This window comes from Aquihabitans sp. McL0605 (assembly GCF_049993875.1).
In the GTDB taxonomy this organism is placed as follows: Bacteria; Actinomycetota; Acidimicrobiia; order Acidimicrobiales; family Iamiaceae; genus Aquihabitans.
In genome coordinates this window covers 56,660-113,786 of sequence record NZ_CP188252.1, presented here as the reverse complement: position 1 = coordinate 113,786, position 57,127 = coordinate 56,660, and the positions used below count along the sequence as shown (strand labels likewise).

Here is a 57,127-nt window from a genome sequence, read left to right as displayed (position 1 = left end):
TCGCTGGTCGGGCGTCGCCATCGCAGGGGCCGCCGGGCCCGCCATGGAGATGGTGAAGCTCTTCCAGCTCCAGCTCGAGCACTACGAGAAGGTCGAAGGCCAGGCGCTCAGCCTCGAGGGCAAGGCCAACCAGCTCTCGCAGATGGTCCGCAACCACCTGCCCGCCGCCATGCAAGGGCTGGCCGTCGTGCCGCTCTTCGCGGGCTACGACACCCGTCGGGAGATCGGCCGGCTGTTCCAGTACGACGTCACCGGCGGGCGCTACGAAGAGAACGACTACGCCACGTCCGGCTCCGGCGGGCTCCACGCGGCCACGGTGATCAAGCTCGGCTTCGCCGACGCGCTCGACCGCGCCGCCACAGTCGACCTCGCCCTGCGGGCGCTCATCACCGCCGCCGACGAGGACTCCGCCACCGGCGGGCCCGACCCGGCGCGCGGCATCTGGCCGGTCGTCGCCACCATCGATGCGGTCGGCTTCACCCGGCTGGCCGACACCGAGCTGGCCGAGCGGTTCGCCGCCCTCACGGAAGGAACCGGCCGATGAGCATGCCGTTCTACGTCGCACCCGAACAGGTGATGAAGGACCGCGCCGACTACGCGCGCAAGGGCATCGCCCGCGGCCGCAGCCTGGTGGCAGCGGTCTGCACCGAAGGCATCGTGATCTGCGCCGAGAACCCGTCGAGCACGCTGCGCAAGGTGTCGGAGATCTACGACCGCATCGGCTTCGCCGGCGTCGGCAAGTACAACGAGTTCGACCAGCTCCGGATCTCCGGTGTCCGCGCCGCCGACCTGAAGGGGTACTCCTTCAGCCGCGAGGACGTCGATGCCCGCAGCCTCGCCAACCAGTACGCCCAGATCCTGGGCCAGGTCTTCACCCACGAGATGAAGCCCCTCGAGGTCGAGATCCTGGTGGCCGAGGTCGGCGCCGATGCCGACCACGACCAGCTCTTCCACCTGCTGTACGACGGCACCGTGATCGACGAGACCGGCACCGCGGTCCTGGGCGGCGATGCCGAGGCCGTGGCCGAGCGGCTGTTGGCGGCCCTGCCGGCCGGCCCCGACCTGGGCGCGGCGCTCACCGCCGCCGTGGGTGCGCTGGCGGGGGCCGAGCGCACGTTGGCGCCCGCGGAGCTCGAGGTCGCCCTGCTCGACCGGTCGAGCGCCCGGCGCTGCTTCCGGCGCCTCCCCGACGACGAAGTGGCCTCCCTCCTGGGCGTGGCCGACGCAGCTCCCGCCTGATCGCCGGGGCCATCGCCCCAGCTCAGGCGCACCCCGAGCAGTAGCGTCTCGGACGCACCCCATCCAGGAGAACGATCATGCGCAAGTACCTCATCGCGCTCGTGGCGGTCTCATCGCTCGCCGTCCTCAGTGCGTGCGGATCCTCCGACAGCGGCGGCGCCTCGGCCACCACCACCACCACTGCGGTGCAGAAGGCCACCACCACCACGACCACGGTGCCGAAGGTCCCGGTCGCCACGTGGGTCAAGGGCTTCTGCACCTCGTACGGCACCTGGCGCTCGTCGATCAAGACCGCAGCCGACGCCATCCCCGCCGCCACCGGCGCCGGCGATGCGGCGGCGGCCAAGACGGCGGCGTCGACGTTCTTCAAGAGCGCCAGCACGTCGACGGAGGCGCTCATCTCGAGCATCGCCGCCTCCGGCGTGCCCGACATCCCCAACGGCGACAAGCTCGTCGTCGGTCTCATGACGCAGTTCACCGCCATCGACAACGCGGCCAAGTCGGCCAAGACCGAGGCCGATGGCCTCGCCACCAACGACATCAGCACGGTGTCGACGTCCATCGATGAGCTCACCACCCGGTTCCAGGACGCCGTCAACAAGCTCGAGGCCTCGTTCAAGACCTACGACACGAAGTACCCGTTGCCGGCGCTCAACGCCGCGCTCACGAAGTACTGCACCGCCTGACCAGGTCCTGAACGCTCTGCGCGCCTTGGCGTCGCCGCTGCCCGTTGCGCCGGTACGGTTGCCCTCGTGGAGCGCCGCATCTTCGGGATCGAGAACGAGTACGGGGTCACCTGCACCTCGCGCGGCCAGCGACGCCTCAGCCCCGACGAGGTGGCCCGGTACCTGTTCCGCCGCGTCGTGTCGTGGGGCCGCAGCAGCAACGTCTTCCTGGCCAACGGCGCCCGCCTCTACCTCGACGTCGGCAGCCACCCCGAGTACGCCACGCCCGAGTGCGACTCCGTGCGCCAGCTCGTCATCCACGACAAGGCAGGGGAGCGGATCCTCGAGCAGCTGCTCGTGAGCGCCGAGGAGCGCCTCCAGGAGGAGGGCATCCGCGGCACGATCTACCTCTTCAAGAACAACACCGACTCCGCCGGCAACTCCTACGGCTGCCACGAGAACTACCTCACCTCCCGCCGCGACGACTTCGGGCACTACGCCGAGGTGCTGATCCCGTTCCTGGTGAGCCGCCAGATCTACGCCGGCGCCGGCAAGGTGCTGCAGACGGCGCGCGGCGCCATGTTCTCGCTGAGCCAGCGGGCCGAGCACATCTGGGAGGGCGTCTCCAGCGCCACCACCCGCAGCCGCCCGATCATCAACACCCGCGACGAGCCGCACGCCGACGCCGAGCGGTACCGGCGCCTCCACGTGATCGTCGGCGATTCCAACATGAGCGAGCACGCCACCTTCTTGAAGGTCGGCGCCACCTCCCTGCTGCTGCGCATGCTCGAGGAGCCCAACGTGGTCCTGCGCGACATGACGCTCGAGAACCCGATCCGGGCGATCCGCGAGATCAGCCACGACATCACGTGCACGCGCCGGGTCCGTCTCGCCAACGGCCGGGAGGTGTCGGCGCTCGACATCCAGAGCGAGTACCTCCAGCGGGCCATCCGCTACGCGGAGACCCGCGGCTTGAGCCCCGAGGAGAAGATGGCCCTCGATGCCTGGGAGCAGGCGCTCACCGCCATCGAACGAGACCCGCTCTCGCAAGACGGCCAAGCCGACTGGGTGATGAAGTACCACCTGATCGAGCAGTACCGGGCCCGCCACGACCTCACCCTGTCGGACCCGAAGGTCGCCCTCATCGACCTCCAGTACCACGACATCAACCGCGATCGCGGGCTCTTCTACCGCCTGCAGGACCACGGCATCGCCGAGCGGGTCTGCGACGACGACGAGATCGATCTGGCCACCGACGAGCCACCCCAGACCACCCGGGCCCGCCTGCGGGGCGAGTTCATCCGCAAGGCCAAGGAGCGCAAGCGCGACTACACGGTCGACTGGGTGCACCTGAAGCTCAACGACCAGGCCCAGCGCACCGTGCTGTGCAAGGACCCGTTCAAGGCCTACGACGAGCGGGTCGAGAAGCTGATCGCGTCGCTGTAGGCCCTTCGCCCTGTGCCCGCGTTCCGTGAATCCGAGGTGACGGCCGTCCTGTCCGAGCGACCGGGGCTGGTCCGCGTCGCGCTGGCCAGCGGTGACCGCGCCTACGCCGTCACGCAGCTCACCGGGCCGGTGGCCGAGGGCGACCGGGTGGTCGTCAACACCACGGCGGTCGACCTCGGGCTGGGCAGCGGAGGCTGGCACATCGTCCACTGGAACCTCAGCCGAGGCCCCTGGTCGGAGGCAGGCCCCGGCCACCTGATGAAGCTGCGGTACACGAGCCTCCAGGTCGACACCGGCTCGGCCGAGGAGGACGGCGAGGTCCCCGACGCGCTCGACGGGACGCCCGTCGTCGTCGCCGGCGTCCACAGCCAGCTGCCCGTGATCGCCGCCGTCATCGGCGAGCTCCGCCCCGGCACCCGAGCGGCCTACGTGATGACCGACGGCGCCGCCCTGCCCCTGGCCCTGAGCGACACCGTGGTGGCGCTGAGCGACCGGGGCCTCCTCTGCGGAACCGTCACCGCGGGGCACGCGTTCGGCGGCACCCTCGAAGCGCTCAACGTCCCCGCCGCCCTCGCCCTCGCCAAGCACCGGCTGGAGGCCGAGGTGATCATCGTCGGGATGGGTCCCGGCATCGCCGGCACGAACAGCCGGCTCGGCTTCACCGGCCTCGAGGTGGCCCCGGCGCTCGACGCCGCGGCGTGGCTCGGCGGTGTGCCCATCGCCTGCCTGCGGTGCTCCGACGGCGACGCCCGCCCCCGCCACCAGGGCATCAGCCACCACAGCACCACGGCCCTCGATGCCGTCCGCTCCGAGGTCGAGATCGCCGTGCCGGCCGGCGTGGAGCCCGAGGGCGATCGCCATCGCTGGTACCGCACCGATCCAGGCGACGTGGCCGCGCTGCTCGACCGCATCGACCTCCACGTCACCACCATGGGCCGGGTGCCGGCCCAAGATCGCCTGTACTTCCAGGCCGCCGGCGCCTCGGGCGCCCTCGCGGTCGCCCACCTCGACGGCACGGTGCCCGAACCCGTCACCGCGCCCGGGCGCTAGGGGCTAGGCATGGCGGCCGTGGAGAAGGTGGAACGGCTCCTCAGCCTCATGAACGCCCTGCTCGGGGCGCCTCGCGCCATCAGCGCCGACGACCTGCGCACGCGGGTGCCCGGCTACCCCGACGAGGACGCCTCGTTCAAGCGGGCGTTCGAGCGCGACAAGGACGACCTGCGCGAGATGGGGGTGCCGCTCCTGGTCGAGACCATCCAGGGGACCGACCCGCCCCTGCTCGGCTACCGGATCCGCAAGCAGGACTACGAGCTGCGAGACCCGGGGCTCGAGCCCGACGAGCTCGAGGCGCTCAACCTCGCGGCGGCGGCCACCGGCTTCGCCGGCGGTGTCGGTCAGCGGGCCCTGTTCAAGCTCGGCGGCGGCGCCAGCGCCGCCCCCCAGGCGGAGCTGCCGGCCGACCCCAACCTGGTGGCGGCGTTCACCGGGGTGGCCGAGCGCCGGGTCGTCGCGTTCGGCTACCACGACCTGGCGCGGGTGGTGCACCCGTACCGCCTCGAGTTCCTCCGCGGCCGGTGGTACCTCAACGGGTTCGACCGGGTCCGCGGCGAGGACCGCTGGTTCCGCATGGGCCGCATCCAGGGCCCCATCGAGGTCACCGGTGAGGCCGGCGCGTTCGAGCGGCCGCTCGAGGCCGTGCCGGGGCTCCAGCTCGATCCGTGGGTGATCGGTGGCGGGGAGGACCCCGTCACGGCCCGGGTCTGGTTCGATCCCGCCGTCGCCCACTCGGTGCGCGCCGATCTGCCCGATGCCGGCATCGAGCAGGACGACGCCGAGGGCCTCGTCGTCGCCCTCGCGGTCACCAACCGCGACGGGTTCCGGTCCTGGGTGCTCGGCTACCTCGACCGGGCCGAGGTGCTCGATCCCCCTGAGCTCCGCTCATCGGTCGTCCACTGGCTCGAGCAGGCCGTCGCCGCGGAGGCGGGGGAGTGAGCGCGCCCCGCATCACCGCCGCCGGGCGGCTCCAGCGCCTGCTCGCCATCCTCCAGTGGGCGGCGGACCACCCCGACGGCGCCGTGGTGTCCGACCTCTGCGAGCGGTTCCGCCTCACGCCGGCCGAGCTGGTCAAGGAGCTCGACCTCGCCAACATGATCAACGCCGACTCGCCGCACTACGACGAGATGCCCTTCGAGGTGTTCCTCGAGGAGGACCGGGTCTTCGTGCGGCTGTTCTCGTTCCGGCGACCGATGCGGCTCACCCCCGCCGAGGGCCTGGCCCTGGTGGCCGCAGCCGACGTCCTGGTGGATCGCGAGGACGCCTCCGACGGGCCCGGTCCCCTCGAACGGGCCCTGCAGAAGCTCGCCGACCTGCTGGGGATCGATCCGGGCCAGGCCATCGACGTGGCGCTCGATCCCGATGGCGGCGAGCACGGCCAGCTCCTGCGCCAGGCCATCGACGACGACCGGCAGGTGTCGTTCGTCTACTGGACCTACGGCCGCGACGAGGTGGCGCGGCGCGTGGTCGACCCCTGGGCGGTCTTCGCCGACGGTCCGCAGTGGTACCTGGCCGCCTGGGCCCACGATGCCGGCGCCCGGCGCAACTTCCGGCTCGACCGCATGTCCTCGCTGGTGATCGAGCCCGCAGCACGGGCCGAGGCCGCGCCCAAGGGCGTCGACCTCGACGCTCGCACCGACGACGGGGCACCCCACGTGGTGCTCGAGCTGTCCCCCCGTGCCCGGTGGGTGGCCGAGGCCCATCCGGTGATCTCCGCCGAGCCCGTCGAGGGCGATCGCCTGCGCGTCACGCTGGCCGTGGCCGGCGCATCCTGGCTGGAGCGGCTCCTGCTGCGCCTCGGTCCCGAGGCCACCGTCGTCGAGATCGACCCCGAGCTGGGCGACCGCGACATCGCCGCCCAGGCCGCCCAGCGGGTGCTCGCCCGCTACGGACGCGCGAGCGGCGGCGAGAGGGCGGCGCGCTAGGTTCGCTCGCTGTGAGCACCGACCCCCCCGATGGCCCGATCGCCGCGCCCGACGCGGCGACCGACGACGGGGTGGCCCGCCGTCTCGCCCGGGAGGCCGGCACCGCTGAGGCCTCAGGTGCCGATGAGGTTCCCGCCGAGGGAGACCTCGACGAGCTGCCCGATCCGCCCGCCAAGGCGCGCCCGCCCAAGTCCAGCACCCGCAACATCCTCGAATGGGTTGCCGTCATCGGCGGCGCCGTCATCATCGCCGTGGTGGTCCGCACCTTCGTGCTCCAGACCTTCTGGATCCCGTCGCCCTCGATGTCGCCCACCCTGGTGAAGGACGACCGGGTGCTGGTCAACAAGCTCGCCTACAAGTTCCACGACGTGAACCGCGGCGATGTCGTGGTCTTCGAGCGGCCACCCACCGAGCCACCGAGCGAGATCAAGGACCTCATCAAGCGGGTGGTGGCCCTTCCCGGCGAGCACGTCTCGATCATGGACGGCAAGGTCAGCATCGACGGCAAGGTCCTGAACGAGCCCTACGTCCACGGCCTGCAGACGGTGCTCGATTCCTGCCCGATCACCTACGTGCCCGGGATCGACACCACGGCCGGCTTCAAGGTGCCCGAAGGCGAGGTCCTGGTCCTGGGCGACAACCGCGTCAACTCCCACGACGGCCGCTGCTTCGGGCCGATCGACGAGGACCTCATCGTGGGTCGCGCCTTCTTCTTGATGTGGCCGCCGGGCCACGCCGGCGGGCTCTGACCCGACCCGGAGTCAGTCGAGCGAGCGGAACACGATGCCGGTGCGCGGCTTCGGGTAGAAGAACGTGCTCTTGGGCGGCATCCGCTCGCCCGAGTGGGCGTTGTCCTCGATGGCCGCCACGGTGACGGGCCGGATGAGCACCGCCCAGTCGGCCTCGCCGCCCACCGCCGCCGCCTGGGCCCGGTCGGTGCCGTGCTGGTAGGTCAGCTCGTGGGGACCGATGAGCGAGAGGGCGTGGGCGAGGCGGGCGCTGTCGAGGTCGTCGAGCTCGGGGGTCTGCGTCGGATCGAGGCTCACGAGCGTTGCTGAGCCATCACGCGAGACCACGGCGATCGCGCCGAGGCGGTCCATCGCCTCCAAGACCCGGCCGTCGGTGACCTCATCTGCGGGGGCGGTGCCGACGATGGCCGCGCCGGGGAGCGCGGCCAGGGCGGCGGGCAGGTCGACATCGGCCAGTCCGTGCACCAGGCGGTGGATGGGACGGACGGTGAGCTGCTCGTCGGACAGCTCGACCACGTAGCAGAGGGTGGCGTCGGCCGCCCCGCCGGTGCCGTCGGCGGTCCGCCGCTCGTCGCGGTAGGCGAGGCTCGTCTCGTAGCGGTGGTGCCCATCGGCGATGACGAGGGGCGACGCGGCGACGGCGGCGCAGATGGCGTCGATCGCCGCCGGGTCGGTGATGCGCCAGGTCTCGTGGAGGGTGCCGTCTTCGTCGGTCCACGACTGGAACGGGGGGTCGGCGATGTCGATGAGCGACGAGAGGCCGTGCGAGAGCGACAGGCCCCAGATGGCAGAGAGGTTGGTCCTGGTGCCCCGCAGCAGGTCGAGCCGGTCGCTCTTCGCCTTGGGGGTGGTGTGCTCGTGGGGGAGGATCTCGCCCTCGTCGGGCCGGCTGAGCGTGAGGGCGCCGAGCACGCCCAGGGTGGCGACCGGCCGGCCGAGGTCGTCGGTGGTGGTCATCCGGTAGGCCGTGAGCTCCGGAGCCGGGTCGCGCACCAGCGCCCCCTCGTCGGACCACATCTGCAGCCGGTGGCCGGCCTGGTCGTAGCGATCGGGGCCGTCCTCCTCGACCGGAAGGTCGACCAGCACGGCGTTGTGGGGGTTCTTGGCGACGAGGGCGATGCGATCGGCCGCGGACAGCACGTCGTAGGGCGGCGCGGTCACATCGGCGGGCGCGAACCGGGCCGGCTCGTAGCGGAGGGAGCGGAAGGCGGAGAACGGAGGCACGGACACGTTGCTAGCAGGTGGGTGTGGGGCCCTCGACGGGGAAGTGCAAACTATTGCAAGCAGAACGCTCGCGGGACTATGCTTTCGTCCATGGCTCAGAGCAACGTCCTCAAGAAGTACCTCGACGCCGGGGTGTCCTTCACCAACCTGACCCAGGCCAAGGCCGAGGCGCTCGTGAAGGAGCTCGTCAAGGCGGGCGAGGTGCAGACCGAGCAGGCCCAGGCCGCCGTGATCGACCTCCTCGAGCGCAGCAAGAAGAACACCGAGGCCCTGATCGAGCAGATCCGCAAGGAGATCTCCGATTCCGCCGAGAGCCTCGGCCTGGCCACCATCGCCGACATCACCCGCCTCGAGAAGCTGATCGCGGCCATCAGGCCCGGCTCCTCTGCTCCGGCCGCCCCGGCTGCGGAGAAGGCGCCGGCCAAGAAGGCCCCCGCCAAGAAGGCCGCGAAGAAGGCTCCGGCCAAGAAGGCGTCGGCCAAGAAGGCCCCCGCCAAGAAGGCGGCAGCGAAGGAGGCTCCCGCGAAGAAGGCTCCCGCGAAGAAGGCTCCGGCCAAGAAGGCCCCGGCCAAGAAGGCGGCGGCCGAGACGCCTGCCGCCGGCACGCCGGCCAGCTGAGGCTCCCACGGCCACGCGCCGCAGACTCGACGCCGAACTCGTCCGTCGAGGCCTGACCCCCAGCAGAGAACGGGCCCAAGCGGCCATCGAGAACGGTGAGGTCTCGGTGGCCGGTGCTCCGGCCACCAAGTCGTCGCGCCTGGTGGCTCCCGATGAGCCCATCGTCCTCGCCGGCCCGCCTCCCCGGTTCGTGGGACGAGGCGGCGAGAAGCTGGCGGCCGCACTCGAGGGCTTCGGGATCGATCTCGAGGACCGCCTGGTGCTCGATGCCGGCGCCTCCACGGGCGGGTTCACCGACTGCGCCCTGCAGGCCGGTGCGGCCCGGGTGGTGGCCGTCGACGTCGGGCGGGGTCAGCTCCACCAGCGGCTGCTCGTCGACCCGCGCGTCGACGTCCACGAGCGCACCAACGTCCGCCACCTCGCCCCCGGCGACCTCGGCCCGCCGGCCGACATCGTGGTCGCCGACCTGTCGTTCATCTCGCTGCGCACGGTGACACCGGCGCTGCTCGGCTTGCTCGCCCCCGAGGGGGAGCTGGTCTGGCTGGTGAAGCCCCAGTTCGAGGCCGGGAAGCAGGAGGCGTCGAGGAACAAGGGCGTGATCTCCGATCCTGAGGTGTGGCATCGCGTGCTGGTCGAGGTCGCTGGCACGCTCAACGCCCACGGAGCCGCGATCATGGGGCTGATGACCTCACCACTGCGCGGCGCCGACGGCAACGTCGAGTTCCTCCTCCACGGCCGGGCCGGCACGCCGCAGCCCGAGCGCCCGGGGCTCGATCACCTCATCGACGCCGTGGTGGCCCAGGCCGGAGCGCCGCGGTGAGCGCCGTCGGGCTGTTCGTCCACGGCGGCCGCGACGACGCCATCGCCCTGGCCGCCACGGTGGCCGCTTGGCTCGACCAGCGGGGGCACACGGTCGTGCTCGATGCCAGCGAGGCCGCGCTGATCCCCAGCGCCGTGCACGAGCGCCCTGCAGCCCACCCGTCGCTCGACCTCGTCGTCGCCATCGGCGGCGACGGCACGGTCCTGCGCGCCGCCCGCCGGGCGGCGGAGGCCGACGCCGATGTCGTGGGGATCAACCTGGGGGAGCTCGGCTACCTCGCCGAGGTGGAGCACGATGGCTGGGAGACCGCCCTGGCGGGCTACTTCGCCGGGACGCACCTGGTCGAGCGGCGCATGCTCGTGGCCAGCGCCCTGGCCGACGGCCAGGCCCTGCCCCACGGGCTCAACGAGGTGGTGATCGAGAAGCAGGCCCTCGGCCGCACCGTCCGGCTCGGGGTCAGCATCGACGGTGCCTACTTCACCAGCTACGTCGCCGACGGGCTGATCCTGGCCACGCCCACCGGCTCCACCGCCTACTCGCTGTCGGCTCGCGGCCCGATCGTCGCACCGGCGCACCAGGCCCTGGTCCTCACCCCGGTCTCGCCCCACACGCTGTTCGACCGATCGCTGATCCTCGAACCGTCGAGCGTGGTCCAGGTCGAGGTGCTCGGCGATCGCGATGCCGCCATCTCGATCGACGGCCAGGAGCAGGGCGTGCTGCCCGTGGGTGGGACCGTCACCATCACCGCTGCGCCCGATCCGGCCCGGTTCGTCACGTTCGGCGGACGGAACTTCCACCAGATCCTGAAGGCCAAGTTCGGGCTCAACGACCGATGACCTCGCCTCGCACCACCGGCGCGGCCACGCGCTCCCAGCTCGTCGAGCTGGCGGTCACCGACTTCGGGATCATCCGCCAGGTGCGGCTGCTCATCGGACCGGGGATGACCGCGCTGACCGGCGAGACCGGCGCCGGCAAGACCCTGCTGGTGGGGGCCATCGACCTGCTCCTGGGCGGCCGGGCCGATCCGTCGATGGTGCGCCACGGGTGCGACGAGGCCGTGATCGAGGGCCGGTTCCTCGTCGAGGGCGAGGAGCTCGTGCTGAGCCGGGTGATCCCGGCCGACGGCCGCTCGCGCGCCTACGTCGACGGCCGGATGGCCACCGCGGCCGTGGTGGGCGAGCACGCGGCGGAGCTGATCGACCTGCACGGGCAGCACGCCCACCAGTCGCTGCTGGCGGCGTCGGTTCAGCGGGCGGCGCTCGACCAGTTCGGCGGGATCGACCTCGAGCCGCTCCAGGCGGCGCGGGCGGAGCGCAAGCGGATCGCCGCGGCCCTGCACGACCTGGGCGGCGACGCCGGCGCCCGCGCCCGCGAGGCCGACCTGCTGCGGTTCCAGGTCCACGAGATCGATTCGGCTGCGCTGGCCGACCCCGACGAAGACCAGGCCCTCGACGCCCTCGAGGACACCCTGGCCGACTCGGTCGCCCACCGGCAGGCCGCCTCGGCCGCGGTGCAGGCGATCTCCGACGACGGCGGCGCCGTCGATGCCGTGGGCCTGGCGGTCGCCGCCGTCGACGGCCGCATGCCGTTCGAGGCGCTGGCCGCCCGGCTGCACGCCGCCCAGGCCGAGCTGCTCGATGTGGCCGCGGACCTGCGATCGGTCGGGGAGGGTATCGATGACGACCCAGGCCGCCTCGCCGAGATCCGCGACCGGCGCCAGCTGCTGGTCGAGCTGCGCCGCAAGTACGGGACGGCTCCCCACGCCGCCGAGCCGAGCGGCGGGCAGGGCCGCCTCGCCGACGTCATCGGCTACCACGAGACCGCATCGGCCCGGCTCGCCGAGATCGACAGCCACGATGCCCGCGCCGCCCAGCTCGACGACGAGGCCCGAGCAGCAGCTCGGGCCGAGGCGAAGGCGGCCGGCGCCGTGGCCGCTGCCCGCCGGGCGTCAGCGGCGCCGCTCGGCAAGGCCGTGGAGGCCAACCTCGGTCAGCTGGCCATGGCCTCCGCCCGGTTCCTGGTGGCGGTCGGCGACGACGATCCGGGCGACGACGTGACGTTCCTGCTCGCCGCCAACCCCGGCGCCGATCCGGGGCCCCTGGCCAAGGTCGCATCCGGAGGGGAGCTGGCCCGATCGATGCTGGCGCTGCGCCTGGTGCTCAGCGTGGCCCCGCCCGTCCTGGTGTTCGACGAGGTCGACGCCGGCATCGGTGGACAGGCCGCGCTGGCGGTGGGGCGGGCGCTCGCTGCGCTCGGCGCGGACCACCAGGTGCTCGTGGTCACCCACCTGCCCCAGGTCGCGGCGTTCGCCGATGCCCAGGTCAACATCCGCAAAGAGGTCGCCAAGGGCACCACGGTGGCCTCGGCGACGCCGCTCGACGACGCCGACCGGGTGATCGAGCTGTCCCGGATGCTCTCGGGCACCCCCGAGAGCGAGCGCGTCCGAGAGGCCGCGCACGAGCTGCTCGACCTCGCCGCGACGGAGCGCGGGCGGTGAGGCCCGCCCGTAGGGGTCACCTACCTGTCACGTATGCTTCACCCGGCGTTGCGGAGCCCAGGCCGACATCCCTCGGTGCTCTCGTGCACCTGGTGGTGCCTGCCCGATGGAGTTGGTGATGGCACAGCACGAGCACGAGCACGAGGTGGCGCAGCACGACGCCGACGCGCCCGTCCCCATCCAGTCCGTGGGCGAGCCCGACGCCAGCGAGGCCCCTGCGGTCGAATGGCCGTCGGTCACGGGCGTGGCCCGCGTCGACCGCCGCACCAAGGACCTGGCCAAGCGGCTGCTCCCCGGCGAGATCGCGGTCATCAACCACGTCGACCTCGACACGGTGGCCACCGAGAGCCTGCTGACGGCCGGCGTCGCCGCCATCGTCAACGCCTCCGACTGCATCTCGGGGCGCTACCCCAACCCCGGCCCGCTCCTCCTGCCGGCCGCCGGGGTGTGCGTGCTCGACGGCGTGGGCCCCGAGGTGATGGACCTGATCGAGGACGGCGACACCATCACGATCGACGGCAGCGGTGCGTTCATCAGCGGTCGTGAGGTCGTCACCGGCACCCGCCAGAACACCGCCACCTTCGCGACCGTGCTCGACCACGCCCGCAGCAACATGGGCGACGAGCTGCAGCGCTTCGCCGAGAACACCCTCAACTACATCCAGCGCGAGGGCCACCTCCTCATCGACGACCCCGACATCCCGGAGGTGCCGGTCGACTTCCAGGGCCGCCACGTCCTCGTCGTGGTCCGCGGCGTCGACTACAAGAAGGACCTCCAGCTGCTGCGCCGCAGCGGCTACCTCAAGGAGCAGCGGCCGCTGCTGATCGGCGTCGACGGCGGCGCCGACGCCATCCTCGAGCTCGGTCTCACGCCCGACGTGATCATCGGGGACATGGACTCCGTCAGCGAGCACGCCCTGCGCTGCGGAGCGGCCCTGGTCGTCCACGGCTACACCGACGGACGGGCGCCCGGCGCCGAGCTGCTCGACCAGCTCGGCGTGGAGTACTCGGTGTTCGCCTCGGCCGGCACCTCCGAGGACATCGCCATGCTGCTCGCGTTCGAGCGCGGCGCCGCCCTGATCGTCGCCGTCGGCACCCACTCCTCGATGGTCGACTTCCTCGACAAGGGCCGCCCGGGCATGGCGTCCACGTTCCTCGTGCGCATCAAGGTCGGCCCCATCCTCGTCGACGCCAAGGGCGTGAACCGGCTGTACGACACGCGGGTGCGCGGGCGCGACCTGCTCTGGATGGTGGCGGCGGCCATCGTCACCCTCATCATCATCAGCGCTGTCAGCGAACCGGTCCGCACCGTCCTGCGCGGCCTGTCCCTGCCCTTGCGATGACCTTCCTGCCCGTCAGAGAGACCTTGGATCACCGATGATCAACATCCGCTACCACATCGTTTCCATCACGGCCGTGTTCCTGGCCCTGGGCATCGGCGTGGCGCTCGGCAGCACCTTCCTCGACCGGGCCACGGTCAACGTCCTCGACCGCAACATCACCAGCGCCGAGAACCGGATCAAGGCCAGCAACGCCGAGAACGATCGCCTGAACAAGCAGCTCGACCAGGCGAAGGACCGCGACAACAGCCTGATCATCGTCGGCAGCGAATCGCTCGTGGCCAACCAGCTCACCGACGTGCCCGTCCTGGCCATCGCGGCACCGGGGGTCGACAAGGCCGACATCGAGGTGGTGCGCACCATCCTCGAGCGCAGCGGCTCCGACTTCCGCGGCACCGTCGCCCTGTCCGACAAGCTGGCCTTCACCGATCCCGACGGCGGCCTGGCCCGGGACCTCGGTGTCACCAACCCCACCGCCACCTCCCTGCGAGCAGCCGGCACCTCTGCCATCACCGATGCCCTGGCGGCGGCGGGCACGCCGCTGAAGGCCGACGGCGAGTCGCCCGGCGGCAAGGGCGCCACCACGACCACCACGGTGCCCGGCGCCGTCGCCACCACCACGGTGGCGCCCCCCGCCTCCACGACCACCACGACGGCGGCCAACGGGTCGAAGTCGGGCTCCGCGGACCTCCCCGACGGGAAGCAGCCCACCGCCATCACCGCCCTGCTCAACCGCGGCTACCTGAAGCTGACCCCCGGCCAGGGCTACGACAGCACCGATCCGATCCTCGAGACCACCGGCTACCGCTACGTCTACATCGGCGGACCCAACCTGACCGCGAGCCAGAACGACGTGCTGCTGAGCATCCTGCCCTCCACCGGCGACGCGCTGCCCACCACCGTGGTCAGCGCCAGCCAGCCCGATCCGGTGGCCGACGAGATCGTCGTGCCCACGGTGGTCGCGCGCATCCGGGCCAACGACGCCCTCGTGAAGCGGTACAACACCGTCGACAACACGGAGACCTTCGCGGGCCTCTCCGCGATGCTGTTCACCCTCCGTGACATGGGCACGGTCGATCCCGGGCAGTACGGGCAGGCGAAGGGAGCCACCGCCATCCTTCCGCCTCCCTCATGACCGCAGAGGCCGACGCCCGGGTGGCCGTCGCCCCTCCTCCGGGACTCGCCCGGAGCACGGTCACCATGTCCGTGCTCACCGCGGTGTCGCGCGCCACGGGCCTGGTGCGGATCATCATGGTGGGCGCCGTCGTGGGCACCACCTACCTCGGCAACACCTACGAGACCACGAACACGATCCCCAACATCGTGTTCGAGCTCATGGCCGCCGGCACGTTCCAGGCCGTCTTGATCCCGGCGCTCGTGCGCTACGAGTCGCAGGGCGAGAAGGAGGAGGCCGAGCACGTGGCGTCGTCGGTCTTCGGCATCGCCCTGGTGGCCCTCTTCGGCGTGGCCGCGGTCGGCATGCTCATGTCTCCGTGGATCTCGCAGCTGCTCTTCAGCGGGTCGGCCGAAGCGGTCCGGGCCGAGCAGGTGCGCCTGGGCACGATCTTCCTGCTGATCTTCCTTCCGCAGGTGGGCATGTACGCGGTGGGGATGGTGTCCACCGCGGTGCTCAACTCGCAGAACCGCTTCGCGGCGCCCGCCATCGCTCCGGCCGTCAACAACGTCATCGTGTGCACGGCCTACTTCCTGTACTGGCTGTCGCGAGATGGTGGCCCGCCGGTGCTGCACCTCACGCCGCTCCAGATCGCCCTGCTCGCCGGCGGCACCACCCTGGGCGTGATCGGCTTCTGCGCGGTGCCGCTGCTGGCGGTCCGGCGCACCTCGTTCCGGCTTCGGATCAAGTTCGACCGCCATCACCCGGCCGTGCGCCAGGTGCTGAGGATGGGTGTGTGGGCCGCCGGGTTCCTGGCCACCACGCAGCTGCTGATCCTGGTGGAGCTCCTGCTGTCCAACAAGGTCAAGGGCGGGGTGGTCGCCCTGCAGATCGGGTGGACGTTCTTCCTGCTGCCGTACGCGCTGTTCGCCCAGCCGATCCTCACCGCGCTGTTCCCCACGATGTCGCGCCAGTCGACCGCTCGCGACGACGGCGGCTTCGCCCGGTCGGTCGAGAGCGGCACCGAGATGATCTGCCTGTTCGTCGTGCCGTGCGCCATCGCCTTCGTCGCCGTGGCCCCGGCGATGTGCCGCGCCATCCTGTTCGGCGCCATCAACGCCGCCGGCGCCGCCGATGTGGCCCGCGTGGTGGTGGGCTTCGCCCCCGGCGTGGTCGGGTACAGCCTCCTGCTCTTCTACGCCCGGGTGTTCTACGCCCGGGAGGATGCCCGCACGCCCACGATCGTCAACCTGGCTGCCGGCGTCCTCGGCGCGGTCATCATGCTCGGCACCTCGTCGATCCCGTCCCGTCAGTGGCAGGTGCCGCTGCTGGCCGCCATCCACGCCTTCGCCTACAGCCTGGCGGCGGTGGCGCTCGTGCTGATCATCAAGCGGCGGCTGCCCCAGGAGCACCGGCCGGCCCTGCTGCGCCGGCTGCGCCCGCAGATCCTGGCCGTGGCGCCGGTCTTGGTGGTCGGCACGTTGATCGGGCGCCAGATCCCGCTGCACTCGCGGCTCGAGGCCCTGGTGCTCGGCGTGGTCGTCGGCCTCGGGGTCATGGGCCTCTACGCGCTCCTCACCGCGGCGCTCGGAGGCCCCAAGCCCCGCGCCCTGCTGGGTGCGCTCAAGCGGGGTGGGCACTGATGGCGTCGACCACGCTCCAGGTGCTCGGCCCGTCGGCCGGTGGCATCCGTCGCCACGTCGCCACGCTGGCCGAGGGCCTCGAGGCCCGTGGGCACGCGGTCACCGTGGCCGGTCCCGCCGGCGTGATGGACGGCCTGCGGGAAGGGGCCGTCGCCGTGCCCGTGGGGCTCGGACCGTCGGCGGTCGCCGCGGTGCGGCAGCTCCGGCCCCTGGTGCACCAGGCCGACGTGGTGCACGCCCACGGGCTCACGGCCGGCTGGGTGGCGTGGGCCGCGGGCGCCGGGTCGAAGCTGGTGGTCACGGTCCACAACCTCGTCCTCGACGAGGCCGCCGGCCCGTCAGCCCCGGTGCTGCGCCGGCTCGAGGGCCGGCTGCCGGGCCGGGCGCAGGAGACCATCGTCATCTCGGAGCAGATGCGGGCCCGCTTCGACCCGCAGGGCACCGACCCGCACCTCCACCTGATCCCGCCCGTCGCGCCCACCCCGGTGGTCACCCGTGACCGGGCGGCCGTGCGCACGGAGCTCGGGGTGCCCGATGGCGTCCCGCTGATCGTGCTCGTGGGGCGGCTGCACCCCCAGAAGGACATCCCCACGCTCCTGCGCGCGGTGCCGTCGATCGCCGACGACGTGCGCGTGGCCATCGTGGGGGAGGGGCCGCAGCGCGACGACCTCCTCGAGCAGATCGAGACCGGAGGTCTGGCCGGCCTGGTCCAGCTCGTGGGCGCGAAGCCCGACGCCGCGAACTACTTCGCCGCTGCCGACGTGGCGGTCATGTGCTCCATCTGGGAGGGCTTCGGCCTCGTGGTGGCCGAGGCGCTGCACCTGGCCCGGCCCGTGGTCGCCACCGATGTGGGCCCCGTGTCCACCATGGTCGTCGACGGTGAGACCGGCTTCTTGGTGCCACCATCCGACCCGCCCGCCCTGGCTGCCGCCATCTCAGCGGCGCTGGCCGATCCCGACCATGCCGCTGAACTCGGCCGGGCCGGTGCGAAGCTGGTGGCCCCGCATTTCGATACCGGCGCCCTGATCGCCAAAGTGGAAGACGTGTACGACCTCGTGACCAAGCAGTCCGTCCGATGAAGCTCACGAGGATCGCCACCCGTGCCGGGGCCGTCGCCCTCGTCGCGCTGGCCACGCTCGTCCCCTTGGCCGGCAGCGCCGCCACCGCCGCACCGGCCGCTCCGGCGACCTCCACGGGCCGGGTGGTGATCGTCAGCATCCCGCGGCTCACCTGGCCCCAGGTGAGCCGCAGCGACCTGCCGAACCTCAAGCGCTTCCTGGCGCAGAGCGCGGTGGGCGACCTGAGCCTCCGCACGATCGGGCCGCGCACGTCCCTGGGCGAGGGCTACATCACCATGGGCGCCGGCAACCGGGCCGGGGTGCGCGACGCCGATGCCGGGCGCATGCTCTCGGCGAGCGACCTCTACGAGAACGGCACCGCCGCCGACGCCTACCACCGACGCACCGGTTGGAAGCCCAGGGGGCAGCTCCTGCAGCTGTCGATCGCCGCGATCAACGCCACCAACGACCGCTACCTCTACGGCGCCGACCCTGGTGCGATGGGCACCGCGCTCGACAGGGCCAAGTTCCGCACCAGCGTGATCGGCAACGACGACGTCGAGCTCAGCGCCGCCGGGCTGGTCACCTTCGACCCGTCGTCGCCCACGGGCGAGCCCAGTGACGGTCCGGCCGACGAGACCGGCCTCGGCAACAACCCCGACCCAGCCATCACCGGCACCATCGAGCCGCTCAACGGCGAGAACCGTCCGGCCGGCCTGGCCGTGATGGACGGCCAGGGCCAGGTGCCGCAGGGTTCCGTGTCCCGGAACCTGCTCACCCGCGACAAGGACGCCGCGTTCGGCATCGCCCTGTCCGAGCGCGAGGTGCTGGCCGCGTTCGACAGCACCTGGGGCGACCGGGCCGTGAGCCTGGTGGAGCTCAGCGACCTCGAGCGGGCCGACCTCTACCGCAGCCGGGCCGCAGCCGCCCAGGCCTCGATCCTGTTCGACCGGGCCCTCACCCGCACCGACCACCTCCTGGGCGAGCTGCTCAAGCGCACCAAGCCCGGCGATCTGGTGGTGGTGGTCTCACCCGCGTCGCCCCGGGCCCACGAGACGCTCACGCCGATCGCCATCCGCGGCCCCGGCTTCTCCTCGGGCACGCTGAGCAGCGGCACCACGCGCCGCGCCGGCTACGTGACGCTCCCCGACATCGCCCCCACGATCCTCGAGCACCTCGGCGTCACCAAGCCCGAGTCGATGACGGGCTCCGCCATCGCCGCCACCAACGACGGCTCCACCTCGACGGCTCGCATCGACTCGTTCATCCAGAAGAACGAGGCCACCAAGTTCCGCGACGCGGCCGTGATGACCATCACGATTCTGTTCGTCGTCATGCAGGTCGTCCTGTGCGGCCTCGCCCTCGCCGCCCTGATCCGCGGCACCACCTGGCTGCGCCGCTCGGCCGCGCTCCTGGGGCTGGTCACGATGTGCCTGCCCGTGATCACGTTCGCCCTGGGCCTGGGCCGGCTCTACCGGATCGGGTTCTGGCCGTACCTCCTCCTCATGTACGTGGGCGCCGGCCTGCTCGCCTACGTGTCGGTCTGGTTCGGTCGCCGCACCGACGATCACCGCCGCGCCGTGCTCACCACCCTGATCCCGGTGGCCCTCACCTACGTCGTGCTCGTGGTCGACATCCTCACCGGCGGCCACCTCCAGCTGAACACCATCTTCGGCTACTCGCCCCTGGTGGCGGGCCGGTTCTCCGGCTACGGCAACCCCGCCTACTCGCTCCTGTCGATGGGCACGATCATCTTGGCGTGCGGCCTGTGGGCCTACTTCGACGGCGACCGGCCGGGGCCCGCCCGGCGGCGGCTCCTCGTGGGCATCATCGCCATGTTCTGCCTGACCATCGTGGTCGACGGGCACCCGTCGCTCGGGTCCGACGTCGGCGGCGTGCTGTCGATCATCCCCACCGCCTTCCTCGTGGTCTGGCTGCTGCTCGGCCGCCGCATTCGGGCCCGGGTGGTGCTCCTCGCCGGCGCCGCCACGCTGCTGGTCATCAGCCTGTTCGCCATCATCGACCTCCAGCGCCCCGAGACCAAGCAGACGCACCTCGGCCGCCTGGTCCGCTCCACGTTCGGCAACGGCGGCGGCGACGGCCTCACCACCACCATCGAGCGCAAGATCAACGCCAACATCACGGTGCTCACCCACTCGATCTGGACGTGGACCATCCCGCTGGCGCTGATCGTGCTGGCCCGCATCAGCTGGCGGCGGCCCCGCATGATCGACTCCCACCTGCCCAACACGCCGGCCACCCGGGCCGCGCTCTGGGGTGGCATCTGCATGTGCGTGCTGGGCATGGCGGTCAACGACTCGGGCATCGCCATCCCGGCCGTGATGTTCATGCTCTTCCTGCCGTACATCCTCTACCAGGTGCTCACGCCCGCCGAGTACGTGGCCCCGCCGGCCGACGGGGCTGATGACGGACCCGGGCCGGTGCCCGATCCCGAGCCGGAGCCTGCGCTCGTCGGAGCCGATACGTGACCCTCGTGGTGGTCCTGCTGCTGGCGACGGCGGTGGGCGCCGGGCTGTGGACCGCGTGCCGGACCACGTTCGAGGCCCCCATCCTCCAGCGCACCAACTTCCGCGGCATCTCGGTGCCGGTCGGCGCCGGGGTGGTGGTGGTGCTCGCGGCCATCACCGTCGAGGCCGTCCTGTCGGTCGCCGACGTGGTGGGTCACGACGCCTCGGCCGCCGAGGTGCAGGGCCGCTGGGTCGTGCTGATCGTGGCCCTGGGCTTCGGGCTGCTCGGGCTGTTCGACGACCTCGCCGCCCACGGCGACGACCGCGGCTTCCGCGGCCACCTCACCAGCATCGTGCGGGGCCGCCTCAGCACCGGCGCCATCAAGCTGTTCGGTGGGGGACTGCTCGCCATCGTGGCCGTGCGCGCCGCCGGCGCCGACGACCTGGGCCGGCTGCTGGTCGGCGCCGCCCTGGTGGCCCTCAGCGCCAACCTGGGCAACCTGTTCGACCGGGCACCCGGGCGCTGCACGAAGGTGGCGCTCCTGGCAACCGTCCTCCTCGTCGCCACGGCCGGGGCGTCGGGCCGCCCGCATCTGGTGGGCGTCGTCGCCGTGATCGGCGCCGCGCTGGGGCTGCTGGCGTTCGACCTGCGCGAGCAGCTGATGCTCGGCGATGCGGGGGCCAACGTCCTGGGTGCGGCCATCGGCATCGGTGTGGTGCTCACCTCGGGCCTCGTCGTCCAGGCGATCCTCCTCGCCGTCGTCGCCGCCCTCAACCTCATCAGCGAGTCGATCTCGTTCAGCAGCGTCATCGACCAGACCACCCCCCTGCGGTGGCTCGACCGTCTCGGTCGGCGCGCCCCGGCCTGACCGACCCCTTGTGGCGCCCCGATCTCACGGGGATCGCAGGGAAGCAGCCCTCGGTGGGGTACGTTGATCTCCCGTGACGAAGCACATTTTTGTGACGGGTGGCGTGGCGAGTTCGCTGGGCAAGGGGCTGACGGCCTCCTCGCTCGGGCGGTTGCTGAAGGCACGGGGCCTCCGGGTCACCATGCAGAAGCTCGACCCCTACATCAACGTCGACCCCGGGACCATGAACCCGTTCGAGCACGGCGAGGTGTTCGTCACCGACGACGGTGGTGAGACCGACCTCGACCTCGGCCACTACGAGCGGTTCATCGACGAGCCCCTGTCGCGAGACTCGAACGCCACCACCGGCTCGATCTACTCCGCCGTCCTCGCCGCCGAGCGCAAGGGTGCCTACCTCGGCAAGACCGTGCAGGTGATCCCGCACATCACCGACGAGATCAAGCGCCGCATCACCCGCCTCGCCCGCCCCGACGTCGACGTGGTCATCACCGAGGTCGGCGGCACGGTGGGCGACATCGAGATCCTCCCGTTCCTCGAGGCCATCCGGCAGTTCCGCCTCGACGTCGGCCGCGACAACGTCTGCTACGTCCACGTCACGCTCGTGCCGTTCATCGGCCCCTCGGGAGAGCAGAAGACCAAGCCCACGCAGCACTCGGTCACCGAGCTGCGCAGCCGGGGCATCCAGCCCGACATCATCGTGTGCCGCAGCGAGAGCGCCCTGTCGCCCGACCTCAAGCGCAAGATCTCCAACCTCTCCGACGTGCCCCCGGGCTGCGTCGTGAACTGTGCCGACGCCGGCAACATCTACGAGATCCCGCTGGTGCTCCACGAGGAGGGCCTCGACACCGAGGTCTGCTCGATCCTGCGCCTCGAGGGCGCCGGGCCCGATCTCACCGAGTGGGAGGCGCTCGTCGAGCGCGTGGAGTCGTCGATCAAGCCCGTGCGCATCGGCCTGATCGGCAAGTACGTCACGCTCATCGACGCCTACCTGTCGGTGGTCGAGGCCACCAAGCACGGCGGCTTCGCGCACGGCGCCAAGGTCGAGATCGAGTGGATCCAGGCGGAGGAGGTCGAAGGGCTCCTGGCCGCCGGGCGGCTGCGAGACCTCGACGGCCTGGTGATCCCCGGCGGGTTCGGCGAGCGCGGCACGGAGGGCAAGATCGCCGCCGCCACCTACGCCCGAGAGAACAACATCCCCTGCCTCGGGCTGTGCCTCGGGCTCCAGATGATGGTCATCGAGTACGGCCGGAACGTGCTCGGGCTCACCGGCGCCAACTCCTCCGAGCTCGACCCGCAGACGCCCCACCCGGTGATCGACCTCATGGACTCGCAGCGCGAGGTCACCGACATGGGCGGCACGATGCGCCTCGGGGCCTACGTCGCCGAGCTCGAGCCCGGCTCCAAGGTGGCCGCGGCCTACGGCAAGACGGTCGTGTCCGAGCGCCACCGCCACCGCTACGAGTTCAACCCCCGCTACCGCAGCCAGTACGAGGCGTCGGACCTGTGGCTCAGCGGCTCGTCGCCCGACCACCGGCTCGTCGAGTTCATCGAGCTGCGCGACCACCCGTTCTGGGTCGGCACCCAGGCGCACCCCGAGTTCAAGAGCCGCCCCACCAACCCGGCGCCGCTGTTCCGAGACTTCGTCGGCGCCGCCCTGCGCCGCGCCGAGGGCCGGTCGCCCCACCTGTTCGACCTGGACCAGCCCTCCTCCACGTCCGTCGACGCCTAGCCGTGCCCGGGTTCCGCCACCTCGGAGACCGCGAGGTGGCCCAGCTCGACCGCCTCCGCGTGGTGCGCGGCCGCTACGAGGCCCCCGACGGGTCGACCTTCGAGCGCGACGTCGTGCGCAACCAGGCGGTGGTGGCGATGGTGCCGCTGCTCGACGACGGGCGCACGGTGCTGCTCGTCCGCCAGTACCGGGGCCCGATCGACCGCGACCTGCTCGAGCTCCCCGCGGGCCTGTGCGACGTCCCCGGCGAGGAGCCCGAGGCCACCGCCCGCCGCGAGCTGATCGAGGAGGTGGGCCGCGAGAGCGGCACCCTGGAGCTCCTGGCCAGCTACTTCCCGGCGGCCGGGTTCAGCGACCAGTTCGTGCGGCTCTTCCTGGCCACCGAGCTGACCGAGGTGCCCGCAGACCGCCAGGGCATCGAGGAGGCGCACATGACCGTCGAGACGTTCGACCTAGCCGGCCTCGACGCCGCCATCGCCGACGGGACCCTGGCCGACAGCAAGACCATCATCGGCCTCCTGCTGGTGCGGGACCGCCTGCGGGAGCCGTGAACACCCACGACCTGCCCGTGGAGGTCGACGACTTCCTCCTGTCGATGCGCGTCGAGCGAGGACGCTCGACCAACACCCTCAACGCCTACGCCAACGACCTGCGGGGCTACGTGGCCTGGCTCGACGATCACGGCCTGACGGTTGGAGAGGTGACCGAGCCGGTCATCACCGAGTACGTGAACCACCTCCGCGCCAGCGACCGGGCGCCCTCCACCGTCAAGCGCACGCTCGTCTCGGTCCGCGGCCTCCACCGGTTCCTGGCCGAGGAGACCGAGGGCGTGGCCGACCCCACCGTCGACGTCGAGGTGCCGAAGGCGCCCAAGGGCCTGCCGAAGGCGCTGAGCGAAGCCGAGGTCCAGCTGCTGCTCGACTCGGTGACCGGCACCGACGCCATCGCCCGGCGCGACCGCGCCATCGTCGAGGTGCTCTACGGCACCGGCATCCGCATCGCCGAGCTGAGCGGGATGTCGCGCTCCGACCTCGACCTCGATGCCGGCCTGCTCCGCGTGTTCGGCAAGGGCGCCAAGGAGCGCATCGTGCCGCTCGGCCGCTACGCGGTGGTCGCCCTGGTCGATTGGCTCGGGCCGCAGGGCCGCCCGCTCCTCGAGCCCGAGCGCTGGGCCCGCCGAGACGACGCCGACGCCGTGTTCCTCAACCGGCGCGGCGGCCGGCTGCAACGGCAGGGCGCGTGGCTGGTGGTGCGCACCGCCGCCGACCGGTGCGGCCTGGGGTCGCGGCTCACCCCCCACGTGCTGCGCCACTCGTACGCCACCCACATGCTCGACCACGGCGCCGACGTCCGGACCGTGCAGGAGCTGCTCGGCCACGCGTCGATCGCCACCACCCAGGTGTACACGAAGGTGTCGGGGGAGCGGCTCCAGTCGGTGTACCGCACGGCACACCCCCGGGCTTCTGCTGGGTAGCCTGCCTGCATGGCCTCGACCGACCTGACCACCCTCCGCGACACGCTCGAGAGCGAGCGGGCCGAGCTGGCGCGCCAGCTCGAGGAGCTCTCCGAGGGCGGGGCCGCCCCGGACGCGAACGAGAACTTCGCCGATTCCGCCCAGGTGACCGCCGAGCACGTCGAGAACCGCACCCTGGCCGCCACCCTGCAGGACCAGCTCAGCGACGTGGAGTCGGCGATCGACCGCATCGACGCGGGCGCCTACGGCCGCTGCGAGGTGTGCCAGAAGCCCGTGTCTGCGGCTCGCCTGGAGGCGATGCCCAGCACGCGCTTCTGCATCGACCACGCCTGATGGGCGATACCGCCCACCTGGTGAAGCGCTACTTCGGTTCCATCCTGCCCATCGGTCCGTCCAAGGCAGACTCCGCCTGGGTGGCCGCGGAGCTGCTCCCGTCCGAGCTCGAGATCTGGGACAAGATGTCGGCCCAGGACCGGCGCCACGCGGCCGGGGTGGCCCGCCGCGTCGAGCGGGCGCTGGGCGACGAGGCCACGCGGCCGGTGATCGCGGCGGCCCTCCTGCACGACTGCGGCAAGTCGGTGGCGCACCTCGGCACCACCGGTCGGGTGATCGCCACGCTGTCGGCCAAGGTCGCCGGCCGGGACATGGCCACGGCCTGGAGCGAGACCCGCGGCTTCACCCGCCGCGTCGGCCTCTACCTCGAGCACCCCCGCCTGGGCGCCGACCTGCTGGGCCTGGCCGGCTCGGCACCGCTCACCGTGGCGTGGGCGGCCGAGCACCACCTGCCGCCCGAGGACTGGACGGTCCCCGCCGAGATCGGCAAGGTGCTCAAGGACGCCGACGACGACTGATGCCGGCTCCGCTGCCGGGCGGGGTCAGGTGGCGGCGAGGAGGCCGAGGTTGGCCCGGGCACGGGTGAGCGTGGCGGCCGCCAGCTCGCCGGCCTTGGCGGCGCCGACCGCAAGGAGCCGGTGGGTCTCGGCCGGGTCGGCCGCGAGCTCGGCGAAGCGGGCCTGGATGGGGGAGAGGCGCTCGATCACCGCGGCGGCCGTGTCGGCCTTGAGCGGGCCGTACTGGGTGTAGCCCTCGGCCGCCTGCTCCGGCGTGCGCCCGGTGGCGGCACCGAGGATCGACAGCAGGTTGGACACGCCGGGCTTGGCCGCCACGTCGAAGCGGACCTCGCTGTCGGTGTCGGTGACCGCCCGCTTGATCTTCTTCTCGATGACCTTGGGATCGTCGAGCAGGAGGATGGTCCCCGCGGCCGTGTCCTCCGACTTCGACATCTTCGACGTGGGGTCCTGGAGGTCCATCACCCGGGCGCCGGCGGCGGGGAAGGTGGCCGTGGGCACCACGAACGTGTCGCCGTAGCGGGAGTTGAAGCGCTCGGCCACGTCTCGGGCCAGCTCGACGTGCTGGCGCTGGTCGTCGCCCACGGGCACCAGATCGGTGTCGTACAGGAGGATGTCGGCGGCCATCAGCGCCGGGTAGGTGAACAGGCCGCCCGAGACGAACCCGGCCTTGTCGGACTTGTCCTTGAACTGCGTCATCCGGCTGAGCTCGCCGTACGACGCGGTGCACTCCATGATCCAGGCCAGCTCGGCGTGCTGGTGGACGTGGCTCTGCACGAACAGGGTGCAGACCTCGGGATCGAGCCCCATGGCCAGCAGGATCTGGGCGAGGCGCAGGGTGGTGCTGCGCAGCTCGTCGGGGTCCTGCGGGACGGTGAGGGCGTGCAGGTCGACCACGCAGTAGAGGCTGTCGGCTCGGTGCTGGTCCTCGACCCAGTGCTGCAGCGCCCCCAGCACGTTGCCGAGGTGGACGTTGCCGGTGGGCTTGATGCCGGAGAACACGCGGGTCATGGCGGGCGAGCCTAACGGGAGGCTCTCGCCGCCCTGACGTGGGTTCTGGCGATTGGGCCTAGACGAAACCACACCCGTGTAACTACGCTGCCCCCGTGGCCTACGACGTGCAGACCGAGGTGTTCGAAGGTCCGTTCGACCTGTTGCTGCACCTCATCTTGAGCCAGCAGGTGGAGCTGTACGAGATCTCGCTCACCACCATCATCGATGCCTACCTGGGCGAGCTGGACCGGATGGACACCCTCGACCTCGATGTCGCCACCGAGTTCCTGCTCATCGCCGCCACCCTGGTGGAGCTGAAGACCCGCCGCCTGCTCCCCGAAGACGTCGACATCGACCTCGACGACGAGCTGGCGCTCTGGGAGGAGCGAGACCTGCTCCTGGCCCGGCTGGTGGAGTGCAAGACCTTCAAAGATGCCGCCAAGCTGCTCTCGGCCCTGGCCGACCAGGCCGGCCGCTCGTTCCCTCGCACCGTCGGGCTCGACGAGCGCTTCTTGGACCTCGCCCCGGACCTGCTGGCCGGCGTCACCCCGCTCGACCTGCGGGCGGCCTTCTTCCGGGCCATCGAGCCCAAGCCCGTGCCTCGGGTCGAGCTCGATCACGTGGCCCCCTCCCGCCTCAGCGTCACCGAGGCCGTGCAGGAGCTCGCCGACGAGCTGCCTCGCGTCGGCACCATCACCTTCCGCGGCCTCACCGACTCGTTCGTCGAGCGGCTCGAGGTCGTGGTGCGGTTCCTGGCTGTCCTCGAGCTGTACAAGCAGGGCATGATCGACCTGGATCAGCCCACCACCTTCGGTGATCTCACCATCACCTGGGTGGGCGGCGAGTCCGATGAGGACCGCTCCGTCCTGGCCGGCATCGCCGCCCGGGTCGACACGTACGAGGGATAGGAACCGTGGCCATGTCCACCGAATCGGCGCGCGCCATCGAGGCGATCCTGATGGTCGCCCAGGAGCCGGTCGAGACCCACCTCCTGGCCCAGCTGCTCGAGATCGCCCCGGCGCTCGTCGACGAGATCTGCGCCCAGCTCCAGGCCGAGTACGTGGCGCAGGAGCGCGGCTTCGTCCTGGTGAAGGTGGCCGGCGGCTACCGGTTCCAGAGCCACGCCGACCTGGCCGCCTACGTGGAGCGCTTCGCCCTCGAGGGCCAGAGCGCCCGCCTGTCGTCGGCGGCCCTCGAGACCCTCGCCATCGTCGCCTACAAGCAGCCGCTGTCGCGGGCGCAGATCGCCGCCATCCGCGGCGTCAGCGTCGAAGGCGTGATGCGGACGCTCCAGCAGCGCGGCTACGTCGAGGAGATCGGCCGAGACTCCGGGCCGGGCCAGGCGGCCCTGTTCGGCACCAGCAAGGAGTTCCTCGAGCGCATGGGCCTCGATCGCATCGAGGACCTGCCCGCCATCGCCGACCTGTTCCCGTCGGCCGAGATCATGGAGGCGCTCGAGCTCACCCTCCGCGCCGAGCGCCCCGAGGCCGATCAGCTGCCCCTGGACGAGGCTCCCGTCGACGCCGCCGCGGCACCGGGCGATGCCCCCGCGGCCGAGGCCGTCGCCGCCGAGGCGGGTACCGACCCGACCGACGATGCCGCCCTGCTCGCCATGGGCGACGACGACTTCCCCGAGCCGGAGCTTCCGGCCTGGGCGGTCGACCCGCCCGCCGAGGGCCCTCCAGCCGATGTCGACCTGACTGCCGATCTCGACGTCGATGCTGACGGCCAGGCGGATCGGCCGGCCGAGCCCTGATGGCCGACAGCGAGCCGGCGGGCCACCCCGACGGCGAGCGTCTGCAGAAGGTGCTGGCCCGCGTCGGCATCGGGTCCCGGCGCATCTGCGAGGACCTGATCGCCGAGGAGCGCGTGAAGGTGAACGGCGAGATCGCCGAGCTCGGCCGCCGGGTCGACCCCGAGCGAGACCTCGTCGAAGTCGACGGAGCACCCATCGGCACCCGCCAGGGGCTGGTCCACTACCTGCTCAACAAGCCCGCCGGTGTGGTCACCACGGCCTCCGACCCGCAGGGCCGCCCCACGGTGATCGACCTGCTGCCCGCCGAGCCGCGGGTGTTCCCCGTCGGCCGCCTCGACCTCCAGACCGAGGGCCTGCTGCTGCTCACCAACGACGGTGAGCTGGCCAACCGCATCGCCCACCCGTCGCACGGGGTCGACAAGGAGTACCTGGCCGAGGTGGTCGGCACCCCGTCGCGCGCCGCCCTGCGCCAGCTGCGCGAGGGCGTCGAGCTCGACGACGGGATCACCGCCCCGGCCGCCGCCACCCTGGTCGAGGGCTCGCTCGTGAAGCTCACCATCCACGAGGGGCGCAACCGCCAGGTCCGCCGGATGCTCGACGCCGTGGGCCATCCCGTGACCCGGCTGATCCGCACGCGCATCGGTCCGATCACCGATCGCCGCCTCGAACCGGGCGCATGGCGGCCCCTCACCGCGGCTGAGCTGCGGTCGCTGGAGGCCGCGGTGGGCGAGGCGGGCCGAACCCAGCCCGGGACCACCGACCCCGGTCGGTAGCATCGCTCCGATGCCTTCCGCCGTACGAGCCCTCCGCGGCGCCACCACGTGTGACGTCGACGACCCCGCGCAGATCACCGAGCGCACCGTCGCGCTCCTCGAGGAGATGTTCGCCCGCAACGGCGTCGACCACGACCACCTGATCAGCATCCTGTTCACCACCACCCCCGACCTGGTGTCCACGTTCCCGGCCACCGCGGCCCGCACCATCGGCCTCGGCGACGTGCCGCTGCTGTGCGCGCAGGAGATCCCCGTCCCCGGGTCGATGTCGATGTGCATCCGGGTGATGGCCCACCTGGAGACCGATCGCGCTCGCAGCGAGCTCCACCACGTCTACCTCGAGCACGCGGTCAGCCTCCGAGACGATCTCCCGAGCTAGCGCCGAGCCGTGGCAGACCTGGGCGCCCCGCAACGGGCGGCGATCATCGGCACCGGCCTGATCGGTGGCTCCATCGGCCTGGCCCTGCGCGCCCGGGGGTGGCAGGTGTCGGGCACCGACGCCGACCCGGCCGCCGCCCAACGGGCCCTCGAGCTGGGTGCCATCGATGCCATCGGCATCGACCCGGCAGCCACCATCACGTTCGTCGCCGCGCCCGTCCGCTCGATCACCACCGAGGTGCGCCGGGCGCTCGAGCAGACCGCTGGCGTCGTCACCGACGTCGGGTCGGTCAAGGCGTCGCTGGTCGCCGAGATCGACCACCCCCGGTTCGTGGGGGGCCACCCCATGGCCGGCTCCGAGCAGCTCGGCGTCGAGGGCAGCTCGCCCGACATGTTCCAAGGCGCCGTCTGGGTCCTGACCCCGGTCGCCCACACCGATGCCGACCAGTACGCCACCGTCGACGCCGTGGTCCGCTCGCTCGGCGCCGAGGTGGTGGCGCTGGCACCGGAACGCCACGACGCCCTGGTCGCCGTCGTGTCCCACGTGCCGCACCTGACCGCCGCCGCGCTGATGAGCATCGCGGATGAGCGCGCCGACGAGCACGCCGCCCTCCTGCGGCTCGCGGCCGGCGGCTTCCGCGACATGACGCGCATCGCCGCCGGCACTCCCACCATCTGGCCCGACATCTGCGGCGAGAACCGGGTGGCCATCGTCGAGATGATCGACCAGCTCACCGGCGAGCTCGGCCGGCTCCGCTCGCTGGTGGCCGAAGGCGACCACGACGGCCTGCTCACCGCGCTCGAGCGGGCGCAGGAAGCCCGCCGCAACCTGCCCAGCCGCATCGCCCAGCCGGCCGCGGTGGCCGAGGTGCGGGTGCCCGTGCCCGACCGCGGTGGCGTGATCGCCGAGGTGGCCACCCTGGCCGCCGAGCTCGACGTCAACATCGCCGACTTCGAGATCGCCCACTCCAGCGAAGGCGACCGCGGCGTGCTCATCCTGCTCGTCGACCGCACCTCGGCCGAGCCGTTCCGCGCCGGCCTGGCCGACCGCGGCTACAAGCCCACCGTCACCTACCTCCAATGAGCGGGCCCGCCGATCCGTTCGGCCTGGCAGCCCTGCCCGATCCACTTCCGATCGCGCCGGTGACCGGGCCGCTCCACGCCGTGGTCCGCCCCCCGGGATCGAAGTCGATCACCAATCGGGCCCTCGTGTGCGCGGCGCTCGCCGCCGGCACCTCGGAGCTCCGCGGGGCCCTGTTCGCCGATGACACCGAGGCGATGATCGGGGTCCTCACCGCCCTGGGCATCGAGGTCAGCGCCGACCCGTTCGCCGGCTCCCTCCGCGTGGCGGGATGCGCCGGTGAGGTTCCCGCCAGCGCCGCCGAGATCGACACGCGCCAGTCAGGGACGACGTCGCGCTTCACGCTGCCGCTCCTGGCGCTCGGGTCGGGCTCGTACCGGGTCACGGCTCACCCCCAGATGCAGGCCCGTCCGATGGGCACCACGTTCGACGCCCTCGCGGAGATGGGCGTCGGCATCGAGGCGCTCGGCTCCGACGGCCACCTGCCCGCCACCGTGACCAGCGGCCGTGCCCGCACCGCGGTGCTCCGGATCGCCGGCGATGCCTCGAGCCAGTTCCTGTCCGGGCTGCTCATGATCGGCCCGTGCCTGCCCGACGGACTGGTCATCGAGCTGACCACCGACCTGGTCTCACGGCCGTACGTCGAGCTCACCATCGCCGTGATGGCCTCGTTCGGGGCGGTCGTGGAGCAGCCCGACGAACGCACCTTCGCCGTCGCCCCGGGCGGCTACGTCGCCACCGGCTACGAGGTCGAGCCCGATGCCAGCGCGGCGTCCTACCCGCTCGCCGCCGCGGCTCTGTGCGGCGGCTCCGTCACCGTCGAGGGCCTCGGGTCGAGCGCGCTCCAAGGTGACGCCGCGTTCGCCGACGTGCTGGGCCTGATGGGCGCTGACGTCCACCGGACCGGCCACGCCACCACCGTCACCGCCACCCGCGGGGCCCTGCTCGGCGGCACGTTCGACTTCACCCACATCTCCGACACGGCGCAGACGTTGGCGGTGCTGGCACCGTTCGCCGAGGGGCCCGTGACGATCACCGGGATCGGGTTCATCCGCCGCAAGGAGATCGATCGGGTGGCGGCGGTCGCCACCGAGCTGCGCCGGGCCGGCACCGACGTCCACGAGGACCCGGACGGCTGGACCATCCACCCCGGACCGGTCGCACCCGCCACCTTCGAGACGTACGACGACCACCGCATGGCCATGAGCTTCGCCTTGCTCGGCCTGCGCGTGCCGGGGATCGCCATCTCCGGACCGGGGTGCGTCGCCAAGACCTTCCCGGGCTACTGGGCGATGCTCGACGGGCTTCGACCGGCCGACGACGGCCGGTAGGGTCTGCTCCCGTGTCCGACGCCCCCGACCGACCCTTCACCGTGATCGCCATCGATGGTCCTGCCGGCTCTGGCAAGTCCACCGTCGGCCGTCGCCTCGCCGCCACGCTGGGGCTCGACTACCTCGACACCGGTGCCATGTACCGGGGCGTCACGTTCGCCGCCCTGCGCCGCAACATCGATCCGGCCGACACCGACGTGGTGGCGCGCCTGGCCGAGCAGGTCGAGCTCGACCTCCAAGACGGCACCCTGATCGTCGACGGCGTCGACGCCACCATCGAGATCCGCGGCCCCGAGGTCACCCGGGCGGTGTCGCTGGTGGCCGCCAACCCGGCCGTGCGCAAGGAGCTGGTCCGCCGCCAGCGCGAGTGGGCCGAGGCCCGCAACGGCGGCGTGCTCGAGGGCCGCGACATCGGGTCGGTGGTGTTCCCCGATGCCGCGCTCAAGGTGTACCTGACGGCGTCGCCCGAGGTGCGCGCCGAGCGCCGCTCCAAGGAGGTCACCGACCTCGACTACGAGACCGTGGCCGCCGACATCGCCCGCCGAGACGCCGCCGACCAAGGCCGCGACGACAGCCCGCTGGCCCAGGCAGAGGGCGCCCTGGTGGTCGACACCAGCGACCGAGACGTCGACGAGATCGTGGCGGATCTGGTCGCCCGCCTGTCATGAGCGCCGAACCGTCCGAGCACGCCCGTTCCGGCACCAAGGGCGAGCTGCTGTTCTACGCCATCGTCCGGGCTGCGCTGCTGGGGGCGTGCAAGGTCTGGTTCCGGGTGAGCGCCAAGGGTCGCCAGCACGTGCCGGCGGAGGGCGCGTTCATCCTGGCGCCGGTCCACCGGTCCAACCTCGACTTCGCGCTCGTGCTCATCTGCACCAAGCGCCGGATGCGGTACCTCGCCAAGGACTCGCTGTGGAAGGGCCAGGGGTTCTGGGCCAAGGTCTTCACCGGGCTCGGCGGCATCCCGGTGGCTCGCGGCACCGCCGATCGAGAAGCGCTGCGCACCTGCATCGAGGTGCTCGAGGCAGGGGAGCCGCTGGTGATGTTCCCCGAGGGCACCCGCCAGCACGGCCCGGTGATCGAGGAGCTGTTCGACGGCCCGGCGTTCGTGCAGAGCCGCACCGGCGTCCCGATCATCCCTGTCGGCATCGGCGGCTCCGAGGGCGCCATGCCCAAGGGCTCCAAGATCCCCAAGCCCAAGAAGATCACCGTCCTCGTCGGTGCCCCGCTGGAACCGAGCGACGCCGTGGGCCCCAAGGCCAAGCGCGCCGCCATCCGCGACCGCACGACCGAGCTCCACACCGTGGTCCAGGCCCTCTTCGACGAGGCCCAGACCAGCGCCGGCACGCCCAACCCGCCCGCCTGATACCCAGGCTCGGCCGTCGGCGGCCCGTCCCCGTGCCCGATGTCCGATTTCAGGGTGTTTGGCTCCCTTCGGTGTCATACCCCCTCGGTAGGCTGACGCCATGGCTTCGGCGGTCAGGGATCCTCAGGTGGCGGCTGCGATCGATGAGATCGGCGCGTCGCTCGGCGTGCTGACCGCGTATGACTCGCTCCCGGGCTCGTGTGATGACGCGCTGGCCGAGGTGCGGGAGATCGAGGCGCTGGCCCGGCGGATCGACGCCGTGCAGATCCGGGCGGTCGCTCGCATCGACCGGTCCGGGGTGCACAAGGACGACGGGCATTCCTCGGCCAAGGTGATGGTCCGCCACGGCGCCAACCTGTCCGATGCCGTGGCGCTGCGGCGGGATCGGGTGATGCGCATGGAACGGGACCTGCCGATGGTGGCGGCCGCGCACGCCCAGGGTCGGATCGGTCCAGCGCAGGTCGACCGGATCGCCCGGGTGTACGCCAACCGGAGGGTGCGCGACCGGTTGACCGCGGCCGATGGAGAGGTGGCCGAGTACGCCGCTCGGAGTCCGTACCGCAAGCTCGATGAAGCGCTGACCGACTGGGAGCGCCTGGCCGATGAGGATGGTGCCGGAGACCGAGCCGAGCGCAGCCACGCCAACCGTGACCTCGTGTCCCACCGCAACCTCGACGGCTCCCGCCGCATCGAAGGCGGGTGCGGGTCGATGGACGGCCAGATCATCGGCGACATCATCGAGCGCCAGGTCCGCCGCGAGTGGGAGCGGGATTGGGCTGATGCGCGCTGCCGGCTCGGCGACGAGGCCACCGTCAGCGATCTGGCCCGGACCCATGGGCAGCGGCGCTTCGATGCGGTGAAGGCCCTGCTGGTCCGGGGCGACCTCGCCATCACCGACCTGGAGGGCGGGGCCCAGACCTGCACCGACGTCGTCATCGACGAGGTCACCCTCGAGCGGCACGTCGCCAAGCTGTTCGGCGAAGACCCCGGACCCGACCCGCGCCTCGACACGTGGTGGCAGGACCTGACCGAGGCCACCGGCATCACCGGCGTCGATGCGGAGGATCCGGTCGGCTCCGACGCGGAGGAGGGCGCGGCGCCGCCCGACGGGCACGGGAGAGGTGGCAACGGGTTGGTGGGCTTCCGGTGCGGGACCATCGACGGGCACCCGCTCGATCCCACCGAGGCCACGGTCGCCACGCTCGTCGGCCAGCTTCGGCGGGTCGTCGTCGGCGCCGACAGCGTCGTGCTCGACATGGGACGGCGGCAGCGCTGCTTCACCGGTGCCCGCCAGCTCGCCGTCCGGCTGTCCAACGCCACCTGCGTGTGGACCGGCTGCCACGTCCCGTCCAGCCAGTGCCAGTGCGACCACCTCGAAGGGTTCAACGGTCCAGGCGCGGGCAGTACGAACCCCGGCAACGGGGCACCAGCTTGTGGCAGGCACAACCGGTTCAAGGAACAGGGCTTCACCGTGGTCCGGGACCAGCGCGGTCGCTGGCACGTCTACCGCCCCGACGGCACCGAGATCACTTGACCCCGTCGCGCCCCGGCTAGCGGACGGGTCCGTCGCCTGGAGGGGGCGCCGGCGCTACGAGCAGTCGTTGAGGTCGGTCGTGTTCAGGAACCCGATGCCCGGGCCGGGAGCGGTGACCTCACCGTCCACTCCGAACGAGCGAACGGCCAGGTGCGGGATGTCCGGGAAGGAGGTCCCCCCACCCTTGGGAGTGCAACCGTCGGGTCGCTGCACGACGACGAGCCGATAGGTCACGGCGGCCTTGGGGGCCAGATCGATGCCGAGGTCGAAGTCGGCATCCACCGCTGAGTAGGGGAACGACGTGCGCCGCGGTGCCATCGATCCATGGGTTCCAGGGCCCTCCAGGCTCACGGCCTCGATCGCGGGGCCGGCCTCGGGACCGAGCACGGGGAACGACAGGCGCTGGAGCCGCACCGACCTGGACCCACCGTTCGAGATCTCGAAGGTGTACGTGCACCGCATGTCGGCGGTCACCAGCGCCACCGGGAGGAGCGGCTCGTCCTCGCCAAAGACGGGCTCCGACATCGTGCGCTCCTCGACCGTGGTGCCCGTGCACGCGAGCGGCGCCGGCTCGGTGGAGACGCGCACGTGGGACCGATCCCGAGCCGCCAGCGCCGGCCGTCCCCAGCTGAAGCCGGCGGCGACCACCACCGCGGCCACGACCAGCCCGCCCCCGATCCAGCGCCGCGTGCGCAGCCGGGGATCGATCCCGGGGTGTTCGCCGGCCGGGCGAGCGGCCGCGCTCACGGGCGTCTCCGTCTCGAGCTCCACCGCTCCCGCCACCCCGCCCGCCACCATGTGCTCAGTCTGCACGACCGCCGTCGGCGGTGGAGCAGATGTCCACGCCTGCCCGGCGTAGGGTCCGGCCATGTCGAGGCGGGTCGTGCTGGTGACGGGAGCGTCGGGCCTCGTCGGGACCTGGTTGCGCCGGATGGCGCCCGACGACGTGCACGTGGTGGCCCTGGTGCACCGCACCCCGATCGCCGAGGGCGACACGGTCACCGCCGACCTCCGCGACCCTGCGGCGGTCGCCGCCGCGGTCGACGCGGTGCGGCCCTCGGTGGTGATCCACGCGGCGATGGTGATCGACGAGGCATCGATCGTCGGAGCCACCGCCAACGTCGCGGAAGCGGTGGCCGCGGTGGACGCCGAGCTGGTCCACGTCTCGACCGATGCGGTGTTCTCGGGCGACGGGTGCGCGCTCGACGAAGGCGAGGCACCGGATCCCATCTGGGACTACGGACGGTGGAAGGCGCAGGCGGAGCGGGCCGCGCTCGCGACCTCGACCCCGTCGACGGTCGTCCGGCTGCCCCTGGTCGTGTCGCTCGACCCCGAGGATCACGCCGTCGAGCGGATCCATCAGGGCGTGCGAGACGGTCGACCGACGGCGTGGTTCGATGACGAGCTGCGCCAGCCGGCCATGGCCTCCGACATCGCTGCGGGGATCTGGCGGATCGCGGCACGGCCGGCGGCGGAGCGGGCAGGGGTCTGGCACCTGATGGGGCCCGAGACCCTGAGCCGCTACGAGATAGCGATGCGGGTCGCGGCGGCCTTGGGCGCGGACCCATCGATCGTCGAACCGGAGCCGACGCCGCCGACCGCGGTGCGCCCGCGCCACCTCGATCTCCGCAGCGACCGCGCTCGTGCGGCGATCGGCTGGGACCCCGCCCCGATCCTGAGCTGAGGAGCCCAGCGGACGCCAGCGGCGCTCAGCAGTCGGTGGCGACCGGCTGGCCGGCGAAGCGGGCCTGCACCCACCGCGACACCTGGTCGACCGACTTCGCCACCACCGTGTCGTGGTCGGCACCCGGCACGTCGACCTGCTCGACGACCTGGCCGAGCCCGCACAGGCGCCGGTGGAGCGCGGCGGTGCGGGCGGGCAGCACCAGGCTGTCCTGCTCGCCTTGGACCAGCAGGATCGGTGCTTTGGATGCGACGTGTCCAGGATCGTTCACCTTGAGCCAGGCCTGGCCCACCGGGGCGGTGCGCGGATCGGTGGTGAAGTACCCGGGGTCGGCCGCTGGACCGGCCATCGCGGCGCTGATGTCCTGCACGCAGCCCTGCTGGATCACCGCGGAGGACACGAGGGCGGCAGGGTTGAGGTAGTCGGCGAGGTGGACGTCGGGGTCTTCAGCGGCAACGCCGGCGAGCACCATCGTCGTGATGACCCGTAGCTGCAGCTGGTCGCCGTAGGTCTCGCCGAGCTCGGCTCCGGGCGCCAGGGCCACCGTGCCGAGCAGCTTGGCGTCGGGCAGGCGGGCGGACGCCATCTCGCCGGTGACCAGCGCGGCGTGGCCGCCCTGGGACACCCCCGCGACCAGCCACTCGTCGCCGGCGTGGACGTCGGGCATCGAGCGAGCGGCCACCACCTCGTCGATCACCGCGTGGCCCTCGGCCGCGGCGTTGAGATAGGGGTGGAGCTCGCCCACCGGGCCCAGCCCGATGTAGTCGGTGGCGACCTGCACCGCCTTCACGCCGTAGTCAGGAGGTGGGGCCGGGTGGTGGCTCGGGGCACAGGGCGCGGCCAGGCCGGTCGTTCCGTGGGCCCACGCGACGACCGGCCAGCCGCCAGCGGGGGCGGCGCCATCGGGCACGTACAGGAGCCCGGTGACGGCACGGTCGGTGCCCTTCTCGTCGGTCGAGTGGTACATGACCCGCATGCCGGAGGAGCCGTCGGGTGCACCCACCGGCATCGTGCGGATGAGCTGCCCGGGCGTACCGGCGGGGAGGGGATCGGGCACCTCGTAGAACGCCTCGGCCGGGCCGCGGAACGATTCCGGCTGTGGGCCGGCGGTCGTGGTCCGTACACGGGTGGTGGAGGTTGCTCCACCGGTGGAGGTGGTCGTCGCATCGGAGCGAGACGCCGAGGGCGCGTCGCTGGAGCAGCCGGCGAGCCCGGCCGCGACGGCGAGCAGCGCGGCGATGGTGATCGCCGTCCTCGTCCGCCTGATCACCGGGGTGCCCTACAGGTAGCGGGGGGTGGCGAAGACCTCTCGGACCATGGGCTCGAAGTGCTCGAGCGGGTAGGTCTCGGCGTCGGGGTCGAACGCGATCTGATCCCACTCGTCGGCGAACAGGGCGGCGATGTCGTAGAACTCCGCGCCCTCGTACTTGTCACGGGCGTTGACGTCGCCGCCGAAGTGGCCGTAGTAGTGCTTGCCCTGGAAGTCCTGGTGGACGCGGATGGCGTCGTAGATCTCGGGCCGCACGTAGGGCTTGAGGATCTCGGCGGCGATCCCAGGGTGGTTCATCACGCTGATGAGCTTGCCGATGTCGTGGCACAGGGCGGCCACGATCATCTCTTGGTCGGCCCCGGCCTTCTCGGCGAGCGTGGCCGTCTGGCAGGCGTGGACCAGCTGGTTGGTGCTGAAGCCGTCGGTGATGGCTTCGAGGCGCTGGAGCATGTTGAGGACCTCGTCGGCCACGCGCGGCTGCGCCGCCATGGTCTCGGCCCCGATCACCGACCACTGCTCGGCGGTGGACTCGTCCATGCGGGTGAAGCTCGTGTGGGTGCTCGCGCTCATGGCGACCATTCTGCCGCGCTCAGCCCCGATCTGCAGGCCGTTCGGCCGAGCCCGGTCAGATGCGGTCGAGGGCACCGCCGTCGAACAGCGGGGCCATGTCGTTCGCCTCGACGTCGCCCTGGAGCTCGGCGGCGGACGGCACCGGTGCACCCGCCTCGGCCGCGGCGACGATCGCCGCCAACAGGTTGGCGTCGCTCGACGTGTTCAGGAAGATGCCGTCACGGCCGAGCACGAACGCCACCGCTCGATCGAGGGCCGGGCCGGGCGGAAGCGGTTCGTACCAGGCGAACCGGGGCCCGTCGGCGTCGGCCTGCCAGCGGCGCCGGGCGATCGCCTTGATGGTCTGCACGGCCACGCCGCGATCGGCGCAGGTGACGAGCAACGAGTCGAACGACGCCAGGTACGCCGGGTCCTGGCACAGGACGTGGTTGTAGGGGAGCAGGACCGAGTCGTAGTCGAACGCCTCGAGGCTCCGCCGGTGCGATTCGGCGATGCGCAGCCCGTGGCCGGTCACGCCGATGTGGCGCACCAAGCCCTCCTCGCGGGCCGCGACCAGCCCCTCCACGGCGCCACCGGGGCCGTGGGCCACCGCCCACTCGTCGGGCTCCACCAGGTTGTGGAGCTGGATGAGGTCGAGATGATCCACGCCCAGCCGCTCCAGCGAGGCCTCCACCTGCCGCCGGGCACCCGATGCCGTGCGCTGGTCGGTCTTCGATGCGAGGAAGACGTCGTCTCGGTGGTCGGCGAGGAACGGCGCCAGGCGCAGCTCGGAGTCGCCGTAGGAGGCGGCGGTGTCGATGTGGTTGATGCCGACGGTCCACACCTGGTCGAGGGTGCGGTCGGCTCGCTCGGGGCTCATGGCGCTGAGCGCGGCGGCGCCGAAGATCAGGCGGGAGCTCTCGTGGCCGGTCCGGCCGAACAGCAGACGGGGGAGCACGGCCCGACCGTACCCCTGACCGGGACCGGTTTCAGAGGGAGGCGAGGACGTCGGCAGCGTGGATGCTGCGCTCGTCGGCGGCGGGGCGGTCGGGGACGGAGCCGCCCAGCGACAGCGTGGCCAGCAGGTCGATGCCGGTGAGGAGGTCTCGCAGGTTGCGCGGGGTGGGGAAGTACTCGTCCTCGGTGGTGATGGCCACCTCGTCGACGCCGTTGACGGGGGCGAGGGCGGCGATGACCTCCTCGACCAGCGACTCGGGGGCCGATGCCCCGGCGGTGACGCCCACCACGCCGCTGAGGTCGTCGGGGAGCTCAGCGGCCGAGTTGATGCGGTGGACGCGGGTGCCGGCGTCTCGGGCCAGCTTCTCGAGGGCCACGGTGTTGGACGAGTTGGCCGAGCCGATCACGACGACGGCATCGCACTGCGGGGCGATCTCGGCCAGCGCGCCCTGGCGGTTGGTGGTGGCGAAGCACAGGTCGGAGCGGCCCGGGGTCCACAGGTCGGGGAAGCGCTCCCGGGTGGCGTCGAGGACGCCCTTCCAGTCGCGGTGGCTGAGGGTGGTCTGGGCCAGCATGGCGACCGGGGTCTCGAACTGGGGGAGGGCGTCGACCTCGTCGATGTTCTCGACGCGGTGGATGGCGTCGGGGGCGACGGCCATGGTGCCGACGGCCTCCTCGTGGCCGTCGTGGCCCACATAGACGATCTGGTAGCCCTTGCCGGCCCGCACCTTCACCTCGTGGTGGACCTTGGTGACCAACGGGCACACGGCGTCGACCACGTAGCCGCCGTTGGCGCGTGCGGCGGCCACCACCTCGGGAGCGGAGCCGTGGGCCGACAGCATGAGCGGCCGGCCCGGAGGCACGTCGGCGATCTCGTCGACGAAGACCACGCCCAGATCTTCGAAGCGCTTGACCACCGACTGGTTGTGGACGATCTCGTGGTAGCAGTACACGGGCGGCTCGAAGGCCCGCACCATCCAGGCCAGGGCCTTGATGGCCATCTCCACCCCGGCACAGAACCCTCTCGGGGCAGCCAGCAGCACCTTGTCGACGGCCATGCCCCAACCCTACCGGTGCGCCCGAACCCCCAGACCAGAGGGGTGAGCGGGGCTTCCCGGTAGGATCGTCCCCTATGTCTGCGCCCCGAGTCCTCGCTGTCGCGCCCGGTTCGCCGGCCGCGCTCGCTGGGGTCCACGTGGGCGACGAGGTGGTGGCCGTCGACGGCGAGCGCCCCCGAGACATCATCCGCTGGACCTGGCTGACCGACGAGCCCGATCCGGTGCTCGACATCGCGCGCGGCGGCCTGGAGCTGTCGATCGAGGTGGAGAAGGCTGCCGGCGAACCGCTCGGCATCGACGTGCACTCCGCGCTGTTCGACCAGCTGCGCACGTGCGACAACCACTGCGAGTTCTGCTTCATCTACCAGCTCCCGCCCGGGATGCGGAAGAGCCTCTACCTCAAGGACGACGACTACCGGCTGAGCTTCCTGTACGGGAACTTCACCACGCTCACCCGGTTCACCGAGGCCGACCTGGAACGGGTCATCACCGAGGGGCTGTCGCCGCTCAACGTCAGCATCCACGCGTTCGACCCCGCGGCCCGCAACGACCTGCTGCGCAACCGGCGCGGCGGCCCGAGCCTCCGTTGGCTGCGGGCGCTGCTCGACCACGGGATCGAGGTCCACGGCCAGATCGTCTGCTGCCCCGGCCTCAACGACGGCGCTGTGCTCGACGAGACGCTCGCCAGCGTGCTCGAGCACTACCCCGAGCTGGCCAGCATCTGCGTGGTCCCGCTGGGCATCTCGCGCTTCAACACCGAGCCTCGCATGCGTGCCACCACCCAGGCCGAGGCCGCCGCCGTGATCGACTGCGTGCACGACTGGCAGGAGGTCTACCTGCAGGTCCTCGGCCGCCGGTTGGTCCAGGCCTCCGACGAGTACTACCTGCTCGCGGGGCGCCCGTTCCCCGAGCCAGAGGCCTACGAGGGCTTCGCCATGCACGAGGACGGCGTCGGCATGGCCCGCACGTTCGAGCTCGAGTTCTCCGGCCGGGCGGCCACGTCCACCGGTCCCCAGTCGGGCTTCTTCGCCTGGGCCGACACCACCACCGACGAGCCGGCTGCCGCTCCCGCGCCGATCGCCGTCGGCGGCCGCTACGAAGCCGCCGGCGACTACGGCGCCCCGGCCGAGGGCTACCGCGCCATCCGGGTCGACGAGCGCGCGGTCGAGCCCGCCGGATCCGGCGGGGGCGTCGCGGTCGCGCTCAAGCCCCGCAAGGGCGCACCCACCGCCGTGCTCACCAGCACCGCCGGCGCGGCGATCATCACGCCGCTGGTCGAGTCGCTGGGCCGACCCACGGTCCGGGTGCTGCCCGTCGAGAACCGGTTCTTCGGCGGCACCACCTCGGTCACCGGCCTGATGGTCGGCGAAGACCTCGCCCGCGTCCTGGCGCTGGAGCCCGAGACGCACCGCTACCTCTTGCCCGACGTCTGCCTCTCCGGCGGTCGGTTCCTCGACGGCACCAGCCCTGCCGACCTGCCGCGCGCGGTGGAGATCATCCCTACTGACGGCGCTGCGCTGCGCCGGGCCTTGGAGGCCTGACCATGTCCGAGCTCCCCATGGTGGCCATCATCGGCCGCCCCAACGTCGGCAAGTCCACGTTGCTGAACCGCATCGTCGGCAAGCGCGTGGCCATCGTCGAGGAGCTGCCCGGCGTCACCCGTGACCGCAAGGAGGTGGAGGCCGAGTGGATCGGCACCCACTTCCGCCTCGTCGACACGGGCGGCTGGATGCCCGGCGGCTCCGCGCTCGACGAGAAGGTCAGCCGCCAGAGCGAGCAGGCCATCAAGGAGGCCGACGCCCTGATCCTGGTCACCGACGTCTCGATGGGGATCACCGAGGAGGACGCCCGCATCGCCGAGCTGCTCCGCCACGCCAACCAGCCCGTGTTCCTGGTGGCCAACAAGGTCGACGATCCCAGCTGGGAGGCGGCCATGTGGGAGCTGCTCGGCCTGGGGCTGGGCAACCCGTGGCCGGTGAGCGCGCTGCACGGCCTCGGCACCGGCGACGTCCTCGATGCGTTGGTCGACGTGCTCCCGCAGCCCGACCTCGACCCCGAAGAGGAGCTGGTCGACACCGGTGACGAGCGGGTGTTCGCCGTCGCCCTGGTGGGACGGCCCAACGTCGGCAAGTCCACCCTGTTCAACCGGCTCATCGGCGAGGACCGCTCCGTGGTCCACGACATGCCCGGCACCACCCGTGACGCCATCGACACCATCGTCGAGACGCCCGACGGTCCCATCAAGTTCGTCGACACCGCCGGCATGCGCCGCAAGTCCCGGATCGAGGAGAGCACCGAGTACTTCTCGTTCGTGCGGGCCCTCCAGGCCGTCGACTCGTCCGATGTGGCGCTGCTGGTGATCGACGCCACCGAGGGCGTCACCCACCAGGACCAGCGCCTGGCCGAGCGCATCGACGCCGCCGGGTGCCCGATCGTCATCCTGCTCAACAAGTGGGAGCTGCTCGGCACCGAGGCCCGCGCGGCGGTCACCTACGAGGTCGGCCAGAAGCTGGCGTTCCTGGGCGAGAGCGAGGTCATCCGCATCTCGGCGCTGACCGGCCGCAACGTCCACCGCCTCCTGCCCGCCCTGGCCGAGACGATCGAGGGCTACCACAAGCGGGTCCCGACCCGGCGGGTCAACGACGTGGTGTTCGCGGCGCAGTCGGCGCAGCCCGCGCCCCACGGCGGCCGCATCCTCTACGCCACCCAGGGCGCCACCGATCCGCCCACGTTCACCTTGTTCGCCAACAAGGAGATCCCGGCCACCTACCTGCGCTACATCGAGCGCAAGCTCCGGGAGGCGTTCGATCTCGGCGCCACGCCGATCAAGCTCCGGGTCCGGCACCGCTCCAACTGATCCGAGGCGGAACCCTTCGATGACCGACGCGCCGCCCGTTGTGGACGACCCGCCCCCGCTCGGGCTGACCTCACCCGAGGTCGCCGAGCGGGTGGCCAAGGGCCAGACCAACGCGGTCGACGAGCGCACGTCGCGCACGGTCGAGGAGATCGTCCGGGCCAACGTCTTCACGCGCTTCAACGCCATCTTGGCGGTCCTCGCCGTGGCCGTCCTCGCCACCGGCCGGTTCGGCGACGCGCTGTTCGCCCTCGTGCTGGTGATCAACGCCATCATCGGCATCGGCCAGGAGGTCCGGGCCAAGCGGACCCTCGACCGCCTCGCCGTGCTCAACGCGCCCACCGCCGCCGTCATCCGCGACGGGGCCGAGACCGACCTGGCGATCGCCGACGTCGTCCTCGGCGACCTGGTGGTGGTGCGCACGGGCGACCAGGTGCCCGCCGACGGCATCGTCGCCCACAGCGTGGGGCTCGAGATCAACGAGTCGGCGCTCACCGGCGAGTCCGATCCGGTGGCGAAGCAGGAGGGCGACACGGTGCTGTCGGGCACCATCGTCGTCGCCGGCCGCGGCCGCTTCCAGGCCACCGCGGTGGGGGCCGACGCCTACGCCCGCAAGCTGGCCGCCGAGGTCAAGGTGTTCAAGCGGACCAGGAGCGAGATCGAGGTCTCGATCGACTTCCTGCTGCGGATCATCACGTGGGCCATCGTGGGCGTCACCCCGCTGCTGCTCTGGTCGCAGTTCCACACGAACGAGAGCGGCGACTGGCGCGATCCGATCACCGGCAGCGTCGCGGCCCTCGTCGGCATGGTGCCCGAAGGCCTCGTCCTGCTCACCAGCGTGGCGTTCCTGCTGGCCGCCCTGGCGCTCACCAAGCGCCAGGTGCTCGTGCAGGAGCTGCCGGCGGTGGAGGGCCTCGCCCGGGTCGACGTCGTCTGCCTCGACAAGACCGGCACCCTCACCGTGGGCGACATCGTGTTCGACGCCCTGCACGTGGTCGACCCCGCGGCGATCAGCGAGGCAACGGTGGCCGAGGCGCTCGGAGCCCTGGCCGACGCTCCCGACCCCAACGCCAGCCTGGCGGCCATCGGCGGCGTGTACCTGCCCGGCGACGGGTGGGACCGCGACGGCGATGTGGCGTTCTCGTCGGGCCGCAAGTGGAGCGCCGCCTCGTTCGGCGCTCGCGGCAGCTGGTTCCTGGGGGCCCCCGAGGTGCTGCTGGCCGATGACGACCCGCTGCGCGAACAGGTCGGCGAGCTGGCGTCCACCGGGCGCCGCGTGCTGCTCGTGCAGCACCACGACGGGCCGCTGCAGGGGGAGGTCCTGCCCGCCGACCGCACATCGGCGGCGCTGTGCACCCTCGCGGAGCAGGTCCGTCCCGATGCGGCCGAGACACTCGCGTTCTTCGCCGAGCAGGGCGTCGACATCAAGGTGATCTCCGGCGACAACCCGACCACGGTCGGGGCCATCGCCACCGAGGTCGGCATCGACGTGGGCACCCCCGTCGATGCCCGGACCCTCGGCGACACGGCCGAGGACCTGGCCGAGGCGGTGGCCACCACCACGGTCTTCGGCCGGGTCAGCCCCAAGCAGAAGCAGGCCATGGTCCGGGCCCTCCAGGACGAGGGCCACGTGGTGGCCATGACCGGCGACGGCGTCAACGACGCGCTGGCCCTCAAGGACGCCGACATCGGCGTCGCCATGGGCAACGGCGCCCCCGCCACCCGGGCGGCCGCGCAGCTCGTGCTGCTCGACGGTCAGTTCTCCCGGCTGCCCACCGTGCTGGCCGAGGGCCGCCGCGTCATCGGCAACATCGAGCGGGTGGCGTCGCTGTTCATCTCGAAGAACACGTACGCGTTCCTGCTGATCCTGCTGGTCAGCATCGCCCGCCTGCCCTACCCGTTCAGCCCCCGGCACCTCACGCTCATCAGCTCGGTCACCATCGGCATCCCGGCGTTCGCCCTGGCCTTCGCCCCGAACACCGCCCGCTACCGGCCCGGGTTCCTGCGCAGGGTGCTGTCGTTCGCCATCCCCGCCGGCACGATCTCGGCGTTGGCGATCTTCTCGTCGTACCTGCTCGCCGACGCCGAGAACCTCACGAAGATCGAGCGCCAGACCGCCGCCACCATCGCCGCCCTCTGCGTCTCGCTCTGGATCCTCGCCGTGCTCGCCCGCCCCTACGACCGCTGGAAGCTCGCGCTCCTGTGGGCGATGGCGGGCATCGCGGTGGCCGCCATCGCGATCCCGCCGGTCCGCGACTTCTTCCAGCTCTCGATCCCCACCACGTTCCTGCCCCAGGCCCTCGCCATCGGCGCCGCCGGGGCGGTCGGCATCGAGATCACCTACCGGGTGTCCTCCCGGTGGTCCGACCGGGCGCAGCGGTAGCATCGCCAGACCATGAAACATCCGCTGTTGCTCGTGGTGGCTGCTGCCTGTGCCGTTGCGGCAGCGGTGTGGGCGCGGTCTGCGCTGCGCCTGCGCAAGGTCGCTCGGCGCGCCGAGGGCGAGTTCGGGCGCGAGTCCGATGCGGCCACCATCGCCCGCTCGGCGTTCCGCAAGGACGTCCACTCCACCGTGCTCTACACGGTGCTCACCATCGCCAGCGCCGGTGGCGCGTTCCTTGAGCGCGGGTCCACGCTGCTGTTCGCGCTCGTGCTCATCCCCGTGGCCGTCTCGGTGGTGTACGGCCGAGACTTCGTGCGCGACTCGCGCCTGGCCGAGAGCCGGCTCGCCCTGGAGCGCCGCGCCGAAGAGGTGCTGTCGCAGGAGGACCTCGCCCCGCGCCGCTGGGCCGAGCGCCTCGCCCCCGAGACCCTGCCCGACATCACCGGGTTCACCGCCGGCTCGGTGTACCAGGCCGGCACCGGGATGATGGCCGGCGACTTCTACGACGTGTTCCGGGTGGCGCCCACGCGCGTGGTGGCCGTCATCGGCGACGTGACCGGGCACGGCATCGAGCCGTCGATCACCGCCTTCCAGGCCAAGTACCTGCTGCGCGTGTTCCTCCGGCAGTTCCGTGACCCGGCGCAGGCGCTCGAGGAGCTCAACGCCCAGCTGTCGGCGCTGGGCCGCGAGGAGGAGATGATCTCCCTGTGCGTCGTGGTGTTCGACACCGACGCCGGCACCATCCGCTACGCATCCGCCGGCCACCCCGCCGTGTGGCTGTGGCACGAGCGAGACGTCCGGCCGCTGCGCAGCACCGGGCCGCTGCTCATGCTCGACCCGGACGGCACGTACCTCTCCCGGGAGCTCACGCTCGACTCCGGCGATCTCGTGCTGCTGTACACCGACGGCCTGTCCGAGGCACGCGCCGGAGACCAGATGTTCGGCGAGGAGCGCATCGCCAACGCCATCCGGCGAGACCCGGGCGCCGATCCCGAGATCATCGTGAAGTCGCTGCTCGAAGCGGCGCGCGACTTCGCCCGGGAGCCCATCACCGACGACATCGCCATCCTCGCCGTCCGCCGCGAGTAGCTGCTCGAGCGGGTCCGGAGGAGGGCGATCACTAGGATCCGGCGGTGACCGACGAACCGCCAGCCACCTCGCCGACCGACCACCCCTCGGGCGATCCCACCGACAGCCAGCGGGTGGCCGCCGCCGCCGAACGGGCCCTGGCCGGCAACCTGGCCAAGGTCGGCGACAAGCTCGAGAAGCAAGGGAAGCTCTTCGTCCGCGACCGCCTCGCCCTGCTGCTCGACGCCGGATCGTTCGTCGAGGACGCCCTGCTCGCCAACACCTCGGCCTCCGACCTCCCCGCGGACGGCGTGGTCACCGGGGTCGGCCAGATCGACGGCCGCTCGGTCGTCGTGGTGGCCAACGACCCCACGGTCAAGGCCGGCTCGTGGGGGGCCCGCACCGTCGAGAAGATGATCCGGGCCGCCGAGTACGCCCTCAAGCACGAGCTGCCGATCTTCTGGCTGGTCGACTCGGCCGGCGCCCGCATCACCGATCAGGTCCAGCTGTTCCCCGGCCGCCGCGGCGCCGGGCGGATCTTCTACAACCAGGTGAAGCTGTCGGGCCGCGTCCCGCAGATCTGCTGCCTCTTCGGCCCGTCAGCCGCTGGTGGTGCCTACATCCCGAGCTTCTGCGACATCGTGATCATGGTCGAGGGCAACGCCTCGATGTACCTGGGCTCGCCCCGCATGGCCGAGATGGTCATCGGCGAGAAGGCCACCCTCGAGGAGACCGGCGGCGCCCGGATGCACGCCACCGTCTCGGGCTGCGGCGACAACCTGGCGGTCGACGACGAAGACGCCATCGACCAGGCTCGGGCCTGGTTCACGTACTTCCCGACCACCTGGCGCCAGGATCCGCCCCGCTACGCGCCGGCCGGTCCCTCAGCGCCGCTGCACGCCGACTCGATCCCGAGCGACGACAAGGCGGCCTACGACATCCACACGGTCATCGACGGCCTCGTCGACGCCGAGAGCTTCTTCGAGATCAAGCCGCTGTTCGCGCCGGAGCTGGTGACGGGCCTCGGGCTCGTCGACGGCAAGCCGGTCGGGTTCGTGGCCAACAACCCGATGGTGAAGGGCGGGGTGCTGTTCACCGACACCGCCGACAAGGCGGCGCGGTTCGTCCTGCTCTGCGACGCCTTCAACATCCCGCTGGTGTTCCTGGCCGACGTGCCCGGGTTCATGATCGGCACCCAGGTCGAGCGGCAGGGGATCATCCGCCACGGCGCCAAGATGGTCACCGCCATCTCCGAGGCCACCGTGCCCAAGCTCTGCATCGTGCTCCGCAAGGCCTACGGCGCCGGGCTCTACGCCATGGCCGGGCCGGCGTTCGAGCCCGAGGCCACCATCGCCCTGCCCACCGCCAAGATCGCGGTCATGGGTCCCGAGGCCGCGGTCAACGCCGTGTTCGCCAACAAGATCGCCGCCATCGAGGACCCCGCCGAAGCCGAGGCGTTCGTGGCCGAGCAGCGGCGCATCTACGAGGAGGACGTCGACATCTTGCGCCTGGCCTCGGAGCTGGTGATCGACGCCATCATCGAGCCCGCCGACCTCCGCACCGAGATCATCCGCCGGTTCGAGCGGGCCGAGGGCAAGGACCGGCACTTCTCCGACCGGCGCCACGGCGTCCCCCCGGTGTGACCATCCCCGCCGGCCTTCCGGCCACCGTCACCATCCGCGACGTCGGGCCCCGAGACGGCCTCCAACCCGAGGAGCCGGTGCCGGTCGCGGCGCGCGTGCGCCTCGTCGAAGCGCTGATCGCCGCCGGGCTCACCCACATCGAGATCGCCGCGTTCGTGTCGCCCAAGGCGGTGCCCGCCATGGCCGGCGCCGGTGAGGTGTTCGCGGCGGTGGGCCCTCGCGAGGGCCTCGTGCGCGCCGCCCTGGTGCCCAACGCGCGCGGCGCGCAGCTGGCCCTCGAGGCCGGCGCCGACGAGCTCACCGTCACCATCTCCGCCTCGGAGGTCTACAACGAGCGCAACGTGAAGATGTCGACGCAGGAGTCCGAGGGCTCCATCGCCGAGATCGCCCGGCTCGCCGATGCCGCCGGGGTCGAGGTCGATGCGGTCATCTCCTGCGCGTTCGGCTCGCCCTACGAGGGCGAGATCGCCCCGGTCGCCATCGCCGCCCTGGCCGGCCGCCTGGTCGACGCCGGCGCCACGTCCATCACCTACGCCGACACCACCGGCATGGCCACGCCCCGACGGGTCCACGAGGTGCTCGGCGCGGTCAGCGCCGGCGGCGTGGTGGGGGAGCGGCCCGGGCTGCACCTCCACGACACGCGCGGCACGGCGCTGGTCAACGCCTACGCCGCCCTGCAGCACGGCATCGACCGGTTCGACACGTCGGTCGGCGGTCTCGGCGGCTCTCCGTTCGCCCACGGGGCGGGGGGCAACCTCGCCACCGAGGCGCTGGTCGCGATGCTCGACGACCTGGGTGTCCGCACCGGCATCGCCATCGAGCCGCTCATCGAGGCGGCGACGATCATCGAGGAGCTGGTCGGCCGACCGGTCCCCAGCGGCGTGGCCCACCACGGCCCCCGCTCCCGCGCCTACCGGAGCTGACCCGAGCACATCCTTCGCCGTCGACGACGCTCAGGCCAGGCGAGGGGCGGTGGGGAGGAGCTCGGCCAGGGCGGCGGTGAACACGTTGGGGTCCCAGTGCTCGATGGGCTCGGGATCGGGCGCGGCGATCAGGTCGGCGACCGCCGCCGCGGCGGCCTCGGGGTTGTCGAGCTCGACCACCCGCACACCGGTGGAGCGCTTGAGCCCCCGGATGCGGAGGCGGTCGTACTCGTCGCCGACCATGGCCACGGCCCGGACGCCGGCGGCCGCCGCCAGCACGCTGAGGTGGAACCGGGTGCCGAGGGTGACCGATGCGCCGGCCACCAGGCCGACCGCCGCGGCATCGCCCAGGCGGACGTCCCAGGGGACGAGGTGGCCCGCGACCCACGGGTCGTCGAGCAGGCGCCGGTCGTCGTTGCCGCCGGGATCGTCGTAGCAGTGGGGGAGGAACACCAGCGCGGTGTGCTCCGGGAGGGCCTCGACCGCGTGGCGGACGGCATCGAGGTGCGACGCGTCGTTCGTGCCGCCGCGCAGGCTGATCACCGCGTAGGAGCGGTCCGGCGGGATGTTCTGGGCGGCGAGCCAGTCGGCGGCCACGGCCGCACCGCGGCCGACGTGATCGACCGCGGCGGTGGCCGGATCGGGGACGACCGCGGGGTTGATGGCGCGTCCGATCCGGCGGGCAGCGTCGGCGGAGCTCTGGTCTCGGACGGTGATGCGGCTGGAGTCGTTGAGCAGCTGCGCCAGCGCCGCGTGGTCGCGACGGACCTCGATCGGGCCGATCGACGGGCCTTCGACGAGCACCGGGAGCCCGAAGGCCCGGGCGATGAGCGCCTCGACCGCGCACACCATCAGCGCCTCTTCGGAGTACCGGCTGGCGAGGCCGCCGCCCGGCGCCAGGACGAGTGCCGACGCGGCTGCGAAGGGGGCCAGCACCTCGGCGACCAGCGGATCGGTGGCCTCGCCGCCCTTGGCCATGAGGCGGGCCTGGGTGACGAGGTCACGGGACCGGCGGCCGCCGTCGGAGCTGCGGCTGCTCGCGGGCGGCAGCGACGCCGGGCTCGGCGCCACCTCGCACCCGAACCGCTCTCCGATGTTGGTGGTGGGATGGGCCAGAAGGACCGGGACCACATCGGGGAGGTTGCGGGCCAGGGCCGCGAGCACCTGGCGGGTGATGAGGTCGTCGCCGAGGTGCGGGAACGTCGACACCCCGGTGGACACCAGGACGCGCCGGCCCGGGACCACGCGGAGGCCCACCCTGGGCTTGGCGTCGTGCCACGCCACGCCGTCCTGCACCAGACCGGCCTGGAGGTAGGCGGCGCCGTCAGGCAGCCCGACGGGCACCGGCAGGCGCACCAGGGCGTCCTCGCCGGGTGGGACGGGCCCCGGCAGGGGAGCCCGCAGCTCGAAGCCCACCTGGTTGCCGCCCGCGTCGAGGAAGCGGCCGCCCACCACCTCGGCCGGGTCGTCGCCGGGGCTCCACGTGCGACCGCTGAGGTTGACGACGCCGACGGTGACGACCGCGCTGCGCCCCTGGACCACGTTCACGGGATCGTGGGCGAGGATCCGCACGGCCGCATCGCCCGCGCTGGGCGTCGGGGTGCGGCGCGACGCGGCGGTGTCGACCAGCGCCAGGGAGGCCAGATCAGTGGGCGGGGGCAGGGGGACAGAGGACCGGCCGGCGGCCAGCACCTGGGCCGCCACCGCCGCGTCGACCGGCGGCAGGGGTGCGGTGCGGGGCGGCGTCTGGAGGCGCTCGGGCAGGTAGTAGGTGGTGCTGACCGACCAGCCGCGGTCGGTGCGGTGGCCGGGCGTCTGGTGCTCGTACGCGGTGGCCTTGGCAGCGCGGGTGGCCTCGTCGCGCACCAGCAGGTCGAGGTGGTAGAGCGGCGCGTCCCAGCAGCGGGCGCTGCCGGCCACGATCGGCGCCTCGTGGGCACCCGTGGGGAACGTGGCGATGCCGGGCAGGTTCCGGATGAGGCGCAGCGCCGGATCCGGCCACCACGGCGCCTGGTCGATCATGCGGTCCTCGCCGCCCCAGAGCCACCGGTACTGCACGTAGGCGTGGGTGATCCCCACGTCCCATCCCGGCGTCGAGAGCTTGCGGACGAGGGCATCGCTGACGAGGTCGTCCCCGTCGAGGCGCAGCACCCAGTCGCCCGTGGCCTGCTGGTGCAGCCACCGCAGGTTGGCCTCGAGCGGGTAGGTGAACTCGGCGCGCACCACGCGGTCGGCCACCTCCTGGAGGGGCCCGAGCTGGTCGACGGGCACCCGGTCGTCGACGGCCACCACGATCTCGTGGGCGGCCGGCCGCACGTGCCGCAGCGAGGCGGCGACGAGGGCGGTGGGCCCGTTGGTGAACATGACCACGGAGAGACGGGGGAGAACGGACACGACGGCCGAGGGTACCTCCGCTCACCTTGCCCTCGGACCCGCGCTCAGGCGAGTGTGTGCCCGTGCCGTGGTGTGAGACCTGCGATCGCTTCTACAACCCCAGCTCGGTCGCTCCCGATGGGACGTGTGTCACCTGCGGCCGGTTCATCGCGGAGGAGGACCCCGAAGAGGAGGCGCGCGGCAAGGCGCCGTGGCACTTCTGGCTCCTCATCGTGGCCCTGGTCCTCTACCTCGGCTGGCGCCTGATCCAGACCATCATCTGGGCCGTGACGGGCCACTGGCCCGGCTGACGCCGATCCGGCACTGACCGCCCTGGTCGCCCCCTAACCTCCGGCGATGCCTGATGCTCAGCCGTGGTGGACGTCGACCGTGATCTACCAGGTGTACCCACGATCGTTCGCCGACTCGAACGGTGACGGGGTGGGCGACCTGCAGGGGATCATCGGGAAGCTCGACCACCTCGTCGACCTCGGCGTCGGCAGCATCTGGGTCTCGCCGTTCTTCAAGAGCCCCCAGCGCGACGTCGGCTACGACGTGGCCGACTTCCGCGACGTGGCCCCCGAGTACGGCACGATCGACGACGCCCAGGAGCTGATCGACCAGGCCCACGCCAAGGGCCTGAAGGTGCTGTTCGACCTGGTGCTCAACCACACGTCGGATGAGCACCCGTGGTTCGTCGAGTCGCGCAGCTCGCGCACCAACCCCAAGGCCGACTGGTACGTCTGGGCCGACGGGCTCACCGGCCGCGACGGCAAGCCGAAGCCCCCGAACAACTGGCGGTCCGAGCTGCAGCTGCCCCGGCGGTGGCAGTGGGGCGAGGAGCGCCAGCAGTGGTACCTGGCGTCGTTCCTGTCCTTCCAGCCCGACCTGAACTGGCGCCACCCCGAGCTGCGCGCCGAGATGTTCGACATGGTCCGCATGTGGCTCGGCCGTGGCGTCGACGGCTTCCGCCTCGACATCTTCGGCTCGATCATGCACGACGAGGCCCTGCGCGACAACGACCGCCGGCCCATGATCGAGTCGGGGATGCCACGGGTGCAGGCGTCGAACCACACGGTCAACACCGACGAGAACTTCATCCTTGCCGCCGACCTCCGGGCCGTCTGCGACGAGTTCGAGGGCGACGACCGCGTGCTGCTCGGCGAGGTGTTCGGCGGGCCCGACGTCCTGCGCCGCTACGTCCACGACAAGGGCCGCGACGGCCTCCACCTCGTGTTCCTGTTCGAGTTCCTGGCCAGCACCTACTCCGCAGCGAAGTACCGCAGGCTCATCGCCCAGTTCGAGACCGACTTCCCGGCCCCCCTGGTGCCGACCTACGTGGTGGAGAACCACGACCGGGCCCGGTCGCTGTCGCGCCTCGGCGGCGATCTGCGCAAGGCCCGCGTGGTCGCCACCCTGCTCTGCACCCTCCGGGGCGTGCCCGTGCTCTACCAGGGCCAGGAGATCGGGATGGAGAACCAGTACATCCCGCTGCGCCACGCCAACGACCCGATCCCGGGCGTGGTCGCCCGCTGGCTCCCCGAGTGGCTCAACAAGCGCATGCCGGAGCGGCTCAACCGCGACGAGGTCCGCACCCCGATGCAGTGGACCCCCGAGCCTGGGGCGGGCTTCACCGCGGACGGGGTCACCCCGTGGCTGCCGATCAACGCCAACCACCGGACCCGCAACGTCGAGACCGAAACGGCCGACGCCGACTCGCTGCTCAACTGGTACCGGGCCCTGCTCGCCCTGCGAGCCGAGCGGACCTCGCTCCACTCGGGCGAGCTCACGCTGCTCGAGTCGATCGACGAGACCATCGTGTTCGTGCGCCGATCCGGCGACGACGCCGTGGTCGTCGCGGCCAACCTCGGCTCGGCCACCCTCCAGGTGCCGCTCGCCCTCGGAGGCGACGGTCCGGTGCTGCTGACCAGCGATCGCGGCGCCGTGGTGCGTCCCGGCATGGCCACCCTGCCGCCCCACGCAGCCGTCGTGATCGACGCCTCGACCTCCGCCTGAGGCCCCGCCGCCGGCCTGCTCACGAGGCGTGCCGGCCGCCGAGGCCAAGCGGACAACCGGTTCGGGGCGGCGGAACCGGCCGTACTAGGGTGATCCTCCCCACGGGCTGTAGCGCAGCTTGGTTAGCGCACTTGACTGGGGGTCAAGGGGTCGGAGGTTCAAATCCTCTCAGCCCGACGTGGAAGCAAGGGGGCCGGTCCGCAAGGGCCGGCCCTCTCGCCGTCCCAGGGCACCCGAACGGCGACGAGCGGTCAGCTGGCCTCCGCCGCCACGCTCTCCTCTTCGCGCAGGCGCGGCGGGGTGAAGCGGTCGGGGCGCAGCCCGTGCTTGTCGGCGTAGAAGGCCCGGACCCGGTCCATGTCGGCGACGACGTCGGCGGTGGGGTGGAACGACGGGCCGTACCCGCCGGTGCGGGTGGGGCCGTCGAGGTACGTCAGCACCATCGGGATGCCGGCGTCGGCGGCGATGCGCCGGAAGCCCGACTTCCAGTAGGTCCCGCGCGAGCGGGTGGCCTCGGCGGGGATGACCACGGCGCTCACGTGGCCGGCCCGGGCCCGCTCGGCGATGCTCTCGGCCAGGCCGCCGGCGTTCTCCCGGTCGACGGCGATGCCGCCCATCGATCGGAACAGGGGCGCGAGGGGCCCCCAGAACATCTCCTTCTTCCCCAGCCAGACCGGCGAGATGCCGCTGTCCCAGGCCATCGCCAGCATCAAGAAGAAGTCCCAGTTCGACGTGTGCGGGGCCGCCACGAGGACGCAGACCGGGTCTTCGGGCGGGGTCCCGGTGATCTTGTACCGGGAGATGGCGAGCACGGCTCGCGCGAGGAAGCGACGCATCCGGCACCGTACAGCGGACCGCTCCGGCAGCCCCATCCCTGGGCATCGACCCTGGCCAGCGCGCCGCTAGGTTGGGCTCGAGCAGAGGAGAGCTCGTGGGCGATCGACGACAGACGGGGCGGTTGCGTCCGATGGCAGGGCCGACGGGCGCTGCCCCGTGGTGATCCGCGCCCGCGTGGCGCCGACCTCCGAGGTCGAGCGCATCGTCGTCGACCTGTTCACCGACCACGACCTCGACCGCCAGCTGTGGTGGGAGACCCTCGACGGCAAGCCGCCGGATTCCCTCGACCGCCTCGACCCCCTGGCGATCGCGCTGCTGCCGAAGGCCATGAACTTCAGCCAGGACCTGCACCTCGAGGGCCCGGTGTCGTACCAGCTGCTCGCCAACCTCGAGGAGTTCGTCGACGCCTGGACCCACTGGCGGCCCGACATCTTCCAACGCGTCCGGATCACCGCCGAGGAGATCATCGACGACCGGACAGACGCACCCGGCCCGCTGGCCGCCACCGCCATGTGCGCGTTCTCAGGTGGCGTCGACGCCACCTACGCCACCTTCGCCCACCGCAACCGGCTCCTCGGCCGGCGCAGCCTCGACCTCGCCGGCGCCGTGCTGGTCCACGGGTTCGACATCCCGCTCGACGATCCCGAGGGCTTCGCGGTGGCGGCCCGGGCCGCGGCCGTGATCACCGGCGAGCTCGAGATCCCCTTGGTGACCATGCGCACCAACTGGCAGGCCGTCGCCGACCCCGAGTGGGAGATGTCGTTCGGGGCCGCGCTGGGATCGGTGCTCCACCTGTTCAGCGATCGGGCCGGGGTCGCCGCCATGGCTGCCGACAACACCTACAGCCAGATCACGATCCCGTGGGGCAGCAACCCGATCACCGGGCCCCTGCTGTCGAGCAGCCGGATGCGCCTGGTCCACACCGGCGCCGGTCAGACCCGCACCCAGAAGTGCGAGGCGATCGGCCAGCTCGACTCGGTGCGCGAGCACATCCGGGTGTGCTGGGCCGGCGACGACCTGGGCCGGAACTGCGGCCGCTGCGAGAAGTGCGTCCGGACGAAGGTCAACTTCTTGGCCGCAGGCCACGGGGTCGTGCCCGCACTCGGCCCGCTCGAGCCCCGTCAGCTCCGCACCCTGACCATCAGCTCGGAAGGGGCGTACGCCATCTACGCGGAGATGCGCGACGAGCTCCACCTCCTGCCCCCCGACGTGGCCGACGACCTGGTCTGGCTGCTCGACCAGCCCATCCAGCCCCACAGCGACCACGGCACCGCGGTGGCGGCGGTGGAGGGGTCGTCGTCACGGTGGCGGCGCCGCCGGGGCTGAGCGTCAGACCCCGTCGCCGCTGAGCTTCCAGCTGCCCTTGGCGGTGGCCTTGGCCGAGATGAGCGCCCCGTCGGCCTCGGCGACCAGGACCTCGCCCTGGCCGACCGCGGACCCGGGCTCGCACGACGCCATGCCGATGCTCGTGCCCACCCGCAGCACCTCGCCCCGCACGGTGATCGGGGCCCGCACGACCGCCAGCAACCGGTCGGCGAGCCGGATGAGCTCGTCGGTGTCGGCACCGGGGCAGGCCACCGCGAACTCATCGCCACCCAGCCTGCCGACCGTGTCGGTGGGCCGGACCGACGCCCTCAGGCGGTCGGCCACCACCTGGAGGACCTGATCGCCGTAGCCGTGGCCCCACTGGTCGTTGATCGGCTTGAAGCCGTCGAGGTCGAGGTACAGGACGCCGAGCGATGTGGTGGACCGGGCGAGGTGCCCGTCGACCGTGGCGAAGAAGTGCGAGCGGTTCACCAGCCCGGTGAGCGCATCGTGGCTGGCCGAGTGCTGCAGCTCCCGGTGGTGCTCCACGCGCTCGAGGACCAGCTCGCAGAGGCGGACCAGCCGTTCGGCCATCATCGTGGCGCTCGGCTCCGGGAGCCCGGGCTCGCAGCGCCAGAACACCATCACCCCGTCGGCGGTGTTCCGGCCGGAGCGACGGATGGGGTACGCCCAGCACGCCTCGAACCCGGCGGCAGCAGCCACCGAGCGCAGGGCGTCGGGCAGCTCGTCGAGGTTGCCCATCAGGACCGGCTCGGCCCTCGCCGCGGCCACGGCCCAGGGGGTGGCCAGGCCGGACACGCTGCTGAGCGTGTCGACGATGGGGGAGGAGGCCACGACCGGCCCGTCCAGCTCGGCCCCCGGGAACAGCAGGACGACCGCCGACTCGGAGCGCATCGTCTCGGCGCGCGCGACATCGTGCACCCGGCCGATGGTGGACGCGAGCGATTCGCCGGCCGCGAACGACTCCAGGATCCCGTCGAGGAGCTGGCGCTCGTCGCTCGGGCGCAGGTGGACCACCAGCCCGTTGATCAGCGGGTTGTCGAGCTGGTTGTTCGCCGTCGCCTCCATGACCACCGGGACGCCACGGGCGGTGTGGAAGCGGAGCATCGTGGGGAGGCGCAGTCCGGGGTTGTCGAGCGCGTAGCTGATCGATTCCAGGGCCAGCGGGTTCCACTCGATGTCGAGGTGGTCGAGCATGCTCGACCCCACCAGCTCCTCGGCGGTGTAGCCCGTGAGCTCGCTCATCGAGTCGTTGATCCACAGCACCTCGCCGGACGCGCTGATGAGGCCCACCACGCCGGGCACGGCGTTGAGCACGGCCAGGGCGTCCACGTCGAGCGCAGGGCCTGACGAGCCGACGGCGGAGGTGCTCGATCCCATGGGTGTCCCTGTCGGCATCGGGGCAACGTATCCAAGCGGAGCGGGGGTGGCGGCCAGATCAACCCGCCGGGGCCGGCTCGGTAGCATGCTGGCACCATGTACCTCTTCTTGACGCTCGGGATCCTCGTGGCGGCGGTCTCCGCCGGGCGCGGGGTGTGGTCCCCCTGCGGCCTGTCGATGCTGTCGTCGATCACGCCCATGACCGAGGCGGGCCGCGGCAACCGGTTCTCCGTGACCGCCCGATGGTTCCTCGCCGGCGGCATCGTCGGCGGCCTGTGCCTGGGTGCGGTCGCGGCCGGCGCCGCCTCGCTGCTCGCCCTGGCCGACCTCAGCACCACCGTCCGGTGGGGGATCGGGGCGGCGGCGGCCATCGTCACCGCCGGGATCGACCTGGGAGCGTTCGGCATCGAGCTGCCCATCTTCAAGCGCCAGGTGAACGACGCCTGGCTGCGCACCTACCGGTCGCGGGTCTACGGGGCCGGCTTCGGCTGGCAGATCGGCTTCGGCGTGGCCACCTACATCATGACGGCGGGCGTGTTCCTCACGATCGCCCTCGCCATCCTGGGTGCCAGCCCGCTGGTGGCCGTGGCCATCGGGGCCACCTTCGGCCTCGTCCGGGGGAGCGCGGTCTACATCGGGCGCAACGCCACCTCGCCGGCGGCGCTCAACCGGGTGCACGAGCGGCTCGATGCGCTGGCTCCCGCCTCACGGCGCCTGGCCCTCACCGTGCAGCTCCTCGCCGCCGTGGTGCTGAGCGGCTCGGCGTTCGGGCCGGCCGCCGGGCTGGTGGTGGGCCTGGCTTCGGTCGGGGCGCTCGTC

General features: G+C 72.0%; 53 protein-coding genes and 1 tRNA gene (2 of these 54 cut by a window edge). 44 read left to right on the top strand and 10 right to left on the bottom strand.

The genetic code is table 11. The features are described from left to right. From prcB to lepB, 8 genes are all read left to right on the top strand, one after another. Nucleotides 1–544: the 3' portion of a proteasome subunit beta gene (gene prcB / locus ACPPVX_RS00535; RefSeq protein ID WP_426572922.1), read on the top strand. Its footprint begins 242 nt before the window's first position; 544 of the gene's 786 nt are visible here — the last part of the coding sequence; the start codon falls outside the window, past its left edge; its stop codon occupies nt 542–544. Then, entirely contained in the window at nt 541–1,239 is a 699-nt protein-coding gene (gene prcA / locus ACPPVX_RS00530; protein WP_426572920.1) for a proteasome subunit alpha, read from the top strand. Before prcB ends, prcA begins: the two co-directional genes overlap by 4 nt. A gap of 77 nt (nt 1,240–1,316) precedes the next feature. After that, nucleotides 1,317–1,925 carry a hypothetical protein gene (locus ACPPVX_RS00525; RefSeq protein ID WP_426572919.1) on the top strand — a complete coding sequence of 203 codons (609 nt, stop codon included), beginning with the start codon at nt 1,317–1,319 and terminating at the stop codon, nt 1,923–1,925. Between the two features lie 66 nt (nt 1,926–1,991). After that, nucleotides 1,992–3,350, top strand: a complete 1,359-nt coding sequence (gene pafA / locus ACPPVX_RS00520; RefSeq protein ID WP_426572918.1) for a Pup--protein ligase — start codon at nt 1,992–1,994, stop codon at nt 3,348–3,350. 36 nt (nt 3,351–3,386) lie between these two features. Beyond that, the gene (locus ACPPVX_RS00515; protein WP_426572917.1) at nt 3,387–4,400 is read left to right on the top strand and encodes a DUF3866 family protein; all 1,014 of its coding nucleotides are present in this window, start codon (nt 3,387–3,389) and stop codon (nt 4,398–4,400) included. Nucleotides 4,401–4,409: 9 nt separating this feature from the next. Next, complete coding sequence (locus tag ACPPVX_RS00510) at nt 4,410–5,342, top strand: helix-turn-helix transcriptional regulator (RefSeq protein WP_426572916.1); 933 nt, start codon at nt 4,410–4,412, stop codon at nt 5,340–5,342. After that, nucleotides 5,339–6,328 carry a WYL domain-containing protein gene (locus tag ACPPVX_RS00505; RefSeq protein ID WP_426572915.1) on the top strand — a complete coding sequence of 330 codons (990 nt, stop codon included), beginning with the start codon at nt 5,339–5,341 and terminating at the stop codon, nt 6,326–6,328. Before ACPPVX_RS00510 ends, ACPPVX_RS00505 begins: the two co-directional genes overlap by 4 nt. A gap of 11 nt (nt 6,329–6,339) precedes the next feature. Beyond that, the gene (gene lepB / locus ACPPVX_RS00500; RefSeq protein WP_426572914.1) at nt 6,340–7,077 is read left to right on the top strand and encodes a signal peptidase I; all 738 of its coding nucleotides are present in this window, start codon (nt 6,340–6,342) and stop codon (nt 7,075–7,077) included. A 12-nt stretch (nt 7,078–7,089) separates the two neighbouring features. Here lepB and ACPPVX_RS00495 read toward each other — a convergent pair whose 3' ends face one another. Beyond that, on the bottom strand, nt 7,090–8,301 hold the full coding sequence (locus ACPPVX_RS00495) for a DUF1015 family protein (protein WP_426572913.1): 1,212 nt from the start codon (nt 8,299–8,301) through the stop codon (nt 7,090–7,092). A 90-nt stretch (nt 8,302–8,391) separates the two neighbouring features. Between ACPPVX_RS00495 and ACPPVX_RS00490 the strand changes: the two genes are divergently transcribed. From ACPPVX_RS00490 to ACPPVX_RS00420, 15 genes are all read left to right on the top strand, one after another. Further along, a complete protein-coding gene (locus ACPPVX_RS00490; protein ID WP_426572912.1) occupies nt 8,392–8,919 on the top strand; it encodes a phasin family protein in 528 nt (175 codons plus the stop codon). Continuing rightward, nucleotides 8,894–9,739, top strand: coding sequence for a TlyA family RNA methyltransferase (locus ACPPVX_RS00485; RefSeq protein ID WP_426574968.1), 846 nt, complete (start codon nt 8,894–8,896; stop codon nt 9,737–9,739). Before ACPPVX_RS00490 ends, ACPPVX_RS00485 begins: the two co-directional genes overlap by 26 nt. Further along, a complete protein-coding gene (locus ACPPVX_RS00480) occupies nt 9,736–10,575 on the top strand; it encodes an NAD(+)/NADH kinase (RefSeq protein ID WP_426572911.1) in 840 nt (279 codons plus the stop codon). The genes ACPPVX_RS00485 and ACPPVX_RS00480 overlap by 4 nt, the downstream gene beginning before the upstream one ends. Further along, a complete protein-coding gene (gene recN, locus ACPPVX_RS00475) occupies nt 10,572–12,236 on the top strand; it encodes a DNA repair protein RecN (protein ID WP_426572910.1) in 1,665 nt (554 codons plus the stop codon). Before ACPPVX_RS00480 ends, recN begins: the two co-directional genes overlap by 4 nt. Before the next feature lie 118 nt (nt 12,237–12,354). Continuing rightward, the gene (steA, locus tag ACPPVX_RS00470; RefSeq protein ID WP_426572909.1) at nt 12,355–13,578 is read left to right on the top strand and encodes a putative cytokinetic ring protein SteA; all 1,224 of its coding nucleotides are present in this window, start codon (nt 12,355–12,357) and stop codon (nt 13,576–13,578) included. 34 nt (nt 13,579–13,612) lie between these two features. Then, nucleotides 13,613–14,710 (top strand): copper transporter, encoded by a 1,098-nt coding sequence (locus tag ACPPVX_RS00465; protein WP_426572908.1) that lies wholly within the window; start codon nt 13,613–13,615, stop codon nt 14,708–14,710. Next, the gene (gene murJ, locus ACPPVX_RS00460; protein ID WP_426572907.1) at nt 14,707–16,332 is read left to right on the top strand and encodes a murein biosynthesis integral membrane protein MurJ; all 1,626 of its coding nucleotides are present in this window, start codon (nt 14,707–14,709) and stop codon (nt 16,330–16,332) included. Before ACPPVX_RS00465 ends, murJ begins: the two co-directional genes overlap by 4 nt. Continuing rightward, the gene (locus ACPPVX_RS00455; protein ID WP_426572906.1) at nt 16,332–17,411 is read left to right on the top strand and encodes a glycosyltransferase family 4 protein; all 1,080 of its coding nucleotides are present in this window, start codon (nt 16,332–16,334) and stop codon (nt 17,409–17,411) included. Before murJ ends, ACPPVX_RS00455 begins: the two co-directional genes overlap by 1 nt. Beyond that, nucleotides 17,408–19,879 (top strand): hypothetical protein, encoded by a 2,472-nt coding sequence (locus ACPPVX_RS00450; RefSeq protein ID WP_426572905.1) that lies wholly within the window; start codon nt 17,408–17,410, stop codon nt 19,877–19,879. Before ACPPVX_RS00455 ends, ACPPVX_RS00450 begins: the two co-directional genes overlap by 4 nt. Beyond that, nucleotides 19,876–20,727 carry a hypothetical protein gene (locus tag ACPPVX_RS00445; RefSeq protein WP_426572904.1) on the top strand — a complete coding sequence of 284 codons (852 nt, stop codon included), beginning with the start codon at nt 19,876–19,878 and terminating at the stop codon, nt 20,725–20,727. The genes ACPPVX_RS00450 and ACPPVX_RS00445 overlap by 4 nt, the downstream gene beginning before the upstream one ends. A 73-nt stretch (nt 20,728–20,800) precedes the next feature. Beyond that, complete coding sequence (locus ACPPVX_RS00440; protein WP_426572903.1) at nt 20,801–22,456, top strand: CTP synthase; 1,656 nt, start codon at nt 20,801–20,803, stop codon at nt 22,454–22,456. Between the two features lie 35 nt (nt 22,457–22,491). Then, a complete protein-coding gene (locus ACPPVX_RS00435; protein ID WP_426572902.1) occupies nt 22,492–23,007 on the top strand; it encodes an NUDIX domain-containing protein in 516 nt (171 codons plus the stop codon). Continuing rightward, on the top strand, nt 23,004–23,930 hold the full coding sequence (locus tag ACPPVX_RS00430) for a site-specific tyrosine recombinase (RefSeq protein WP_426572901.1): 927 nt from the start codon (nt 23,004–23,006) through the stop codon (nt 23,928–23,930). The genes ACPPVX_RS00435 and ACPPVX_RS00430 overlap by 4 nt, the downstream gene beginning before the upstream one ends. A gap of 9 nt (nt 23,931–23,939) precedes the next feature. Then, on the top strand, nt 23,940–24,263 hold the full coding sequence (locus ACPPVX_RS00425) for a TraR/DksA family transcriptional regulator (RefSeq protein WP_426572900.1): 324 nt from the start codon (nt 23,940–23,942) through the stop codon (nt 24,261–24,263). Continuing rightward, nucleotides 24,263–24,781, top strand: coding sequence for an HD domain-containing protein (locus ACPPVX_RS00420; RefSeq protein ID WP_426572899.1), 519 nt, complete (start codon nt 24,263–24,265; stop codon nt 24,779–24,781). Before ACPPVX_RS00425 ends, ACPPVX_RS00420 begins: the two co-directional genes overlap by 1 nt. Nucleotides 24,782–24,805: 24 nt before the next feature. Here the strand turns inward: ACPPVX_RS00420 and trpS are convergent, their stop codons facing one another. After that, nucleotides 24,806–25,789 carry a tryptophan--tRNA ligase gene (gene trpS / locus ACPPVX_RS00415; RefSeq protein ID WP_426572898.1) on the bottom strand — a complete coding sequence of 328 codons (984 nt, stop codon included), beginning with the start codon at nt 25,787–25,789 and terminating at the stop codon, nt 24,806–24,808. Nucleotides 25,790–25,884: 95 nt separating this feature from the next. Between trpS and ACPPVX_RS00410 the strand changes: the two genes are divergently transcribed. From ACPPVX_RS00410 to ACPPVX_RS00370, 9 genes are all read left to right on the top strand, one after another. After that, nucleotides 25,885–26,679 carry a segregation and condensation protein A gene (locus ACPPVX_RS00410; protein ID WP_426572897.1) on the top strand — a complete coding sequence of 265 codons (795 nt, stop codon included), beginning with the start codon at nt 25,885–25,887 and terminating at the stop codon, nt 26,677–26,679. A gap of 11 nt (nt 26,680–26,690) precedes the next feature. Then, nucleotides 26,691–27,527, top strand: a complete 837-nt coding sequence (gene scpB / locus ACPPVX_RS00405; protein ID WP_426572896.1) for an SMC-Scp complex subunit ScpB — start codon at nt 26,691–26,693, stop codon at nt 27,525–27,527. Next, nucleotides 27,527–28,300, top strand: coding sequence for a pseudouridine synthase (locus ACPPVX_RS00400; protein ID WP_426572895.1), 774 nt, complete (start codon nt 27,527–27,529; stop codon nt 28,298–28,300). Before scpB ends, ACPPVX_RS00400 begins: the two co-directional genes overlap by 1 nt. 10 nt (nt 28,301–28,310) lie before the next feature. Then, nucleotides 28,311–28,679 carry a chorismate mutase gene (gene aroH / locus ACPPVX_RS00395; protein ID WP_426572894.1) on the top strand — a complete coding sequence of 123 codons (369 nt, stop codon included), beginning with the start codon at nt 28,311–28,313 and terminating at the stop codon, nt 28,677–28,679. A gap of 9 nt (nt 28,680–28,688) precedes the next feature. Continuing rightward, nucleotides 28,689–29,762: a prephenate dehydrogenase/arogenate dehydrogenase family protein gene (locus ACPPVX_RS00390; protein ID WP_426572893.1), complete on the top strand. Its 1,074-nt coding sequence runs from the start codon at nt 28,689–28,691 to the stop codon at nt 29,760–29,762. 59 nt (nt 29,763–29,821) lie between these two features. Continuing rightward, nucleotides 29,822–31,090: a 3-phosphoshikimate 1-carboxyvinyltransferase gene (aroA, locus tag ACPPVX_RS00385; protein WP_426572892.1), complete on the top strand. Its 1,269-nt coding sequence runs from the start codon at nt 29,822–29,824 to the stop codon at nt 31,088–31,090. A gap of 11 nt (nt 31,091–31,101) precedes the next feature. After that, nucleotides 31,102–31,758 (top strand): (d)CMP kinase, encoded by a 657-nt coding sequence (gene cmk / locus ACPPVX_RS00380; RefSeq protein ID WP_426572891.1) that lies wholly within the window; start codon nt 31,102–31,104, stop codon nt 31,756–31,758. Next, a complete protein-coding gene (locus tag ACPPVX_RS00375) occupies nt 31,755–32,453 on the top strand; it encodes a lysophospholipid acyltransferase family protein (RefSeq protein ID WP_426572890.1) in 699 nt (232 codons plus the stop codon). Before cmk ends, ACPPVX_RS00375 begins: the two co-directional genes overlap by 4 nt. A gap of 100 nt (nt 32,454–32,553) precedes the next feature. Next, nucleotides 32,554–33,987 carry a DUF222 domain-containing protein gene (locus ACPPVX_RS00370; protein WP_426572889.1) on the top strand — a complete coding sequence of 478 codons (1,434 nt, stop codon included), beginning with the start codon at nt 32,554–32,556 and terminating at the stop codon, nt 33,985–33,987. A gap of 54 nt (nt 33,988–34,041) precedes the next feature. Here ACPPVX_RS00370 and ACPPVX_RS00365 read toward each other — a convergent pair whose 3' ends face one another. Then, a complete protein-coding gene (locus ACPPVX_RS00365; RefSeq protein WP_426572888.1) occupies nt 34,042–34,857 on the bottom strand; it encodes a hypothetical protein in 816 nt (271 codons plus the stop codon). Here ACPPVX_RS00365 and ACPPVX_RS00360 point away from each other — a divergent pair. Further along, complete coding sequence (locus tag ACPPVX_RS00360) at nt 34,856–35,671, top strand: sugar nucleotide-binding protein (RefSeq protein WP_426572887.1); 816 nt, start codon at nt 34,856–34,858, stop codon at nt 35,669–35,671. The genes ACPPVX_RS00365 and ACPPVX_RS00360 overlap by 2 nt on opposite strands. Nucleotides 35,672–35,696: 25 nt before the next feature. Here the strand turns inward: ACPPVX_RS00360 and ACPPVX_RS00355 are convergent, their stop codons facing one another. Genes ACPPVX_RS00355 through ispH form a run of 4 tightly spaced genes read right to left on the bottom strand, consistent with a single transcriptional unit; the run spans nt 35,697 to nt 39,505 of the window. Beyond that, entirely contained in the window at nt 35,697–36,941 is a 1,245-nt protein-coding gene (locus ACPPVX_RS00355) for a lipase family protein (RefSeq protein WP_426572886.1), read from the bottom strand. 9 nt (nt 36,942–36,950) lie between these two features. Further along, entirely contained in the window at nt 36,951–37,511 is a 561-nt protein-coding gene (locus ACPPVX_RS00350; protein ID WP_426572885.1) for an HD domain-containing protein, read from the bottom strand. A 55-nt stretch (nt 37,512–37,566) separates the two neighbouring features. Next, nucleotides 37,567–38,448: an aldo/keto reductase gene (locus tag ACPPVX_RS00345; RefSeq protein WP_426572884.1), complete on the bottom strand. Its 882-nt coding sequence runs from the start codon at nt 38,446–38,448 to the stop codon at nt 37,567–37,569. 31 nt (nt 38,449–38,479) lie between these two features. Then, nucleotides 38,480–39,505: a 4-hydroxy-3-methylbut-2-enyl diphosphate reductase gene (ispH, locus tag ACPPVX_RS00340; protein ID WP_426572883.1), complete on the bottom strand. Its 1,026-nt coding sequence runs from the start codon at nt 39,503–39,505 to the stop codon at nt 38,480–38,482. 74 nt (nt 39,506–39,579) lie between these two features. Here ispH and ACPPVX_RS00335 point away from each other — a divergent pair, with 74 nt between their 5' ends. The 6 genes from ACPPVX_RS00335 to ACPPVX_RS00310 are packed head-to-tail and all read left to right on the top strand — an operon-like array spanning nt 39,580 to nt 48,376. Then, on the top strand, nt 39,580–41,046 hold the full coding sequence (locus ACPPVX_RS00335; protein WP_426572882.1) for a DUF512 domain-containing protein: 1,467 nt from the start codon (nt 39,580–39,582) through the stop codon (nt 41,044–41,046). Nucleotides 41,047–41,048: 2 nt separating this feature from the next. After that, a complete protein-coding gene (gene der / locus ACPPVX_RS00330) occupies nt 41,049–42,362 on the top strand; it encodes a ribosome biogenesis GTPase Der (protein ID WP_426572881.1) in 1,314 nt (437 codons plus the stop codon). A 19-nt stretch (nt 42,363–42,381) separates the two neighbouring features. Beyond that, nucleotides 42,382–44,742 (top strand): HAD-IC family P-type ATPase, encoded by a 2,361-nt coding sequence (locus tag ACPPVX_RS00325; protein WP_426572880.1) that lies wholly within the window; start codon nt 42,382–42,384, stop codon nt 44,740–44,742. 12 nt (nt 44,743–44,754) lie between these two features. Next, nucleotides 44,755–45,831 (top strand): PP2C family protein-serine/threonine phosphatase, encoded by a 1,077-nt coding sequence (locus ACPPVX_RS00320; RefSeq protein ID WP_426572879.1) that lies wholly within the window; start codon nt 44,755–44,757, stop codon nt 45,829–45,831. Nucleotides 45,832–45,875: 44 nt separating this feature from the next. Next, a complete protein-coding gene (locus tag ACPPVX_RS00315) occupies nt 45,876–47,453 on the top strand; it encodes an acyl-CoA carboxylase subunit beta (protein ID WP_426572878.1) in 1,578 nt (525 codons plus the stop codon). Beyond that, nucleotides 47,450–48,376, top strand: coding sequence for a hydroxymethylglutaryl-CoA lyase (locus tag ACPPVX_RS00310; RefSeq protein WP_426572877.1), 927 nt, complete (start codon nt 47,450–47,452; stop codon nt 48,374–48,376). The genes ACPPVX_RS00315 and ACPPVX_RS00310 overlap by 4 nt, the downstream gene beginning before the upstream one ends. A 30-nt stretch (nt 48,377–48,406) precedes the next feature. Here the strand turns inward: ACPPVX_RS00310 and ACPPVX_RS00305 are convergent, their stop codons facing one another. Next, nucleotides 48,407–50,770 (bottom strand): polysaccharide pyruvyl transferase family protein, encoded by a 2,364-nt coding sequence (locus ACPPVX_RS00305; protein ID WP_426572876.1) that lies wholly within the window; start codon nt 50,768–50,770, stop codon nt 48,407–48,409. A gap of 62 nt (nt 50,771–50,832) precedes the next feature. On the opposite strand from ACPPVX_RS00305, the gene ACPPVX_RS00300 reads away from it, so the two are divergent. From ACPPVX_RS00300 to ACPPVX_RS00290, 3 genes are all read left to right on the top strand, one after another. Continuing rightward, the gene (locus tag ACPPVX_RS00300) at nt 50,833–51,060 is read left to right on the top strand and encodes a hypothetical protein (RefSeq protein WP_426572875.1); all 228 of its coding nucleotides are present in this window, start codon (nt 50,833–50,835) and stop codon (nt 51,058–51,060) included. Nucleotides 51,061–51,106: 46 nt separating this feature from the next. Continuing rightward, nucleotides 51,107–52,765, top strand: a complete 1,659-nt coding sequence (locus ACPPVX_RS00295; RefSeq protein WP_426572874.1) for an alpha-amylase family glycosyl hydrolase — start codon at nt 51,107–51,109, stop codon at nt 52,763–52,765. A 102-nt stretch (nt 52,766–52,867) separates the two neighbouring features. Continuing rightward, nucleotides 52,868–52,942: transfer RNA gene (locus ACPPVX_RS00290), tRNA-Pro, on the top strand. Nucleotides 52,943–53,016: 74 nt separating this feature from the next. On the opposite strand, the gene ACPPVX_RS00285 is transcribed toward ACPPVX_RS00290, so the two are convergent. Next, nucleotides 53,017–53,601: a 1-acyl-sn-glycerol-3-phosphate acyltransferase gene (locus ACPPVX_RS00285; protein ID WP_426572873.1), complete on the bottom strand. Its 585-nt coding sequence runs from the start codon at nt 53,599–53,601 to the stop codon at nt 53,017–53,019. Nucleotides 53,602–53,758: 157 nt separating this feature from the next. Between ACPPVX_RS00285 and ACPPVX_RS00280 the strand changes: the two genes are divergently transcribed. After that, nucleotides 53,759–54,928 (top strand): hypothetical protein, encoded by a 1,170-nt coding sequence (locus tag ACPPVX_RS00280; RefSeq protein ID WP_426572872.1) that lies wholly within the window; start codon nt 53,759–53,761, stop codon nt 54,926–54,928. A gap of 3 nt (nt 54,929–54,931) precedes the next feature. Here the strand turns inward: ACPPVX_RS00280 and ACPPVX_RS00275 are convergent, their stop codons facing one another. Continuing rightward, nucleotides 54,932–56,308, bottom strand: a complete 1,377-nt coding sequence (locus tag ACPPVX_RS00275; RefSeq protein ID WP_426572871.1) for a diguanylate cyclase domain-containing protein — start codon at nt 56,306–56,308, stop codon at nt 54,932–54,934. A 96-nt stretch (nt 56,309–56,404) separates the two neighbouring features. Here ACPPVX_RS00275 and ACPPVX_RS00270 point away from each other — a divergent pair, with 96 nt between their 5' ends. After that, nucleotides 56,405–57,127 carry the 5' portion of a hypothetical protein gene (locus tag ACPPVX_RS00270; protein WP_426572870.1) on the top strand. The gene runs 42 nt beyond the window's last position, so 723 of the gene's 765 nt are visible here — the first part of the coding sequence; its start codon is at nt 56,405–56,407; its stop codon lies beyond the right edge, outside the window.

Excerpts from the sequence above, each read along its gene's own strand:
- prcA (WP_426572920.1), top strand. The coding sequence starts at position 541 with ATGAGCATGCCGTTCTACGTCGCACCCGAACAGGTGATGAAGGACCGC.
- ACPPVX_RS00525 (WP_426572919.1), top strand. The coding sequence starts at position 1,317 with ATGCGCAAGTACCTCATCGCGCTCGTGGCGGTCTCATCGCTCGCCGTC.
- ACPPVX_RS00510 (WP_426572916.1), top strand. The coding sequence starts at position 4,410 with ATGGCGGCCGTGGAGAAGGTGGAACGGCTCCTCAGCCTCATGAACGCC.
- ACPPVX_RS00490 (WP_426572912.1), top strand. The coding sequence starts at position 8,392 with ATGGCTCAGAGCAACGTCCTCAAGAAGTACCTCGACGCCGGGGTGTCC.
- recN (WP_426572910.1), top strand. The coding sequence starts at position 10,572 with ATGACCTCGCCTCGCACCACCGGCGCGGCCACGCGCTCCCAGCTCGTC.
- steA (WP_426572909.1), top strand. The coding sequence starts at position 12,355 with ATGGCACAGCACGAGCACGAGCACGAGGTGGCGCAGCACGACGCCGAC.
- ACPPVX_RS00465 (WP_426572908.1), top strand. The coding sequence starts at position 13,613 with ATGATCAACATCCGCTACCACATCGTTTCCATCACGGCCGTGTTCCTG.
- murJ (WP_426572907.1), top strand. The coding sequence starts at position 14,707 with ATGACCGCAGAGGCCGACGCCCGGGTGGCCGTCGCCCCTCCTCCGGGA.
- ACPPVX_RS00455 (WP_426572906.1), top strand. The coding sequence starts at position 16,332 with ATGGCGTCGACCACGCTCCAGGTGCTCGGCCCGTCGGCCGGTGGCATC.
- ACPPVX_RS00450 (WP_426572905.1), top strand. The coding sequence starts at position 17,408 with ATGAAGCTCACGAGGATCGCCACCCGTGCCGGGGCCGTCGCCCTCGTC.
- ACPPVX_RS00425 (WP_426572900.1), top strand. The coding sequence starts at position 23,940 with ATGGCCTCGACCGACCTGACCACCCTCCGCGACACGCTCGAGAGCGAG.
- ACPPVX_RS00420 (WP_426572899.1), top strand. The coding sequence starts at position 24,263 with ATGGGCGATACCGCCCACCTGGTGAAGCGCTACTTCGGTTCCATCCTG.
- trpS (WP_426572898.1), bottom strand. The coding sequence starts at position 25,789 with ATGACCCGCGTGTTCTCCGGCATCAAGCCCACCGGCAACGTCCACCTC.
- scpB (WP_426572896.1), top strand. The coding sequence starts at position 26,691 with ATGTCCACCGAATCGGCGCGCGCCATCGAGGCGATCCTGATGGTCGCC.
- ACPPVX_RS00400 (WP_426572895.1), top strand. The coding sequence starts at position 27,527 with ATGGCCGACAGCGAGCCGGCGGGCCACCCCGACGGCGAGCGTCTGCAG.
- aroH (WP_426572894.1), top strand. The coding sequence starts at position 28,311 with ATGCCTTCCGCCGTACGAGCCCTCCGCGGCGCCACCACGTGTGACGTC.
- ACPPVX_RS00375 (WP_426572890.1), top strand. The coding sequence starts at position 31,755 with ATGAGCGCCGAACCGTCCGAGCACGCCCGTTCCGGCACCAAGGGCGAG.
- ACPPVX_RS00370 (WP_426572889.1), top strand. The coding sequence starts at position 32,554 with ATGGCTTCGGCGGTCAGGGATCCTCAGGTGGCGGCTGCGATCGATGAG.
- ACPPVX_RS00360 (WP_426572887.1), top strand. The coding sequence starts at position 34,856 with ATGTCGAGGCGGGTCGTGCTGGTGACGGGAGCGTCGGGCCTCGTCGGG.
- ACPPVX_RS00365 (WP_426572888.1), bottom strand. The coding sequence starts at position 34,857 with ATGGCCGGACCCTACGCCGGGCAGGCGTGGACATCTGCTCCACCGCCG.
- ACPPVX_RS00350 (WP_426572885.1), bottom strand. The coding sequence starts at position 37,511 with ATGAGCGCGAGCACCCACACGAGCTTCACCCGCATGGACGAGTCCACC.
- ispH (WP_426572883.1), bottom strand. The coding sequence starts at position 39,505 with ATGGCCGTCGACAAGGTGCTGCTGGCTGCCCCGAGAGGGTTCTGTGCC.
- ACPPVX_RS00335 (WP_426572882.1), top strand. The coding sequence starts at position 39,580 with ATGTCTGCGCCCCGAGTCCTCGCTGTCGCGCCCGGTTCGCCGGCCGCG.
- der (WP_426572881.1), top strand. The coding sequence starts at position 41,049 with ATGTCCGAGCTCCCCATGGTGGCCATCATCGGCCGCCCCAACGTCGGC.
- ACPPVX_RS00325 (WP_426572880.1), top strand. The coding sequence starts at position 42,382 with ATGACCGACGCGCCGCCCGTTGTGGACGACCCGCCCCCGCTCGGGCTG.
- ACPPVX_RS00320 (WP_426572879.1), top strand. The coding sequence starts at position 44,755 with ATGAAACATCCGCTGTTGCTCGTGGTGGCTGCTGCCTGTGCCGTTGCG.
- ACPPVX_RS00295 (WP_426572874.1), top strand. The coding sequence starts at position 51,107 with ATGCCTGATGCTCAGCCGTGGTGGACGTCGACCGTGATCTACCAGGTG.
- ACPPVX_RS00285 (WP_426572873.1), bottom strand. The coding sequence starts at position 53,601 with ATGCGTCGCTTCCTCGCGCGAGCCGTGCTCGCCATCTCCCGGTACAAG.
- ACPPVX_RS00275 (WP_426572871.1), bottom strand. The coding sequence starts at position 56,308 with ATGGGATCGAGCACCTCCGCCGTCGGCTCGTCAGGCCCTGCGCTCGAC.